Origin of the sequence: Clostridium merdae (assembly GCF_900176635.1) — a bacterium.
Classification (GTDB): domain Bacteria; phylum Bacillota; class Clostridia; order Oscillospirales; family Acutalibacteraceae; genus Faecalispora; species Faecalispora merdae.
This window is the reverse complement of sequence record NZ_FXLN01000002.1, coordinates 1-56767: the sequence shown is the minus strand read 5'-3', so window position 1 is coordinate 56767 and position 56767 is coordinate 1. Positions and strand designations below refer to the sequence as shown.

Below are 56767 nucleotides of genomic sequence, written 5' to 3'. Positions count from 1 at the left end.
GCAGAAACACCGCCCTTTGAAATCGTGGAGAATTCCAACGTAAAAGAAGAATTGCGCTTGAAATACCGCTATTTGGATCTTCGCCGCCCTGATATGCAGGACAAGATTATCCAGCGCCACAAGATTGTAAAAATAGCCCGCGATTATTTTGATGACAATGACTTTCTGGAGATTGAAACTCCCGTCCTGATTAAATCTACGCCTGAGGGTGCGCGCGATTATCTCGTTCCTTCCCGTGTATTCCCCGGGAATTTCTTCGCACTGCCCCAGTCTCCCCAGCAGTACAAGCAGCTGTTAATGCTCTCCGGCTTTGACCGTTACATGCAGGTTGCCCGCTGCTTCCGCGACGAAGACCTGCGTGCAGACCGCCAGCCTGAGTTTACCCAAATTGACCTTGAAATGTCCTTTGTTGAACCGGAGGATGTTATGGCAATTGGTGAGGGCTTTGTGCGCGACGTATACAAGCGTTTGCAGAACATAGATGTTCCCGCACCATTCCAGCGCATGACTTGGCACGAGGCCATGGAACGCTTTGGTTCCGACAAGCCCGACCTGCGCTTTGGCTTAGAGCTCATTAACCTGAGCGATGCTCTAAAAGATACCGAATTCCGCGTATTTGCAAGTGCTTTGTCGGCAGGTGGTTCGGTACGAGGTATCAACCTAAAGGGCAAGGCAGACGAGCTGAGCCGTAAGGAAATTGATAAGCTGACCGAAACTCTCAAGGCTTACGGTGCACAGGGCCTAGCTTGGACTCGCCTGACTTCAAACGGCGAAAGCTCCAGCTACGAAAAGTTCCTCTCCGAACAAGAGGCTTCAGCGGTAAGAACCGCACTTGGGGCTGAAACAGGAGACGTTCTGCTTCTCGTTGCCAGCCCGAAAAACAGCGTAGTATTTGCATCCCTAGGTGCTCTGCGCTGCGAGCTTGCAAAACGCTTTGGCATGATTGATGATTCCAAGCCCTGCCTGCTATGGGTAACAGACTTCCCGCTGTTTGAGTACGACGAGGAAGAAGACCGTTATGTGGCTATGCACCATCCCTTCACCGCACCGCGTGAGGAAGACCTGGATAAGCTGACGACCGACCCAGGCAGCGTATGCGCCAAGGCCTACGACTTGGTTCTTAATGGTAATGAGCTTGGCGGCGGTTCCATCCGCATTAATTCTCCTGAAGTACAGCGCCAAATGTTTGAGGCTCTTGGCTTTACGCCAGAGCAGGCACAGCAGCGCTTCGGCTTCTTAATTGACGCATTCCGCTACGGCGCACCGCCACACGGCGGCATGGCATTCGGGCTTGACCGCCTGGTAATGCTGATGCTGGGCTGCGATAGCATTCGCGACGTAATCGCGTTCCCGAAGGTTGCAAACTCCAGCGAGCTGATGAGCAATGCTCCCGACGTAGTCGACGCAAAGCAGTTAACCGAGCTTGGTCTTTCCATTGTTGCTTCGGCAGAAGAGAACAACGACTAATATTACCTATGCCGGTTTTATTCTAATTGGCTGAGTACGGCAAGCTGAACAAGGTACCCCATACCGTGTGCCAAAGTTGGTTTTTTACGTTTTACCAGCCGGCAAAGAGACCTTTTTCAACGCCGTTCTGTCACAAAGAGCGGCGTTTTTTATGAAATGTAAAAATTTTTTCCTATTTTTTCTTGAACTGTGCAATAAAATGGCACGGAATTTCATTATTCTAACAGAGGGAGTTTTTATATGGTGACTGGAAACGGAAACGGGAACCATCAATCATATCAAGCCCCCACAGATGATTTGATGCGGCACGTAGCCGCGGGAGAGGATTGGGCGTTTGCCCAGCTTTACCTGAATACGCAGCATGCCGTGTATGCGCTGCTGCTTTCTCTGGTGAAAAACCCCGCAACCGCAGAGGATTTAATGCAGGATACTTACTTAAGCGTCCGCCAGTCTGTGGGTACTTACATCCCTCAGGGCAAGCCAATGGCATGGATTTTTACCATCGCTAAGAACCTTGCCTATCAGGAGCTGCGCCGCGCTAAGAAGCAGGAGCTTGAAAATTACGATGACCATGAAGATGCCTCGAGCGAAGACAACATATCGCAAGCCATCGACAACATTGTTTTACGAAGTGCCTTGACTATCTTAGAAGAGAGGGAACGCAAAATCGTGCTTTTGCATGTAGCCGCAGGGATGAAGTTTGTTGAAATCGCATCTTTAACGGAAACACCACTGGGTACGGTATTGTCTTCTTATCACCGTGCAATGCGCAAGCTCCAGAAATCCGTCCGAGAGGGGGCAGTTCAATGAAACGATCTGAGCTGAAACAATCGCTCAAATTCGCTGTTCTGCAATCCACACCGGACTTATTACCTACCCTTCTGCCAGGTTATTCGGCAGAAGGAATCCCTTCGCCGTCTCGTACAGCGGAGGAGGCCCTTTGCGGAATCAACCAAGTGGTTGTGCCAAGAAAAAGGCACCAATTTCAGATTGCAGGCGTCATGGCAGCCGTTTGCATTGTGTTTTTGAGTGTATTTTACCTGGCACAGCCGAAGGTGGATTCCATCGTCAGTATTGACGTGAACCCCAGTATAGAGCTAACTATTGATCAGAATGACCGAGTCATTAAATCGAAAGCCTCGAACGATGACGCGGCCGCAATCTTGAAGAATATGAATTTGCGGGATAAGGATCTACAGGAAGCAACCGGCTCTATAGTAAATGAACTGTTAGAGCACGGTTACCTGAGCAAAAACAGCAAAGACAATGCAATCCTTATTTCCGTTGCCAGCCGTAGTGGTGGGCAAACCCCAACACAGCTGCAGGATAAAATGGCGGACGGTATTGAAAACGTCCTGAAAGAGAATAACGCCAGCGCTACGGTGCTGCGTCAAACGGATACTTTGTCGGACGATCTTCAGAAATTCGCCAGCGCAAACAAGGTTTCGCTTGGCAAGGCGGATTTAGTCCGCAAGCTGACGGAACAGGATTCTTCGCTCGACGCAGCAGAGCTCTGCAAAATGTCGCTGAAGGATCTCAATAAGCTGATGGAAAACAAGAAGCTTGAAGTCAGCGGACTAGTGGTAGGTGAGGAAGGCGATTCTTCTTCCAGCCAGCCCGGCAAAGACCCCACAACCCCCGGTAACGACAGTTCCTCTACGGTAAGCGGTATAACGAGTGAACCGCAAACGGAAGAGCCTTTTGGTTCAGGTACAGAATCCAGAAAGCCCTCTTCCTCCAAACCTCACTCCAATACTTCTTCGAATAGCGGTGCTACCTCCGGCGGGCAAGGTGAAAGCTCCGTCTCCAGCGACGACCCCATTTACACTCCGCCTGATATTGACGACGACATGGAAGACCCCGACGGCGTGCCCTCTTACCCGTTCGATGAAGTTTCTTCTACCGTAGAAAGTAACCTACCCAGTTCGAAGCCTAGCCCGAGCTCAAGCCCGAGCCCGAGCAGTGAGAATTCGCAGGCACCTTCTTCCGGCAGTAACCAATCTTCTTCGTCCGCCGCAGAGCATAGCGCACCCCCTAGCTCTTCTGAAAAGCCGTCATCCAGTTATTCTTCTACCGCGTCCGGTGATTCCTCAAAGAAAACCGGTTCCTCTGATAAATCGGAAGTCTCTTCGCAAATCGCTTCCTCACGGGTTAAAAAGGTATAAGATTCCGGTACAGCGAAAACAAAAGAAAGCCCCACCTTATAAAAGGTGGGGCTTTCTTTTTTACTTTATTTCAATTGTTCCGTGCTCTTTTTCAAACTGCTCTACACAGTTACGAATTAAAATAAGGATTTGGCTGTTCGCAGAACGACCCTCGTAGTCTGCAACAACGTGAAGCTTATTTAGCAGTTCCTCGTCAATTCGAATTGATAAACTTTTTATGGCCATAAAATCACCCCAAAACAGATACATAGTATATTCATTTTATGGTTGATTTATGCTATAATGTCGTATATAGATATAAAATGTATCTAAAACATATCTATTGGAGGATAACTGCAATGCCCAATTACAAAGAGATGTATTTTAAAATGCTGCGTGCCTCAGATAAAGCCATTGCCACATTACTTCAAGCGCAGTTGGAATGTGAAGAATGCTATCTTTCTGCTAATGAACCAAGGCTTGTACTTTTAGCAGAGAAGAATGAACCGGAAAACCAACGTAATAAATGAATTTTTTATTTGCTAAGTTATAACAAAGTATTAAAAGCGGTTGCCACCGCAGAAGATTTCTTCTTTCTTTCATTCGCCCCGGCATGAGGGGCAAGCCCTGCTCCAGCAGAAAGCTTTTCTTTACAAAAAAGAGTGAAGGAATTTCACCTTCACTCCATCCAAATAAATTAAACTTTAGCTAACTCACTTTTCTTATATTCGTCGTACTCTTTTTCGGTCAAAACACGACCATCGCACGTATCAATTGTGGGGTACTTTTGCAATAGCATTTCGACCAGTGCATTTCCCGCCTCCGGCGAAACCTCTGCAAATGAATGTGCACCATTCTTTGAAAGCAATTGAATGCCTAGGTAATGTACCGGTCTGCGATTTTGCTGCTCACCAATATAAATTACCATGTCCGTTAAACACGCACTCACAAGGTCTTTACAGCGCATTACTGTTAAATTTATGTCCGCCAAATAAATAAAATCTCTTGTTAAAATTCCATCTTTAGCACCAGACATAACCGAATCGATCGCATCCTGCATTTTTAGAATATAGCTGTCTGACGCCATTGCTTGCTGCTCAAACTCACGGATTTCTGATTCTGTAAGCTTGCTATTACTTGCACTTTTCTTAATCCAGTCTTCGGCTCCCCTTTTCGCGCGTATAACAGTAATCACGATAGCGAGTGCTGAGATAAGAGCAAACACGGCAAAAACAATGCATATAAACATACCTACATCTGCCATTTCTGTATCGCCAATTTGTTTGTATGTATTGATTTGGTTAATTGACCACACTAGCCCTGCAAGGCATCCCGCAAGAACAATCCCAAAAAAGATGTAAACTCCGATACCTAGCTTTTTCGTTGATTTTGCAAACGCCTCAAAAACGGAGCGATTGGGATAATGCTTTTCGATGTAATCCTCATTCATGTTTTGAAAAATTTGACCCATTCTTTATCACTTTCCTTTACAAAAATATAACAGCTTCAATTATTAATATTTTTAATAAAAATATATTATATTAAAAATTGAAAATACATTTTACCATATATTTCCGATTATATCCAGTCCACAATGTAAGAAAAAGCTCAAATATATTCATTCTATATATGTAAAAGTAATGGATTATTTTACAACTATCAGTTAAATATAACAAGTTTTCAACACGGTGTTAACAATCTGTTGAAAGCTTGTCCGAAATTAAAATGGACAAAAAAATTCCCGCACAAAATGTGCGGGAATCCATTTATTCTACAATGATTGGCTGCTGTCCCCGCAGGTCAATAATCCGCTGATTTCGACTACCCCGGAAACGCAAGGTTAAATCGCGCCGCTCCTGCAAAAACATTCCGTCTATCAGCCAATCAGCTTGCTCTAGCAGTTCCTGCACGCCGGGCTGCTGCATCGCTTGCAGTTGCTCTAGTGTGTAACCGCTGTACACGGTAATGTCCAGCCGGGGTAGTTCTCTGCGAATCTGTTTTGCGAGTTCTACCAGCTCTTCTGCCTGACAGAATGGTTCTCCTCCGCTAAATGTAACACCCTTTAGCATTGGGTTCTCTTTTAGCTCCGCTAGAATTGCCGGAATATCTGCCGGTGCGCCACCCTGAAACGGATGTGTTTTGGGGTTATGGCAGCCGGGACAATGGTGAGGGCAGCCCTGTACGAAAATGACATAGCGGATGCCCGCTCCGTCCACAATCGATTCCGGCTCAATACCAGACAGCATCAGCATGGTTTGTCGCTCCTTGTGTTCAGTGTCCGCTGGTGCACCCGCAGCCGTGTTTCACACGGTCGTGCTCTTCGGCGCGCTTGGCATTGTTCCAGCGGTCTGTTGTACCAACCAAGTACCCGGTAATACGGCGAATACGCTCAAATTGAACGCCTTCCTCCTCATGGCGGTGGCACTTAGGGCACTCATTATCTATAATTCCGTTAAATCCGCAAACGGGGTCACGGTCTACCGGGTGGTTTACGGAACCATAGCCGATACCGGCATCTTTCATGCAGCGGATCACCGACTCAAATGCCTCTAGATTCTTGCAGGTGTCGCCGTCCATCTCAACATAGCTGATATGACCTGCATTGGTAAGGGCATGGTAGGGAGCCTCTAACTGAATCTTCTTGTAAGCGGAGATGGGGTAATACACCGGTACATGGAAGCTATTGGTGTAATAGGAACGGTCAGTAACCCCCGGCAGCTTACCGAAGCGCTTCTGGTCAATCTTTACAAAGCGGCCGGAAAGCCCCTCTGCAGGGGTAGCTAGCAGGCTCCAGTTGAGGCCGGTGCGCTCGGATTCATCATCCATGCGCTTTCTCATATGCTCAATGATGGCAAGACCCAGCTTTTGGGATTCTTCACTTTGCCCATGGTGCTTACCGGTTAAGGCCACCAAGGTCTCAGCAAGACCAATAAAGCCAATGGAGAGTGTGCCATGCTTGAGTACCTCTGCAATACTGTCGGTCACATCCAGCTTATCAGAGTCAATCCAAACACCTTGACCCATTAGGAAGGGATAGTTATATACCTTTTTCCCGCACTGAATTTTAAAACGATGCAGCAATTGGCGCATGACCAACTCAATGCGTTCATCCAGCAGAGCATAGAACTTCTTAAGATCGCCTTCCGCCAAAATACCAAGGCGGGGCAGATTAATGGAGGTAAAGCTCAGGTTACCACGGCCGTTTACCACCTGGCGCTCCGGGTCATACACATTACCAATGACGCGGGTACGGCAGCCCATGTAAGCAATCTCGGTTTCCGGCTGACCGGGCTTATAGTATTGCAGGTTATACGGAGCGTCAATAAAGCTAAAGTTGGGGAACAGGCGCTTCGCAGAAACGCGGCAAGAGAGCTGGAACAAATCGTAGTTGGGGTCGCCCTCGTTGTAATTCACGCCCTCTTTTACCTTGAAAATCTGAATGGGGAAGATGGCGGTTTCGCCCTCACCAAGTCCGCGCTCCGTTGCAAGCAGCATATTACGCATTGCCATGCGACCCTCGGGAGTGATGTCGGTTCCATAGTTAATGGAAGAGAACGGCACCTGTGCGCCCGCGCGGGAGTTCATAGTATTCAGATTATGTATCAGCGCCTCCATAGCCTGATAGGTCGCTTCATTCGTCTCACGGGTTGCAACCTCACGAGCATAATCATGCGCCGCCGCTGCGGAGACCCAGCTAATCTCTTGGTAACCGTGGATTCTCTGGTGCTCAGGCAGCCAGCTGCTGATAACCTCGCGGTACTGCTCCATATTGCCGAGGGTAACCGGCTCGGTAACGGATTGCTTAATTTCGCCTACTAAGAGTATCGCATCTTCCAAAGAGAGGTCTTCTTTAATGTGCAGGTATTGGGTAAGAGCCTTAAAGTAAGACTTACGGAACGTTTTGGCAACACCCTTTGCCATCGCGTAATCGAAGTTCGGCACGCTCTGGCCACCATGCATTTCGTTCTGGTTCGCCTGAATGGCAATACAAGCGAGTGCAGCATAGCTGCGAATGTCGTTCGGCTCACGCAAAAAGCCGTGACCGGTGGAAAAGCCGTCGTGGAACAGCTTAATCAAATCGATTTGACAGCAGGTTTCGGTTAGGGCATAGAAATCCATATCGTGAATATGAATATCGCCGCTACGGTGTGCCTCTGCGATTTCAGGAGGCAGCACATATGTGTTATAAAAGCATTTGGCGCCTTCCGAACCGTATTTGAGCATGGTGCCCATGGCGGTATCAGCGTCGATATTTGCGTTTTCACGCTTTAAATCCGCTTCCGCGGAGGGTTTAAAGGTCAGGTCCTCATAAATCTTCATCAGATTCTGGTCCATCTCGCGGATTTTGGTATGCTCCGCTCGGTACAGAATGTAGGCCTTTGCTGTTTTGGCATAACCCGCAGCAATCAGCTTTTCTTCTACTGTATCCTGAATCTGCTCGACAGTGGGAATTTCCCCGGCAGGCATGGAAGAAACCACGGAAAACGTTAGGCGATTCAGTGCTTCGTCACTAATTCTTTCATCTGCAATCTGTATATTGGCTTTAAAAATTGCATTGCGGATTTTATCCGGATCAAAGGGCACAGTTACACCATTGCGCTTGATAATGGAAGAAATCGTATCGGAATCAATCACCTTTTTCGTTTTATTTGTCACAGCCATTTTTCGTTCCCTCTCATCTTTCGGTTTTTGGAAATATCACTATATATAGAATCACGGTCTTAATTCTACACCGTATGATGTGTAATGTCAAGGGAATCTACCCCGGAAATTGTGGGTTGCAAATACTTTTTCATTCTAATATGCGGGCAGTGCTCTTCCAAATAAACCTCTCCATCCGCCTCATAGCCCATCGACTCATAAAAGCCGCGCGCCTGCGTTTGGGCAGACAACATGACCGCCTTTGCACCAAGAACCCGGGCTTGGTTTTCTAAATTTTCTACTACGATTCGGCCGAAGCCTTCCCCACGGTAAGGGCGCCCGACCGCAATCCTCCCGATGATGTATTCCTCCCCTTTCCCGGGAAAAACACGCCCGGTTGCAACGGGAGTATTCTCAATATACACCACAATATGGTGTGCGATGGGGTCTATTTCGTCGAATTCATTGCGGAATCCTTGTTCTTCTACAAAAACAGTATGGCGAATTGCTCGAGCGTCCTCCAGCTTGTCCAGGCTTTGCTCCATCACAAACCAATAGCTGTACATTTAATAATCCTCACTTAAAATTATTTTTCATCCATTTTGCCAATAGCTCAAGCCCCGGCAGGGCACCTGCCCCCAACGGTGTAATTTGGTACTCCACCCTTGGCGGTATTTCTTGAAATTGGCGGCGCTCCACTAGGCCATCGGCACACATTTCGCGCAGGCTCTGGCTCAGCATCATATCCGTTATACCAGTGATTTCTGCCTTAATCTCACGGTAGCGTATGCTCTCGCCGCTTTGCAACACCCATAAAACGCGGGGCTTCCACTTGCCGCCCAGCTTCTGGTGTAACAGCTCGAGGGAATCCTTTGCGTCACCCAGCTGCGGTTTTTCGGGAGTTGTATCTCCCTGTTGCAGCTCCGGTTCTTCCAACATGCGGGTTCTTTTTTTCTTCTTTTCTTTTTCCTTCTTCACGGAATCCCTTCTCCTTTGCGGCTCTCATTCATTACCGAGTGTAGCACAGATAACAGGTGAGTTCAAGAAAAATTGCTGCCAAACAGGGGCCGATAAAAACACAACACGAGAGCCGCGAAAACGAACTCGCGGCTCCTGCTCATAGGGTGCTTTGGTTGTTTTTTGTAGCCTAAGCTACTTTATTCTTCCAGCTGATTCATGACCAGCCCGGTAATTAATTTGGGGTAGAAATAGGTGGATTTTTGCGGCATTTTTTCTCCTGCGGCAGCAACATCGCGAATCTCCTCCACTCGGGTGGGATTGAGCAAAAACGCGCACTGTGCTTCACCGTTCTCCACCGAAGCCATTGCTTCCGGCAAGGAACGGGTGTAGGTTAAATTAATTTGCTGCGCCATGTTTTCTTTATCAATGCCGAGCATTTTTTCCAGAATTAGGCTATGCAATACAGTAACATCCAGCCCTTGGGAGGCGGCGCTTTTGTCTGGCAGAAGCTCAGCCATAACCGAAAGGTCACGAAGAACCAACAGGTGCCACTCCTTATCACCGGTATAAAAGGCGAATGCCTTTTTACCCTCGGCGTACTGCTCTGCCAAAACGGCTTCTATGGTGTCTTTTTGTTCCATCGCCGTTACATCAAACAGCTCTTTGCACTGCTCTAAAAGCTTTGCGGAGTCAAAGCCCTCCAGCCCGCGAACTAAGCGGTGAGTGGGGAATACGACCAAGCCGGGGTGCTGCATATCTACCAGCATCATCATCACATAATCCTGCGCAGGGTTTGCCGTTCCATTTTCACGGCACGCGTTGCGGTAGTTAAGCGCCGTTTCGTAACGGTGGTGGCCGTCGGCAATATAAAGCTTGCGGCCTTCGAACTCATCGCTGATGGCGCGAATCGCCACGGGATCATTTACCAGCCACAGGCGGTGGGTAACCAAACCGTCGCTGAACTCATAACGCGGTGTATCTTTGCAAAGAGCATCAATGCGGGAGAGCGTATCGTGCTTTTCATCCATGTACAGGCAATAAATCTGGCTGAAGTTGCAGTTTGTGGCATTCATCAGCTCAAAGCGATCCGCCTTTGCCTTGCTAAGCGTTTCTTCATGCGGCAGAACCACACCGGCTGAAAACTCCTCCAGCTTTACCAAAGAGATAAAGCCTTTCAGGCGGTGAGTTTCCCCATAAGCCTCGAATTCTTCCTCATAAATATAGAGGCCGGGCTGTGTATCGCGGTGCAAAATTTCTTCATTCAGCCATTGGGAAAGTGTTTCACCGGCTTGCTGATAGGGCATTTCGCCCCGCGGCAGCTCTAACCGGATGATATTGTGCGGGTTCTTCTCCAGAAAAGCGAGCCGCTCCTCTTCGCTGATAATGTCGTAGGGCGGGCAAGTAAGCTCTGAGATACTGCCAGCCTGTTCGGTGCAAAAGCGCAGCGCGCGGAATGCCTTTATTTCTGCCACTGTGACCACTCCCAATTTATCATTTTGACTTTCTGCCAGTTTTAAATCTTCAAAAGACCTATTGATATTCATATATCATTTTATTTTAGGGCTTTTTCATAGCTTCGTCAAGCGAATTAAATAATTGCACGAAACTCCACGAATTCTCTTTTTCATAAGAATGCCTAAAATTCTTAAAAATTTGTTTACATTTAACCTGTCCTGCATTGATATGATAGGTTTAATGGTCTTCCCATAAACACCGGTCAGCAAAGTGCTGCACCGCTTTTGGGGAATGGCTCGAAGGAGGGACGTTTGTAATGATAGAGGTAAAAGACCTCACAAAACGGTATGGCTCTAAAACGGTGCTGAATCGCGTCAGTTTTACCGTAGAGGAAGGCACTATTTTAGGATTTCTTGGGCCAAACGGCGCCGGTAAATCCACTACCATGAACATTATTACCGGTTACCTTTCTGCCAGTGATGGCGAAGTTACCGTAGACGGACAGAATATTCTGGATTACCCCAATGAGGTAAAGAAAAAAATTGGGTATCTGCCGGAGCTTCCCCCGCTGTATATGGATATGACCGTTAAGGAATACCTGAATTTTATGTTCGAGCTCAAAAAGGTATCGCTTCCCCGCGAGCAACATATTAAAGAAATTTGCTCCCTAGTCAAAATTGAGGATGTATACGGGCGTTTAATTGGAAATCTATCAAAAGGCTATCGCCAAAGAGTGGGAATTGCACAGGCTTTGTTGGGTAACCCGCCTGTACTAATACTGGATGAGCCCACCGTTGGCCTTGACCCCAAGCAGATTATTGAAATCCGTAATCTGATTAAAAAGCTGGGCGACAACCACACGGTTATTTTAAGCTCGCATATTTTACCGGAGGTACAGGCAGTATGCGAACGCATTCTGGTAATTAACCAAGGTAATATTGTGGCAGATGGCTCACCAGATACACTTTCGCACCAAATGACCGGCAACCATAAGCTGCTTGTGCGTTTGGAGGGCAAAGAAAACGACTTGGCGCAGGGTCTTCGCACCCTTACCAATGTAAAAGAGGTACAGCCGCTTGGTGAAAAAGAACCCGGTGTGTTCGAATTTACGGTTGAGGGAGAACCCGGGGCAGACCTGCGGCGCGATTTATTTGCATTGGCCGCCCGCAAGGGATGGCCCATTCTTTCACTGCGAACAAACGACCTGACTCTGGAAGAGGTCTTTTTACGCCTTACCGATGGTCAAATGGAAGAACAGGGGGAAGAAAGCGAATGAAAGCAATTTACAAACGGGAGCTGAAATCTTATTTCTCTTCTCCCATAGGCTATGTGTGTGTGGCTGTTCTGCTGGCCTTGTTTGGTTTTTACTATGCAATGGTGATGAATGCCCGCTCCACCTCTTACATTACTAGTGTTTACGGCACCATGTTTATTTGGTGCATGATGATTGTGCCCATACTGACCATGCGCTCTATAAGTGAAGACCGCCGCAACAAAACCGACCAAGCCCTGCTCACCGCCCCCGTGGGGGTAATGGGTATTGTTATGGGCAAGTTTTTGGCGTGCGTGAGCGTTTTTGGCATTGCACTGCTTGGCAGTTTGCTGCCCGCTGTGGTTATCTCCTTTGTGTCGAACCTGAATTGGGTTACGGTGCTTGGTACTGTCCTTGGCGCCTTGCTGTACGGTGCCGCCATGATTTCCATCGGCGTGTTTATATCGAGCCTTACGCAAAGCCAGATTATTTCTGCCATTGGCACATTTGCCGCTTCCATGTTCCTGCTGATTATCGACCAGCTCTCCGGCTCTATCTCGAATGCAGCGATTGCCAAGCTGATTGGCTGGGTTTCATTTAACAGCCGATACACCCCCTTCACCACAGGGGTACTCAATGTCTCCAGTATTGTGTTCTTTCTAAGCGTTGCAGCGGTATTTTTATTCTTTACCGCACGGCGATTGGAAAGCCGCCGCTGGAATTGAAGGGAGGATGACCCAAATGAGTGAAGAGAAAAAAACACCGCAAAGCACAGAATCAACTGAGCCAACTGTGTTAAAAGAAGAAGAAACCCACGCGGATGAACAAAGAATAGATACCACCACAGATACGGCCATAGAGGAAGCCGCCCTTGAGGAAAAAACGCCAACTTCCAGCAGCCTTGCAAAAGAGGATGCAGTCTCTCCCAAAAAGCGCCTTGGAGGCGTGCTGGCCTCTCAAAAGGTGCGCCGCCGTGGTATTTCTACGGTATTTACCGCTATTTTTCTTGCCGTAATTATTCTATTGAATGTTATTGTATCAATGCTCAGCACCCGGTACCCCTCTATAAATCTTGACCTTTCAGCACAAAAGACTAATACACTGACAGAGGATGCCGTCAAAGTCATTGATTCGATTAAGCTCCCCACCACCATTACGATATTAGGACCTGAAAATGATGTGCGCGATAACGTAATGTATTCTGGTTATGGTTTTAATTACAGCCAAGTTGCTATTTTGTCTGATAAAATAAAGGAGCGCAACTCCAACATCACAGTAAAATATGTAGACCTTGATAAGAACCCAACCTACGCCTCCGAACTTCAGGAAGCAAATTTGAGCGCAGGTTGTGTGGTGGTCAGTACCGAAAAACGCCACCGTGTACTACAAATAACGGATTTATTTAACACACAAACGGATTACACCACCGGGCAGGCGACCTCGTATTCTATGGTTGGCACGGCACTGGCCTCGGCGATTAGCCAAGTAAACAGTACAAAGTTGCCAGTGATTGCATTTGCAACAGGCCATGAAGAAATTTACGACAGCTCTGCACTGCAAAATGTACTAAAGAACGCAAACTTTGAAACAGTTAGCTTTAATATCTTAACGGATGCCATCCCTGCTAATGCGCAAATGGTGATGCTGGCTTCTCCTGCGACCGACTATACACCGCAGGAGTTGAAAAAGCTGGATGCGTTCCTAGAAAACGCTAAGCTTACCACAGACCGCTCCTTGCTGATTACTTTCTACCCCAGCCAGGAGGCGTTACCAAACCTTTCCGCATTCCTGAAGGAATGGGGAATTGAGGTACCGCGTGCAGTGGTAGTTGAGCGCGACCAAACTCATATTGCACAATCGAACGCGTCATTCATTCTCACACAAACAAATGTAGCTTCCACGGTAACGCTTAACCCGCAGGTCTCACAATATGAAAACGTAGTGATGCCGGAATCCAGCCCCATCAATCTTTTATTCACCTCTCGTGATGGTGTGACCACGCATTCTTTGGCAACCTCGTATAATACTTCGTATCTGGTCGACTCAAAATCTACGGAAGAAACAGTGAAAAATGCAAAGCAGCAAGCATATACCACGGTAGCACTCGCACAGAAAAACATGTCGTTAGACGGTACCGTCTACAAGCAAAACGTGATTGTTGCGGGCAGCTCACCCATGTTTGCAGAGGGAGTCATTAACGCCTCTGCCTATGGCAACGGCAAATACGTTGCCGACCTCATCCGTTACGCCACCGGCGAAACGGATTCTAACACCGGCTTGCTTGTTACACCGGTTCAAACAAATCAGGTAGACATTAACCTTTCACAGGCTGCCAGTATGATTATTGGCTTTGGGCTGTTTACAGTATTCATCCCCCTCTGCGTTTTAGCGGCGGGCTTCGTCGTTTTCCTAAAGAGGAGGCACCTATAATATGAAACCACTCCAAAGAAATCTTCTGTCGGCCGCCGGCCTACTCATTGTATTAGCCGGTGTATTCGCCGCTTTGAAAATGACTGAAAAGCAACCGGAGACCACTTCCTCTGTTGCGGATGATACCGCCATCAGTTTGCTCTCCAAGCAAATTGAAGACGTGAAATCGATGCAGGTAAAAAACAAAAACGGCGGCTTTGTCATTATTCCCAGTACCGTAGGCACCTCATCCGGTCTTTCTGACCAAACCACTTATGTGGTGCAGGGGCTGGAGGGACTCCCCTTATATAAAACAGCAGCTGAAAATGTAGTGAAAGATGGCTTTAGCCTAGTTGCCTCTAAGAATGTTGGCTCCGTCAGCAATTTAAATGAATATGGCTTAGATCACCCCACTGCGGAAGTTCAGGTTAATTTTCGGGATGGCACAAGCTTTGATTACCTTTTAGGCAATGAGGCCGCCGGTTCTGACGGTTACTATATGGCTGGCAAAAACTCCAGCAATGTTTATGTTGTCTCCGTAGACAGCGGTATTTTCAGCAGCGCAAAGGACTTTGTTAAGAAAGAGCTGTATTCCCTTACCAATGCCAGTAGTGGGCAAGAGACCCCTGCCATTGAAGCGATAACGCTTACCAATACCCATTTGGGCGAACAGCTTAGTATCAGCAATAAAAACAACTCGGTTACGGTTTCAGACGGAAAGCAAACCTTACCAATAGATGAAACGCAGTATTCTACGCTCGCCACCACCATTTCAACCGTTACCGCAGATGAAGTAACGGCGATTCGCCCCTCCGCAGAACTGAAAAAGCAGTATGGGCTGGATGCGCCGTCTACCACGCTTTCTTTTACCGCCGATAAGCACTCCCATACCTTAAAAGCAGGCAAAGTAGAAAACGGCTTGTGGTATGTGATGGCAGACGATATTGATGCTATCTACGCCATTCGGGAGGAAAGCGCCTCTGTATGGGCGAATGCGACGCTGTTTAGCCTGAGAAGCAAATTTGTACAGCTTCTCAACATTGCGGACGTTAGTGGAATGGATGTTTTGTCGGAAGACCAAGCTTTTGCCTTTGAAAAGACACGCACAAAAAACACTGCAAAATCTACCAAAGACAGTGAAGTGTTCGATTATACTGTTACCTGCAATGGAAAAGCCGTTACGTATGAGCCAAACTTTCAAAAGTATTATCAAAATATCATTGCTGTACAGCTATTGGAAGAAGCAAATGCAGACTCTGACGGTGTGGCGACAGCGATGAGTAAGTCGCCTGTATTAACAGTACGCTTCCGTTTTTACGACGCAGCAAAAAAACCGGTTACCGTACAATATTACACAGTTAACGACCGGCGTTATTTAGCAGTGGTAGACAACGTTCCCCAAGGCCTTGTTACCGCAACAAATATTAATGGCCTAGTAACAGACACTCTTACCGCATCTGCAAACGGTACCGTGCAGGCCGGACAATAATATAGGACGAATACAAAAGAAAGACCCCAATTGGGGTCTTTCTTTTGTATTTATTCCCTTTTTTCATGAAAGGCTTTTACAAAGAAGAAGATAGATAAGACCATACATACAATTGAAATACAAAAAAGTGCTACTCCACCATACACTAGGCTCTCCTCATTTGGTCTTATGGGGCTTAAATAAGCCGCCACCCAGAACAGTCGGTCACATATTTGGTGGGTACAAAAGCTGATTACCGCAAAGGCCAGAAACAGAAATGCTCTTATTTCATTTTTCATGCTATTTATCCTCTCTCTTTTTATCTCATCTAAGTTATATTTAACTAACATAAAAGTATCGAATTTTGTTTTCTCTTCTGACTTAACTCACCTAATTCCTTGTTTTTTAACAGTGTAACAGATTCTTTTCTTTTTATCTACGCCAATGCCGTAACATTTCCTTTATGAATTGTTCCTATCTTAGAATAAAATATAGAATTATAACAAAAATCAGCCTGTTGAAAAAACAACAGGCTGATTGAAGAAAAGCGAATTATTTACCAGTATATGCATAGGTGAATTTCGCATCCACTGCATACAGATTTTTGTAGATAGCTGCTGCGCGCTCTCTGTAATGTTCCATGGTTTCACCTGAAATAGTGAGCTGCGCGGTGGAACCAGAATTTTGTGCTTTTTCTGCAATCTTTTTCAAATCATCAGGAGTATTTTTAACCCACTTCTCCTGGCGATTCTGGTAGCTCTTCTTTTTGGATTCCGGTCCTTTTGCCAAAAGCTTTTTATAGCCGGAGTCAATTTCTGTCTGCCAGAGCTTGGTGTATTTTTCGTTCACCTTAATCATATCGGCACTGGAAGAAGCCTTTTCCATCTCTGCCAAATAGGCTTTGTCGATGGGGTTCTTTACAAACAGCTTATTAAACTCTTTGTTGCTCGTTACGATGTTCTTAAGGGAGGTTGCTTTATCATCCGGGCCGGAAGATGTAGCAGAGGATGCTCCCGAAGAAGTACCGGAGGCACTAGAAGACACTGCCGAAGACGAGCCCGAAGAGGCCTTTGAGGGAGCCTGCGATTGCGGAGCGGAAATAAGCGGCTCTGACGACAGAGAAGATGTATTCTCCGCACTCTTATTACACCCAAAAAACACCGAAAAAACCATTATGGAAGCGATCAGCAATGATGCTGTTTTCATTCTTTTCATCACCATGACATCCTTTCTAAAGTAAAATTCCCAACGCTTCATGTTTTGCTGGCTCATTTACTTTACCACAACATCCTTTGTCTTTCAATCACACAAACCTGAAAAAAATCTTACTAGAATCTTAAGCTAAAGGTGCAGTGCCAAAACAAGCATTGGCTCCAGCTGCTCGTAAATAGGCTCAAACTGTTCAATTGGAAGTGGATTCTGACCCATGCCTACCTCTACCGTAAATGCGGGTCGCCTCATGCAGTCAATAAACCAATCTTTAAAGCCACCGCCCACCGCCAGGCCTTCCGGCTTTTCTACCTGGTACCCTGCTGCATCCGCCAGCCTTTGTGCCATCTCAAGGGAACAAGGTGGGGTATGTTCACCAAAATCGTAGTAAATTACTTCCCCTTGGCTGTGAAAGGCAAGTGCCTGGCAAAAGCAGTGCCGCCTGCATAGCCGGGTCATTGCAGCCGTTTCGGGCTCGCTCTCAGGGCAAGTTCCGCCAAATCTGGTCGGGCCCGGCCCGGTAATGCCAGATTCAATCTCCAGTTCACGCAGCTCGCACCAGCCCGCATTAAAATTGTGGTTAATATCTACGCCGCGTGCATTGGCCTGCCACCGCTTTTCTGGGTTACAAAGCGAAATGGCAACTCCATCTGGATTCACACAGGGGATGATACAAACCCCTCGGTTGCCTAAAAGCGCCGTCACATCTTCACCGGCCAGTAACGTGTGGTCACGAACAGACTCACAAAGCCTATGAGCAAAGCGGAGTAATATCATTGTGGTAATCCATTCCATGCCATGAAATGCCCCCGCTAATAACACCCTTTCATCACAGTTACCCACCGAAAAAGAGTATATTTGGCGGCTGCATATACTGCACCCAATCGAACCAACCCTCGCGAACGGATAGTTTGCCAGCTCTTGCATCTGCTGTTTTAACATGCAATAATCCGGCGGCAATAGCTGCTGTTCCATTGTATAACCCCCTTTTTCTGGTAATCCCAGTATAAGCGACCTTCCTCCAAGAACTTTGTCGCAGGTAGGCTATGCGAATTTTCATTGTGCGTAAATTACCGATATACGCTTGGCTATTAAAAGAATTTCATGCTATAATTAATAAGATGAAAATTCGCATGAAACACCAATTGGGTTATGGAGGGTATTCATTCATGAAGCTTACGGAAGAAACCTTACAACAAGAGTACCGTTACCGTGGGAAAATTGTGAACTTACGTATTGATAACGCTTTACTGGAGAATGGCAAAACTGCTTTGCGTGAAGTAGTGGAGCACCCCGGCGGTGTTTGTGTGGGTGCACTTACCGAACAAAATGAGCTGCTATTTGTGCGGCAATTCCGCTACCCGTATCAAGAAGTCGTAACCGAGCTTCCCGCTGGCAAACTGGAACGTGGGGAAGACCCTTTGGAGGCCGGAAAACGAGAGCTATTGGAGGAAACGGGAGTTATTGGAAAGGATTACCATTTTTTAGGAGATTTATTCCCGTCACCGGGTTACTGCGATGAAATTATTCGTCTTTATTTTTGCCGGGTCGATTCCGTAGGGGAAAACCGACCGGATGAAGGTGAATTTTTAGAGGCAGAGCGCATTCCACTGGAACAGGCGGTGCAAATGGTGCTGGAAAATAAGCTGCCGGATGCTAAAACCCAGACTATCATACTAAAAATAGACGCATTGCTGCGTGCCGGTAAATTATAAAACAAAAAGAGTTTTCCACGAGGGTCTCAAAAATCGTGGAAAACTCTTTTCTTATGTTCATTTTTCTTTCAATTTATATGGGAATATGCTTTTATTCCTGCTCAAATACTTTGGCAACCTCTTTCAGCCAGTTTACAATTTCAATATGCTGCGGACAGCTCTTTTCACATTTTCTACACGCGATGCAATCGGAGGCTTTTCCAAAGCTTTTTATCATATTCGAATAATAAAGGCCGTTAATCGTCCAACGGTTGGGGTCTCCAGTACGAATCTTCTCGCGATTATCCATGTTATACATAGAGAAGTACTTTGGAATGGCAATGTTTTTGGGACACCCTTTTACACAATATTCGCAGGCGGTACAGGGAATTGCAATCGTTTCATTTATATACTCCACTGCCTCAAGTAATAGTGCGCGCTGACTTTCGCTAAGCGGCTCGAAATGCTGCATGTAACCGGTATTATCTTGCACCTGCTCCATGTTAGACATTCCGCTGAGCACCATCATTACACCGTCTAACCCGGCGGCAAAGCGTATTGCCCATGAGGGCAGTGACCATTCGGGCTGGTTCTCTTTTAAAAGCTTCTCTGCTTTTTCCGGCAGGGTTGCCAGCATACCGCCCTTAACCGGCTCCATAATAAGAACCTGCTTGCCGTGCTTTCTCGCAACCTCCCAGCAGCGGCGAGATTGTATGCTATGGCTCTCCCAATCTAAATAATTAATTTGAAGCTGTACAAACTCCGTTTCCGGGTGTGCTGTTAATATTTCATCCAGCAGCTCTGGTGTATCGTGAAAAGAAAATCCAATATGGCGAATTTTGCCTTCTTCTTTTTTCTGTTTTACGAACGCAAAGCTGTCGAAGCGTTTTACCGCTTCATAATTGGTTACATTTAAATTGTGGAGCAAATAATAATCGAAAAACTCCACTCCGCACTTCTCCAACTGCTCTTCAAAAATACGCTCTTGGTCGCCCTCGTTTTTTAGGAACATGGTTGGCAGCTTTGTGGTAAGAGTATACGAGCTTCGGTCATGCCGTTTTACAAGTGCCTCGCGAACTGCAATCTCACTCTGACCTGCATGGTACATATAAGCGGTATCAAAATACGTAAAGCCTTTCTCTAAAAAGGCATCTACCATCTGGCAGGTAGCTTCCATATTAATACTAGCGGGATCATTTTGATCGTTAAGAGGTAAGCGCATCATTCCAAAACCGAGTTTTTTAGCAGCCATTGTAACAACCCCCATTTTTACATCATTTTATAAAAGAAATAAAAAACTACTCTTTTATTTTATAAGCATCTTATTGTAGTATACAACATGAAGTATACGCAAAGTCAAGCTTTGTACTTGCTATTTTACAGCAATTTAAATCGAGAGAAAAGCGCCGCAAGTATTTTTAATGCGGCGCTACTGTTTTCTATTTTATAACGTGTGCAGAAGCAATTCACCAGTTCGGGACTTTGTTCTCACCCCATTCTGGATGGCAGGCACTCCATTTACCACTACATGAGAGATTCCCTCTGGCTTTTGTAAGGGGTTTAGGAAAGTGCAGCAGTCTTTGACTACCTCTTGCTCAAACACCGTAAGATCTGCCACTTTGCCCGGTGCAATGGTGCCGCGGTCGGTAATTCCGAGTATCGATACAGGCAGACCTGTCATTTTATATACCGCATCTTCTATGGGCATGAGTTTATGTTCCCGCACCGTTTGCAGAAAGCGCGGGAAGGTGCCATAGCTGCGGGGGTGTATACTTTCTTTCATTATATGAGGATCGTAGGGGTAATTTACGCCGTCACTATCTACTGCTATTTCCATATTCTTCATTATATGGAGCATATCCTCTGGACTCAAACAGAAATAATTGCAGTTCACCGCGCCTTGGCATTTTACCAAACAGCGGGTAACGGCCTCCTCTGGAGAACAATGCAACAGTAAAGCAAGCTCTGCTACGTTTTTGCCGCTCGCCTCCGGCATTCGGTCCATCGTAGATACGATTACCACCGCTTCGGCTCCTCCTCGATTCTCCATTTCCGCTCGAATATCATTCAATAGGCGTGGTTCCGGTTTAATAACACGCTGCAACAATTTTTGCATGCCACCGTCAAACGCCCATTTAGGGCATAGTGCCGTAAGGCTGGTTGAGGTAGCTGTATAGGGGTATTGGTCGCAGGTAATGGCAAGCCCCTCTGTACGGGCATCCTCCAGCTTACTTAGCAACTCTTCTGCCCGCCCCCATTGTGGCTTTCCCATCAGCTTTAAGTGAGAAAGCTGTAAATATACACCCGATTGCCGGGCAATCTCCAGCATTTCATCAACGGCCTCAAATACGCGGGGGCCCTCGCTGCGCATATGTACTGCTAAAATCCCCTGATGTTGCTTTACAACCTTTGCCAAGGTCACTAATTCCTTATTCCCTGCAAAGCTGCTTGGTGGGTAAATCAGCCCCAAAGATAGGCCAAACGCTCCATTTTGTAGCTCATGATGGAGTACCTGCTCCATTTTTTCCAACTCATCAGCACTGGGTTCACGAAGGCCAAACCCCATTACACTGCCGCGCAGGGTTCCATGGCCAATGAGCATTCCATAGTGGGAAGAGGGCGGTGTTTTTTTAACCTGCTTTGCTACATTAAGAATGGAGTCTTCTCCCAGCTCTAGGTTTCCCATAGGTATCCCTAGGGTTTTCTGGTAATATTGATTTACTTCTTCCCGGTATGTTGAATTATTTGGAACAGTAGATATTCCGCAGTTACCGGTTATTTCGAGCGTTACCCCTTGGTACAGCTTCGCCAGCGGCTCATAATCCTCAATGAGAGGGCAGGCGTCAGAGTGCGTGTGAATATCAATAAAGCCGGGAGCCACGATTTGGCCTTTTGCATCAAGCACCTGTTCTGCTTCTCCCTCGAACCGTTCACACACACGAACAATCATCCCATTTTTAATACAAACATCTGCCTTTTGGGGTTTGGCACGCGTACCATCTGCCAAAACCCCATTTTTGATTACAAGGTGATACAATAAAATCCACACTCCTTTCATAGAAAAAGCTGTTCTGAAACCCATTTTATACGCTATTGTATCGTAAATAAAATAGAAAAAGACCCCAACCGTTACAAAAATACTTGCAACACATTTCGGGTCTTTCCTACTATTAACCGGGGATCGGTCTTATTATTTCATCATAAACGAATTCATGATTTGTTTGTGTGTGGTTGCCGTCCATTCAAAAAAAGATATTGAAAGAGTGTGAAAATCTTTTGTTCTGAATGGGCGGCAGAAGCGTGGAAAAATTTTTTTAACAGAAGTCTTGCATATATTAATACCACAGTTAAAACGCCACGTCAATACATTATAACTAAATTCGTATGACGCATAATGAAAACCGCTTAAAACTTCAAAAAAATACGCAATTTGTATAAAAATAATCATATTTATTTGTAAGCGCTTGTTTATGTACTTTTTATGAATGAATTTTAGAGCGATTCAAATTTCATTTTCCATGAGAAATATTATTTCACTTAAAAGACCTCTCCTATTTTACACTCCCCAAAAGCTTATCTACAAAAGATGTTGACTATTCTTTTCGTATCATATCCTTGTCACCTCAAATAAAAAGCACAGGGGTCAATGACCCCTGTGCTTTTCTTTTCGGTTTTTTTGATGAAGCTCATAGCGGCGAATTTTTTCTTCCTCGCGTTGCTGTGCCGAAACCACCTTGTGTTCTTTTTTCATTTCTTCTTGCGCCTTTTTTATAGCCTGTTGTGCTTTTGTACCGGCACCGGTCTGGCTAACCTGCCGGTGAATGGCTCTTTGCAAGCGTTTTGGGTTTTTGATCTTAGTGAATGTTACATTCTCCTGAAAAGACGGCCGAAACAAAAGACGATGATAATTCTTAAGCAAAAAATCATACACTTCATACTCTTTTGGCTCTGCCCCAAATGTAATTTTACAAACCTCATACACACGACCACATTCACGTTCGTAAACCCCAACCCAAAAAGGGGACTCAAAAAACACGGTTAGTTTGGAACAAATGGACTCCATTGTACACCCTCCTTAATAATTTGCCCTACAAAGAACGGACAACCAAGGAGGCAGGTTACTGACGGCTTTCACCGCGCCCGGACTACCAACCGGACTGTGTTTTTATCTTTGTTTGTTTATTATATTACCGGCAAGAAGAAAAGTCAAAGGGAGAAAAAATGCCCGCTCCGGCTTTTCTGCCAAGAGCGGGCATTTCAATTACTTTAAGAATTCATTACGTGGAAAAGGTGTTTATTCTTCGTTATCAGAAGCTACTTCCTCTTCCGGAATTACTTCGTCAACAACATCCTCTTCCACCAAGTCTTCCGCACTTTCGGCAGTACCGTCATCCTCAATCAAAGAATCGTCGGTTTCCTCCTCATCGTCATGCGGGGCTCTTGCCAAGGTGACAACACGGTTCTCAATGCCATCCACACGCATAACACGCACACCCTTGCTTGGGCGGGCACACACACGAATGGAAGCGGCATGAATACGAATGATAACACCGTCCGAAGAAATGATGATAATATCATCCTCGGGGTCAACCACCTTAATGGAAGCAACATCTCCGTATTTAGCAACATGATAGTTAAGCAAGCCCTTACCACCGCGGGTTTGTGTGCGGTAATCGGTAATGGGGGAAAGACGCCCATAGCCGGTTTCAGAAACAGTGAGTACCAAGCCACCCTCACGAATGGTGGAAAGGCCGGTAACACAATCGCCTTCCTTGAGTGTGATGGCTTTCACACCGCGAGCGGTACGCCCCATGGCTCTAACATCTGTTTCGCGGAAGCGAATTGCCATACCCTTTTTCGTAGCAACAAGCATTTCACTGCTGCCGTCGGTACGGCGTACCCAGCTCAGGGCATCGCCTTCGTCTAGGTCGATTGCAATAACGCCGCCCTTACGTGCCGTATTGTAAGCACTCAGTGCCGTACGCTTAATAATACCATTCTTTGTTGCCATCACGAGGTAGCTTTCCTCATCAAACTCCGGCACACGAAGCATAGAGGTTACGCTTTCACCGGCAGAAAGGGGAAGTAAGTTCGCAATATTAATGCCCTTGCTGGTACGGGAGCCCTCCGGTACCTCGTAGCATTTCAGGCGATAGACACGACCCAGATTCGAAAAGAACATCACATAGTCGTGGCTATTGATGACAAACATTTCAGTTGCCACATCTTCTTCACGGCGTGTCATACCAGACACACCACGGCCACCTCGGCGCTGAATGTGGTAGGTATCTACCTTCTGGCGCTTCACATAGCCAAAATTGGTCATGGTGAGAACGCACTCCTCCTGCGGAATGAGGTCTTCAATATCTACTTCACCGCTGATGGTTGCAATCTCGGTGCGTCGTTCGTCACCGAACTCTGCCTTTACCGCCAATGCCTCTTCCTTAATAATGGAGAGCTGGCGAGGCACATTGGTGAGAATGTCTTCCAAATCTGCAATTTTTAGCATCAATGCGGCAAGCTCATCTTCAAGCTTCTGTCTCTCTAGACCAGTCAAACGACCCAAGGGCATCTGCACAATGGCCTGTGTTTGAATATCATCGAGCTCAAAGCGTTCCGTTAGTCGTTCTTTCGCCATGGGAATGGATTTTGAGCTGCGAATAATAGAAATAACCTCATCAATATGGTCAATTGCAATTTGCAGACCACGTAAAATATGAGCGCGCTCCTGTGCTTTGCGCAGCTCAAACTGGGTGCGGCGCACAATAACACTTTCCTGAAAGCGAATGTACTCCTGCAAAATGTCTTTGAGGGTTAAGGTTTTCGGCTCGCCATCTACAATGGCAATCATAATGACACCAAAGGTTGTTTGCATTTGGGTATAGGTATACAGGTGATTCAGAACGATTTGGGGAGAGGCATCGCGCTTAACGTCAATCACAACGTGCATTCCGTTACGGTCGGAGTGATCTTCAATATTAGAGATGCCCTCAATGCGTTTGTCCTTCACCAGCTCGGCAATATTTTCAATCAAACGAGCCTTATTTACCTGGTAGGGCAATTCCGATACAATGATTTTGAAGCGGCCGTTCTTTTCCTCTTCAATTTCAGCACGGGCACGCACAATCACACGGCCACGGCCGGTGCCATAAGCGGCGCGAATTCCACTGCGGCCCATGATGATGCCGCCGGTGGGAAAATCTGGCCCCTTGATATGCTCCATGAGTTCTTCCATGGTTGCTTCTGGGTTATCGATGAGTGCACACAGGCCGTCGATAACCTCCCTCATATTATGAGGGGGAATATTGGTAGCCATACCAACGGCAATACCGGTAGAACCGTTCACCAATATATTGGGGAAGCGAACCGGAAGAACCTCAGGTTCTTTTAAGCGGTCATCGTAGTTAGGTCGAAAATCAACCGTGTCTTTTTCAATGTCGTTAAGCATGCGAACCGCAGGCTTGCCAAGGCGTGCCTCTGTATAACGGTAAGCAGCAGGCGGGTCACCGTCTACTGAACCGAAGTTACCGTGACCATCCACCAGCATGTAGCGCATAGAAAAATTCTGTGCCAAACGCACTAAGGCGTCATATACCGACGCATCACCATGCGGGTGGTACCGAGCCAGCACGGCGCCGACCGTATCTGCGCACTTACGGTAGCCCTTTTCGGGCGACAAGCCATTCTCAAACATGGTATACAGAATTCTTCTGTGTACCGGTTTGAGGCCGTCGCGTACATCGGGTAGAGCACGCGATATAATTACCGACATGGAATAATCCAGAAAGGATTGTTTCATCTCTTTTTCCAGGTCAACATTAATCACCCGGTTTGTTTGCATTTCCTCCATTTATCGGACACCTTCCCGCTTGTAATTTTCATTCCGTTTTAATAGCTCCCGCACCTTTATAAGGTCCCAGGGGGGCAGCGCCCGCTTGGGTAGAACCCAAAGCTCATTTTGTCCTGTATATAGTAAAAACACCTTCGCATCCTCATAGACCATGTAAAAATAATTGTAAGGTAGCTTTGCGCGATACCGGTCTGTTTGAATGGATATGGTTTCTTCGTCAAAAAGCATGGTTTGCGCCAGCATGCGTTCCCCGTGCGTATCGTAGTACCGCTGCGCCTGGTAGCGAACCAGTGCTGGCTGCCAGCTGTCTAGGGCAAAGCCAATTACGGTACCCAGCAGTACAATTGCAGTAGAAAGCGAACGACTGTAAACATTTGAAGCAAAAAAGATTCGCAGTACAATACCTGCAACCACTAACAGAAAACCGCTCCAACGCAATATTGTAACCTCTGCCGTACGACAAGCGGCACGTGCAGCCGCATGCCCTCTGTTTACATAATCCTCTCGTGTCATCAAAAAGCTAATCACCACCTGGTGGCCGCTTTGCTCCCGTGGGGTCATTGAAACCTCCCGCCGTTTTCCAAACGGCAACGCCCAGCAAACGTATTACGCAGGTGAGCGCTCAGGCTTTTCTCCTCTTCCGGGGAAAGAGAACCTTTTTTTAAGATGAGAAGTGGGCGCGACATGCCACCCCACAGCACATAAAAATGCTGCCCTTCTACACACCCGGAAAAATCCGTCCAGTATTCACTTAGGGTTTCTACTTCATTTTCAAGCTCTATACCGCTTTTGTAAACTGTTATTTTACTGGGAAGCCTCAAAATTCTGCTATTGCAAAATTGCAGTACCGCACTGTGCAGGCGGCGCCTAGGCTGTTCCCTCCAAAAGAAAAGAGCTAATGCCAAAAAGAACACGACGGCACACGCTGGTACAAAACCTGTAGCAAACCGAGACAAATACCAGGGAATTGTAGAGGCAGCCAGCACAGCGGCACAAATACAAAGACCCGCGCGCACCCAAAAACGACGGAAGGGATATAGCGTGTTTTCGTACATAAGAGTTGACTGTGCATAGTCTTCCGCACTCAGCTGCTGCTCAAAGCTTAAAATTGGCACTTCACGAGATAACTCTGCCATACCCACTGCCTCCTTTCTTGGCTGCCCAACCAATTATTCATGCTTCGCATTATTCATATTTTTGTGTTCCTGCCATAAGAATTGCCAATACATCTGCACGAATAGCGGGTTCAATGCTCCGCTGTGGAATCACCAAGCCACGGTCCTCGCTTTTATGCAGCAATATTAATTGAGGGGTCATATCCATTTTTGCGGTATTATTGAGTGGTATGTTCCAGTGGTTATCGCCAATTTCTACTTCAATTTCGTCTGGGTATACCGCCACGCCAATTTCATCTCCTGTGGTCAATTGCTTGGATAAACCTTTCATTCGCAATATAGGAGAAATCCACAAAAACAAACCAAAAAGTGCGCTAAGTACAGCAATACGGAATAATTGGCCTGAATTACCTGCCATAAGACCAAACAACACACAAACAATTGTAATGCCGCCCAACAGTACCAACCACAAAATGTGCTTTTTGTATGCAGGACTGCGTTTATTTTCACGCCGGAGTGCCTCATAAAATTCTTCTTGCCGAAGAACATAAGAAAAACGCACCCCTGTTTGCTGCTCTTCGTATACGGCAGCATCCTCATCCGCTACTAAATTGAGGGTCTGTGAGCGGCTCTGCTGCGGAGGTTCCGCAGGTTCGCCCTGCTCCGCTTGCTCCATACGATTTTCTTGTGTTTGCTGATTGTCATTCATTCCTGAATTTCCTCCCGATTTTTATTAGGCAGCCACCCAAATCACCGGGCTTTTGCCGATTAAATATCCAGATTCGTGACGTATCTGGCGTTTTGCTCAATAAACAGTCTGCGGGGTTCCACCTTATCTCCCATCAGAATAGTAAAGGTTTCGTCTGCCGCTGCCGCATCCTCCATCTCCACACGGAGCATGGTGCGAGTGTCCGGATTCATAGTTGTTTCCCAAAGCTGATCCGCATCCATTTCACCAAGACCTTTATAGCGCTGAATATCGTAATTGGTTCCGCCCAGCTCTGCCATAATCGCATCTCGCTGTTTATCGGAATACGCATAGCGGTGGTTTTTTCCCCGGGTAATACGATAGAGGGGCGGCTGTGCCAAATAGATATGCCCCTGCTCCACCAGTGGCTTCATAAAGCGGAAGAAAAAGGTAAGCAACAGCGTACGGATATGCGAACCGTCGACGTCCGCATCCGCCATAATGATGATTTTACCATAACGCAGCTTGCTTAAATCAAATTCTTCACCCAGACCACAGCCAAGCGCCGTTACCACCGGCATCAGCTTTTCATTGCCATACACCTTGTCGAGTCGGGCTTTTTCAACGTTAAGCATTTTGCCCCAAAGCGGTAAAATCGCCTGGAATTTACGGTCACGACCACCCTTGGCGGAGCCTCCTGCGGAGTCTCCCTCAACAATGTAAATTTCTGTCTCTTCCGGGTTGCGAGATTGACAGTCCGCAAGCTTACCGGGAAGCGCGGCAGATTCCAGCGCCGATTTACGGCGAACCAATTCTCTCGCTTTTTTTGCCGCCTCACGTGCTCTTGCCGCAGAAAGTGCTTTATCAAAAATTGCACGGGCAATGGTGGGGTTTTCTTCCAAGTAGGTCATCAGCTTGTCGCCGACCATCTGCGAAACAAGGCCGGAAACTTCAGTATTGCCAAGGCGTGCCTTGGTCTGGCCCTCAAACTGCGCTTCCTTAAGCTTTACGCTAATAATAACTGTAAGGCCTTCGCGAACATCCTCACCGGAGAGATTCTTATCGTTTTCTTTCAGGATATTATACTTTCGAGCGTAATCGTTCATGATTCTGGTTAAAGCTCGCTTAAATCCGTCCTCATGTGTACCGCCGTCCGTTGTGTGTATGTTATTGGCAAAAGACAACATAAGCTCATTATAGCTGCTATTATATTGCATTGCTACTTCAGCTGTGGCATTGTCATCCGCCGCAACCGCATCAAAATAAATGACCTCGTCGTGAATCACTTCGAGAGAGCGTTTTTTATTTAGATATTCGACAAAGCTGCGAATACCGCCTTCATACTGGTACACATTGTGAATGATATGGTCGGGATTCCGCTCATCATCCAGCTCAATGTGAACACCCGCATTCAAAAATGCCTGTTCTCTCAAGCGGTTTTGCAGAATATCGTATTCATAATTTGTGCTTTCCTGAAAAATCTCAGGGTCTGCCTGAAAGCGAACGACAGTACCGGTATGGTCACTATCACCCGTTCTTACAAGCTCTGTTACAGCGATACCGCGCTCAAAGCGCTGGCAATATACGCCGTCTTCTGTAAAAACCTCGACCTCCAGCCATTCAGAAAGAGCATTGACAACAGAGGCGCCAACACCATGCAGACCTCCGGATACCTTATAGCCGCCACCACCGAATTTACCGCCGGCGTGCAGAATGGTAAATACTACGGTAACCGCAGGAATTCCTGTTTTGTGTTGAATGCCAACTGGAATACCACGACCGTTATCTTCTACACTGATGATATTGCCCGGCAGAATTTTAACCACAATACGGTCGCAAAAGCCTGCCAGCGTTTCATCGATGGCATTATCGACTATTTCGTATACCAAGTGGTGCAGCCCACGCGGCCCGGTTGAGCCAATGTACATACCGGGGCGCTTACGCACAGCCTCAAGGCCTTCCAAAACCTGTATTTGATTTTCATCGTAATTTTGATCGGTTTGAGTCATTTCGCTAAACTCCAAGTAGAACCCTCCTATATATCAACAATTTGTTATCGTTAAAGACGTCTGAAGGAATGCTTTTGATCTGACCCAGGTCCGGGTCGGTTTCCCGGCGCATTCGGCGGGGGTGTACCTGCCCGCGGTGGAGCAGACGGTCGCTTGCGTGCTCCTGGTTTTCTCAACCGGACAAGGAACGGTGCGGAGTGAAAAAATAATAGATAAGGCAACGCCATCAGTAAAACTCCATAAAAAGGCATGCCACCTGTTACAAACCGAAGCACCAAAAATACTATAACCGAAATAATAACGGCAACAGAACCAAATAGAGGTGCTGCAGTACTTAAAAATACTCCGGAAAAACCGCCGCAATTTGGGCAGCGATATTCCCCCTCCTGCTTTAAAAACCAAGCTCTCACATAACCGACCTTTTGCCCGCAATGTGGGCATACCGGTAATTGTAGCTTCATCGCCTTTCGCCATTCCTTTCCTGTTTTCTTCCTTTGTTTGGCCTTTCGTTACACATTTGAAAGGTTCGCCATAAACCTGCTACGTTTGAGCAGTGTAGTGGAAGAAATCTGCGAAATATACACCGTTACTTGCTTTGCCTTATTTCCGCAAAGCACAAAGGATTTCGGCATTTCCATACTTACATTGACTACTCTGCCTTCTTTTTCTGCTTTTGCAAGGTATTCCCGGGTATATTTTGAAATCGTAGAATTTTCTAAATCAAAAATCCCGATGATATCTTTGGTTTGAATCACAGTGTCCTGCCCAAGGTGTAGATACATAAAACACATCCTTACTGCCGGACGGACAACCGCCCCTGCTCCATCTCAAATCTTCCGCCCCCAGAATAACGGGCCGCTATTTCGGGGTCACAGCATGTTAAAAACACCTGCTTTTCCCCCAATTGATTTAGTAAAAAATCTTGCCGCCCAGAGTCCAATTCACTGAGCACATCATCGAGTAAAATCACCGGTGACTCACCAGAAATAGATTGCAAAACCTCTGCTTCTGCTAGCTTTAATGCCAATACACAGGAGCGCTGCTGACCTTGTGAACCAAAGCTCCTCGCGAGTCTTCCATTGACTTGTATTTCAAGGTCATCACGGTGAGGGCCAACCGTTGTAAACCCTGCGGAAATATCTTCTTTTCGATTACTGGCAAGTAACTGAAAAAGATGCTCCTGCCATTGCGCTTCGCTGTTTGACCCTTTGCCATTTACCGTGTGATAACGAATTGAGAACTGTTCTTTTTCGCCTGAAATTCCTCCGTAAAATACTTGAGCCGGCTGAGAAAGCAAGCGAATGTACTCGCTGCGCTCTAGAATTATCCTTGCTCCGCGTTGGGCAAGCTTTTCGTCCCAGATTTCAAGGGTATCAAGCAGCTCGCCATGGCGGGGAATCTCTTTCAGCAGTGCATTTCTCTGCTGGAGCACACGATTGTATTGAAATAATAGCTTTGTATAAACTGGCCGAAGCTGGCAGAGCGCACCATCCAAAAAAGAGCGTCGCAAGGCAGGGCCATCCTTTACCAGAGATAGGTGCTCCGGTGAAAAAACCACTGCTCTGCATTTTCCAACCAACTCCATCACTCCGCCGTAATCTACGCCATTAATGGATGCAGACCGTTTTTTGTTTTGAATCGTAAGAATTGCGTTTTGTTCTCGTTCCTCACTAAAAAAAGTAAGAGAAAGCTTTGCGGCTTCTTGCCCAAAGGCAATCAACTCATGGTCACGAGAACCGCGGAACGAACGACCACCCGTAAATAGCCACAAGGCTTCGAGTAAATTAGTTTTTCCTTGCGCGTTCTGGCCAAAAATAACATTCATGTGCGAATCGGGAAGAAATTCCCCTTCACATAAATTGCGGTAGTTTAAAAAGGATAGCCTGCTTACAATCACAGGTTTTTCACCTCGTATAGCTTGCCCTGAAATTCAGCACGGTCGCCTCCACGCATTTTTTTGCCTCGCATGGTGCAAACTTCACCGTTTACTAAAACCTCGCCATTTTGCACCGCAAATTTTGCATGACCACCAGTTTCTACTGCACCAGCCAGTTTGAGCAGCGCATCGAGCCGAATAAACTCAGTATCAATTGAAATGATTTCCATAGAGCCTCCTAATTATCAAACGCCGCTTTTTAGGCGAACGGGCAGAACCAAAAACAAGAAACTGCTGCCATCTTTCGGAACGACCTTCATGGGGCTCAAAGCGCCGCTGAGCTGAATTTTTACTTCATCACACTCTGTGTTACGAAGCGCATCTAATAAATACCGGTTATTAAAGCCCATTTCAAGCGTACCACCGGTTCCCTGTGATTCCAGCTCATCGTTTGCACGGCCAATTGCCGTAGAGCAGGATAGCTGAATTCGATTTTCATCAAACACACAGCGAAGCGGGCTTTTTAGACGATCTGTAATCAAGAGTGAGACACGCTCCACACTGTCGATAAACGCTCTGGTTTTTACCAGAATCTCTGTTGTGTGAGAAGCAGGAATCGCGGCCTTATAATCAAGAAAATCACCCTCCAGCAGGCGTGAAATCAGGGTATAACGGCCAATTTGAAATAAAATGTGCCGACGGCCGATGAAAAGGTTCAGGTTTTCTTCATTTTCCGGAAGAAGCTTTAATACCTCCGAAAGTGTTTTACCGGGAACCACAAAGCTGGTGTCTTGGCTGCATGCAATGGGTTCATCACGTACGGCAAGGCGGTAACCATCTACGGATATAAGACGGATTTTATTTTCACTCAGCTCAAACAACGTTCCGGTATGTACCGGTTTCATGTCACTTTCCGACACAGCGAACAAGGTTTGCCGAATCATGCTTTTTAAAATCCCGTTTGGAACTTCAATGGAGGTTTCACTCGAGACGGAGGGTAACTCCGGGTATTCCTCGGAAGGAATTCCTGCAATTGAGAATTCACTGGCACCACTTACAATGGATGCCACATTCTTTTCATCTACTGAAAGGGAAACATCGTCACCCGGCAATCGGCGAACAATATCACCAAATAAACGCGCGGAAAGTACCACACTTCCCGTTTGCTCAATTTGAGCGGAAATGGTCGTAGTCATACCAAGCTCTAAATCGTAGCCACATAGGAACAAATCGGCACCCTTTGTTTGTATTAAAATTCCTTCCAATGCCGGTATGGAGGATTTTGAGGAAACGGCTCGCTGAATATTCAACACTGCTTCCACCAATTCCTTGCGGTCGCATATTATCTTCATCGTTCTTACCACCTTACGTTATTTAGAGTAGAAAGGATAGTTATGATTTAGCGGTAGTAGTAGGGGATACTGAAAAGTTGAAAACTGGTGAAAAGTGAGGAACACCGAGGAGAAAATACAATTTTGTTTTCCAGAACCCACTGTGGAGTATTTGTTGAGAGTATGGAGTGTATTTTTGAGTTTTAACACACTGTTGAAAACTCTGTGGGGAATGTTGAAAAGAAGTTTATAATATTTCACACAGAAAAAAGGGTTTTCCCCTTAATTTGTGGAAAAGTGGAGAAAGCCTCCACTTTTCCATTTATACTATTTGTAATAATACAGGGAGTAATCACGCGATTAACGATCACGGATGTTTTTTATAATATCCTGAACGGTATCACGTGTCTTCGGGTCGCGGCCAATGTTCTTTTCTACCTGCTGAATTGCGTATACAACGGTAGAGTGGTCACGGCCGCCGAACGCCTCACCAATGGAGGTCATAGGCAGCTGCGTGATTTCACGTACTACATACATGGCAATTTGGCGAGCGGAAGAGATATTTGCCGAGCGCTTGGGAGAGCGAATGTCCTCCGGGGAGGTACCAAACGTGCGCGCTACCTCTTCAATAATCTTCTCGATCGTCATTGGTGCGGGCTGGTGGTTATTAATAATGTCGCTAATTGCGGCTTGTGCAGTCGAAATACTAAGTGACTCACCGGCAAGCAGGTAATAAGCCTTCATTTTCTTTACGGCGCCTTCGAGCTGCCGAATGTTATTTTTCAGGCGGTTTGCAATATATTCTGCCACATTATCGGGCAAATCAATTTCGAGAAGCTCTGCTTTTCGCTTAATAATTGCAATGCGCGTTTCAAAATCTGGCGGCTGTACGTCGGCAGTTAGACCCCACTCAAAGCGGGTTAACAGTCGCTCTTCCAGTGTGGCAATATCCTTCGGCGGGCGGTCAGACGTTAAAACAATCTGCTTTTTCGCTTCATATAAGGTATTAAAGGTGTGGAAGAACTCTTCCTGCGTCGAATCCTTACCTGCAATAAACTGAATATCATCCACGAGGAGGATGTCCGCCTTGCGGTAACGCTGGTGAAACTCTACCGTTGTACCACGGCGAATGGCTTCAATCAGCTCGTTAGTAAACTCGTCCCCTTTAATATAGATAATGTTCATTTGAGGGTACGTCTTTGAAATTTCGTTGCAAATAGCGTACAAAAGGTGCGTCTTGCCAAGCCCCGAATTCCCATAAATGAAAAGAGGGTTGTACAACACGGCGGGTTTTGTAGCCACCGCCATAGAGGCGGCGTGTGCAAATTTGTTTGATGACCCTACAATGAAAGTGTCGAAGGTGTATTCGTAGTCATCTTTGGAAAGTGGTACGGCGTCAGGCTTTTTATTCTGCACCAGTTGTTCGGGGGTGCAAAGTTGAATTTGAATGCCTTCGCCGAAGATTTCGTTGAATGCTTCCTGAAGAAGAGAAGTGTAGCACCGGGTTAACGTTTGAAGGTGGAATTCATTCGGAACCTCCAGTACGGCAATTCCCTTGTTAAAATCCAGGCTGACAGGACGGATCCGGTGGATCCAGGTGGTATATGCCACCTCTGTGATGCGGGCTTTGCAAAAATCGCAAACAAGGCCCCACGCTTCGGTAAAGGATTCCATAAAAACAATCATACCTTTCGGTGATATAAAAAATAAAGAAAAAACCGAGCTGTTGCCGGAGCGTTCCAGAAACACAACGTGCATAAAGCAAACTCGGTTCTACACGGATAATTAACATAATAATAGCATAAAGAAGAAAATTTTTCAAATCCTTTTCCACATCTTATAAACAGGATTGTGAAAAACTTTTAAAAGCACGTCACGGTTTTTCACGGTAGCCTTAAAAAGCTGTTGAAAATAATCATATGTTTTTAACATTTAAATTTTAATAAAATATTTGTGAAAATAGTAAAATAAGATTATAGCATGAAATAATTTACTTGCTATTCTGAAATTTCTGTTTCTTCCCTGTAAAAAAGAAGAAATAATATATAATATAGAAAGAACCTCCACAAATTATGGAAATACTTGAAGTTGTCTCAATGAAATAAGGGACAAGTTTTGGAAAACAGTTTTTATTTTTGTGAGAAATAAAGAAAGATAGAAAAAACATGTTTTACCAGCTTTCTTTTTATGTAGTTGTATGGTATGATGAGACAAAAGCAAAATCGGGCGGATTTGTATTTTTTTATTGACAGTTTGCCTGTGATTAGGCTATAATGCTAAATTGCAAGGTTTGTACCCGAAAGGAGGGTTTTTCATGCTGAGAACTTATCAGCCTAAGAAGCTCCATAGAAAAAAAGAGCATGGGTTCAGAAAGAGAATGTCCGATAGAAACGGCCGCAAAGTTTTGGCGCGCCGCAGGGCCAAGGGAAGAGCGCGTTTGTCTTACTGAAGCTTTGAAAGGGCCACCGCAGTGTGGCCTTTCTTTGTTTTGTTTTTCAAATGGCCAGAGTATGGGGAGGTTAAAGTTTCACAATGAGCGAAATAGTCCCGGTTTGTGAAAATGGCAGCTTCCGCCGTGCGTATGCAAAAGGAAAATCCTTTGTCTCACCAATTCTGGTAACGTATGTAATGAAAAACCGCGCGCGCCGCATACGGGTGGGAATTACCACCAGCAAAAAAACGGGAAATGCGGTAAAACGCAATCGGTCTCGTCGTATTATTCGCGAAGCGGCTCGGCAAATGATGCCAGAGCTTACCGGCGGGTATGATTTGATTTTTGTAGCGCGGGCAAAAACACCGTATGTAAAAAGTACGGACATCCTGTGTGATATGCGAAAGCAATTAACGCAGGCTGGTGTTTTAAAATGAAACGCATCATGATTTTAATAATACGGGGGTACCAAAAATGGGTTTCCCCGTTAAAGCGGCACCCAAGCTGTCGTTTTGTTCCTACCTGCAGTAGCTATGCCATTGTTGCGATTGAACGATTTGGTGTGGTACGAGGATTATTCATGGCGATTTGGCGAATTCTTCGCTGTAACCCATTTCACCCGGGAGGGTATGACCCCGTACCGGAGCGGGGAGAAAGCCTGCTAGGCAGGCTCAAAGATAGAAAGTAACGGCGTTTTCAAAAATTGCGCTGTTTTCTATAGAATCTGGTATGGAAGAGCGATTCCGTAATATTTGAAACAGAGAGGTTTTTATATGGCAGGAATAGGCAATTTTTTCGGCAGCTTTCTAGGATATCTGCTATGGGTTTTTTATCAGATCTTTAAGAATTACGGCGTAGCGATTATTATATTTACCATAGTTTTAAAAATTGTTATGTTCCCGTTCTCCATTAAGCAGCAAAAATCGATGGCGGCGAACTCAAAGCTCTCTGTGAAACAGAAAGAGCTGCAAAAAAAATACGGCAATGACCGTATTAAAATGAATGAAGAAATGCAGAAGCTGTATGAAAAAGAGGGGTACAACCCCGCTAGCGGCTGCCTGCCTATGTTAATTCCGTTCCCGATTATGATTGGTCTGTATTATACCGTGGTAAACCCGCTCTCAAATGCGCTGCATCTTGGTAAAGAAGCAGTAGCGCAGGCAGTGGGGGTATTGCAGTCGGTTCCCGGTATTAGCGGTAACTTTACTTATCAAAATGGGTTCTATAATGAAATGGAAATTGTTCGTCATTTTACAGAACTTCGCCCTTATTTGACGATGTTCAACGGTGATGAGCTTGCCAAAATACAATCACTCAGCTCTGGCTTTAATTTTTTAGGGCTCAATCTCTTAGGAACACCTTCTGACGTTACTGTTTCCAGCTTCTTTGGGAAATTTGTTTCTATGTTCCAAACCAATTTGTGGTTGATTCCAATACTGTGCCTTGCATCATCCATTATTACGCAAATTATTACTATGCGTTTGCAGCCCGGTATGCAGCAGCAGCAGGGTGCAATGAAGATGATGCTGTATATTTTACCTGCCATTACCGCTGTATTCGCTATGTCTGTACCTGCGGCAGTCGGTTTTTACTGGATTATTTCTACCATTACTGCACTGATTCAAGTGGTTTTAGTACATGCGTTTTTCAGCCCGGCTTCTCTTACCGCAAAGGCGGAAGCACAGCGAATTGCGCTGCTTGAGATAGAAGAAGCGGCTATCGAGCCTCAACCGGCTCATCTTCGCCAGCGTACAGCAGAACGATTTGCTGTAACAGATGTTAAAAAAGAAGATTCGTCAGCGAAGAAAGAACAGAAAAAGAAAAGCGGAAAATCCGCAGGTGGGCAAGACAACTACCTGGGGAAGAAAAAATAAGCGGTTTCTGATTCAATTATTGGAGGTGCGAAGGTGGTTAAAGAAGCGATTGCAACGGGAGATTCCGTGGAGCAGGCGTTTGAAGAAGCCTGCAAACTGCTTGGGGTAGAATCACATGAAGCGGAATTTGAGATTTTGGAGCTTCCCGAAAAAAAGAAATTCGGCCTTTTTGGCGGCGCACCCGCGAAAGTACGCGCTTTTATGAAGTCTGGCCCCGCAGAGGCAGCTGCCGATTATCTAAAGCAGGTTTTGGGGCAGATGGGTATTCCATCGGTCGAAATTGAGATTGTCGAGCAAGAAAATGGAGCCCTGCTCACCTTAACTGGTGACGACATTGGTTTTATTATTGGCCACAGAGGAGAAACACTCGATTCTTTGCAGTATCTCTCCGGTTTGGTAGCAAATCACGTGGAGGATTCTTACTTTAGAATTACACTTGATATTGGGAATTACAGAGAAAAACGCAAGGAAACGCTGGAGTCACTCGGTAAAAAAATGGCGGCAAAGGCTTTGAAAACCCAGCGTAATTGTTCACTGGAGCCTATGAATCCTTATGAGCGCCGCATTATACATACGGCGGTTCAAGAGGTAGAAGGGGTTAAATCCTGGAGCGAAGGGGAAGACCTTGCGCGCCATGTGGTAATTGGCCCCGAAGGCGGCGAGCGCCCAGCGTTCCGCCGGCCGAATGACCGTTCTCGTGGTGGAAGGGACTTCCACAAAGACCGCGGCGGCCGCCCCCCACAGGGCGGAAGTAAAAACTATGGCGGTCGTTCTTCCTCCACTTCCTCGTCGCGCGACAGTAGAGACAGACGCCCGGTGCAGGAACAAAGAGCACCTTATACCCCGCCTGCGGAGAGCCGCCCCGTCAAAAAGGGGAACAGCCCTTTGTACAGCAAGATTGACACAAAAAAGGACTAACTTTTTCATAGTATAAGAACGATAGAAAAGCGGTTCGTAAAACGAGCCGCTTTTTGTGGCACAAAAGGAGAGAATCATGGAACAAAGAACTTCCGCTATTGCGGCAATTTCAACGGCACAAGCACCCGGCGGAATTGGTGTTATTCGAATATCTGGTACAGGTGCAAGGCAAATTGCAGGCCGGGTATTTGTCTCAGCCAGAGGGCAGAAAATAGAAGAACTGCCGGGTTACACGGCACTGTATGGCTGGGTATATGGCGGGGAAGAGAAAGAGCGAATTGATGAAGCGGTGGCTACCGTATTCGTTGCCCCCCATAGCTATACCGGTGAGGATGTTGTGGAGCTTTCTTGCCATGGTGGTTTGTACCTTTTGCGCCGCGTGCTGGACGCCGTTTTGGCGGCCGGGGCAACTCCCGCCGGTCCCGGTGAGTTTACCCGCCGCGCGTTTTTAAATGGAAAGATGGATTTAACGCAGGCTGAATCGGTCATGCAGCTGATTGGTGCACAGGGCGGGCAAGCGCTTCGTACGGCTCGTGCAGGCCGGGAGGGGGCTCTCTATCGCCGGATTCATGCGAGCCGTGAAAAGCTGCTTACCATTGCAGCCCACCTCTCTGCTTGGGCAGACTACCCGGAGGACGATATTCCGCAGCTAGATGAAGAATCCTTGCTTCAGTCTCTTCGAGAGGTGGAGACCGATTTGGCAAGGCTACTGAGTCAATTCGACGCCGGCAGGGTTCTGCGTGAGGGTGTGGATACCGTAATCGTTGGCAGGCCAAACGTGGGAAAATCTACTTTGATGAATTTGCTGGCGGGCTGTGAGCGTTCCATTGTAACGGAATATGCCGGTACAACTCGCGATATTGTGGAGGAAACAGTTCTGCTTGGCGGTGTACCTCTGCGCCTTGCTGATACCGCGGGCTTGCGCGAGACTGAAGACCCGGTGGAGAGCATTGGGGTGGATCGCGCGAAGAATCGACTGAACACGGCACAGCTTGTGCTAGCGGTATTTGATTCTTCTTCGCCCCTCACAGAGCAGGATCATGAGCTGATTACCCGCTTAGCTGGTATGCCCGCAGTCGCAATCATTAATAAGAGTGATTTGGAATCGAAAATTGACAATGAGTATATAAATCAATTATTTCAACAATATGTATATATTTCTGCGAAAAGCGGAGATGGGCTTACTGAGTTACAGCAAGCAGTAGAAACGATTCTTCACACGGCAGATTTAAACCCCTCTGAGGGAATTTTGTATACGGAACGACAACGCGATACCGCGCGCCGTGCTAAAGAAGAATTGGACGAGGCCATACGAGCCTTAGCTGGGGGAATGACACTCGATGCGGTTACGGTATCCGTAGAAGGTGCGGTTTCCGCATTGCTAGAGCTTACCGGAGAACGCGCGACCAACGAGATAGTAGAAACGGTTTTTGCCCATTTTTGTGTTGGAAAATAATTGGCTTTCTAATAAGTATTGAGAAAGAGCCAGTGGGGAAATAATTCGGAAACCGCCATACGGCGGAAAGGAATCAGGTGCAAAAGACGATGTATCAGGCAGATCAATATGATGTACTAGTAATTGGTGCCGGCCATGCCGGAATTGAGGCAGCCTTGGCGGCAGCACGGCTTGGTTGCCGTACCGTAATCTTTACCATTAATCTGGACGCAGTAGGCAACTGCCCTTGTAATCCGTCTATTGGTGGTACGGCAAAGGGTCACCTCGTTCGCGAAATTGATGCTCTTGGCGGCGAGATGGGGAAGACGGCAGATGCGTGTACCCTACAAAGCCGGATGCTGAATTTGGGAAAAGGCCCAGCGGTTCACTCTTTGCGTGCGCAGATTGACCGCCGGGAGTACTCCAAGATTATGAAGCATAAGCTCGAGCTGGAACCGAACCTTCAGCTCAAGCAGGGTGAGATTATCGATTTGTTCCGCAATGAAGATGGTACTTGGCAGGCGGTTACGCGAATGGGTGCAGGGTTTACTGCAAAATGCGTGGTGCTTGCTACCGGAACCTATTTGAGTGGTAAAATCTATGTAGGCGATGTTTCGTATGAAAGTGGACCGGACGGATTGTTCCCGGCGGCCTTTTTATCGGAGCCGCTTCGTAAGCTTGGTGTGAGTCTGCGCCGCTTTAAAACAGGTACTCCTGCTCGTGTGCTGCGCTCCAGCGTGGATTTTACAGACTTAGAGGTACAACAGGGAGACGAGCCGGTGGTTCCGTTTTCTTACGATACGGTTGAACTGCCCAAAAATAGGGCAGTGTGCCATATGGCTTGGTCAAACGATGAAACAAAGGAAATTATTCTCAAGAATATACATCGCTCACCGCTCTATGCAGGCAAAATTGAAGGGGTTGGCCCGCGCTATTGCCCCAGCTTCGAAGATAAAATTATGCGATTCACCGATAAAAAGCGCCACCAGCTCTTTATTGAGCCTTGCGGTCTTGATACGGAGGAACTGTACTTGCAGGGAATGTCCTCATCCTTACCGGAGGAGGTTCAGCTTGCGTTTTACCGTACCATCAAGGGGTTAGAGAATGTAGAAATCATGCGATGTGCGTATGCCATTGAATACGATTGTGTAGACCCTCTCCAGCTCGACCCAACGCTTGAATTTCAGGATTTAGCTGGTCTATATGGTGCGGGTCAGTTTAATGGCAGCTCCGGTTATGAGGAAGCCGCCGCACAAGGCCTTTTAGCGGGTATTAATGCGGCACGTAGAGCGCAGGGAAAAGAACAGATTATACTGGATCGCGCCGGTTCGTATATTGGAACACTCGTAGACGACCTTGTGACTAAGGGCGTAAGCGACCCCTACCGCATGATGACTTCACGCTCAGAATATCGCCTTGTTTTGCGGCAAGACAATGCAGATGAGCGTATGACTCCGCTTGGGCATGAGCTTGGCCTGGTTAGGGAAGAACGCTATGCTCGCTACCAAGAAAAGCAGGCGCTCAAAGAGCAGGAGAAAAAACGTACCATGCAAACCGTATTTTCTCCAACGGAAGTGCTGAACCAAATACTTGTTTCACGTGGAACAACCCCAGTTACTACAGGAGTACATTTGATTGATTTACTGCGCAGGCCAGAACTCAATTATGAGGTGCTGTCACCTATAGATACAGAGAGACCAGAGCTACCAGCTTCAGTATTCGAAAATGTAGAGATTGAAATTAAGTATGAGGGCTACATTCGCCGCCAAAAGGCAGACATTGCTGAGATGCGGCGTTTGGAACAGCGTCTATTACCGAAAAAGCTTGATTATACAGCAGTTACCGGTCTTCGCTTAGAGGCAAAGGAAAAGCTGCAAAAAATTCGCCCTGCGAGCATAGGCCAAGCATCTCGTATCTCCGGCGTTAGCCCGGCAGATATTTCGGTGCTGCTTATTTGGCTTGCTCGGCAGGAAGAAAAGGAGGACGCTGCTCTGTGAGTAATATAGAACAGCATATCATAGAGCTGGCTGGGGCGAATGGACTTCCCCTTAGCCCTCAACAAGCTGCGGCCTTTCAGCGCTATATGGAGCTGCTGCTGGAATGGAACCAAAAGATGAATCTTACCGCCATTATAGAGCCGCAGCAGGTGGTAGAGAAACATTTTTTAGATAGCCTTCTATTGCTAAAAGCAGTCGAGATTCCCCAGAATGCAAAGGTAATTGATGTTGGAACCGGTGCGGGCTTCCCGGGAATACCTCTGCTGATTTACCGGCCAGACATTTGCTTAACGTTATTAGACAGCTTACAGAAGAGATTAAACTTCCTGCAAGCCGTGTGCGATGCTTTGGGCCTTTCTGCCGAATTGATTCATGCAAGAGCAGAGGAGGGCAGTCGCCAGCCAAAGCTGCGGGAGAATTACGACCTAGCATGCGCGCGCGCTGTGGCTGCTCTCCCGGTGTTGTGTGAGTACTGCCTGCCGTTTGTGCGGCAGGGTGGTGCTTTTGCGGCAATGAAGGGGCCCGGCGCAGCGGAAGAACTGAACGCCGGAGCGAAGGCTATTCAACTATTGGGCGCTCGAGCGGAGAAAAGCAAGGCCTTTACCTTGCCGGATGGCAGCGAGCGAAATATTATTATCTGCCGTAAAACGTCGGCTACGTCCGACAAATATCCGCGTCACGGCTCAAAAATTGCGAAAACTCCCCTTTAAAAGCCATAAAATAAGCCAAAATATTATTTAGACAAGTCATAATTCAACAGAACATGTGCCGCCCTCTATGCTATTCTGGAAAAAACAGACAAGCAGGGGGGCGGCGCTTTGTTATTCTTTCAAGAAAAGAAGCGGGTCAATGAGATTCCGCTGAATCAGATTCGGCCTAATCCATCTCAGCCGCGCCGCATATTTGCGCCGCGAGAGCTGCAGGAGCTGTCAGATAGTATTCGGTCCAATGGCTTGCTGCAACCTTTAACCGTAAGAAGAGTACCGGGTGGGTACGAGCTAATTGCGGGGGAACGGCGAATGCGTGCCTGTTTTATGGCGGGTATGAGCAGTGCACCTTGTATTTTGGTAAACTGCGATGAACAACAGTCTGCCGTGTATGCAATCCTCGAGAATCTGCAAAGACAGGATCTGCAGATCTTTGAAGAGGCAGAGGGGATACGGCGGTTAATCGATGAGTGGGGCGTAACCCAAGAGGAAGCGGCAGCCCGGTTAGGCAAAAGCCAATCTGCAATAGCGAACAAGCTTCGCCTGCTTCGTCTTTCAGAGAGTGAGCGAACCATGATTTCTCACGCAGAGTTAACGGAACGCCATGCGCGTGCATTGCTGCGTATTGAGAATTCGGAGCTTCGCTTGCGTATATTACATAAAATAATTAATGATAGCTTAAACGTGCGGCAAACAGAGGATTTGATTGCAGAAGAACTGGAAAAATCGATGCAGCCGCAGGTAGTAAAAAATAAACGTACTTTTGTAATAAAAGACGTTCGATTATTTTTAAATACGATACGTCATGCAGTAGACACCATGCGGCAATCCGGAATTGACGCAGTGGCGCAGAACCACGAAACGGAGGAATATATTGAATATGTGGTTCGAATTCCCAAGGAACAGGCGGTAGCGAATAAAAAAAGACCAGCCTAACTCAAATTACTTACAAGGAATTTCCCCATTCCCTTATTTATTTTCCACAGTAAAAGAGCGGAGCATAAGCTCCGCTCTTTTACTGTTCATTATCCATAGCGCAAAATAAAAAATAGTAAAAGCATGAAGAAGGCACAAAACGCCATGTGGAAAACACAATGCCACGCCAAAAAGTTTTCCACAGTTGAAGACACCGGGAAAAACAGATAAGCGCATTCACCAGTTATCCACAGGTGTTCCGAAAGGCTGTTTAAAATTACTTTCTACCAAAACAGGGCTACCATTGTCCGTTGTTCCACGTGAAACAAGCACTTTTTGCCCAAATGCCCTTTATCTTATAATCGAAGAGTGTTATAATGAGTAACAGTACAGCCAATAGGGCTGAGAATCAGGTCTCAGCGATTTATTTACCGGTGAATCTGCTGTGATACATACTGATTTTATAAAAAGTAAGAGAAGCGGGGAACATAGGACATGGGCAAAATCATTGCGATTGCAAACCAAAAAGGCGGTGTAGGCAAAACGACTACCGCCGTTAATTTGGCGGCTTCTCTTGGGAGTTTGGGTAAAAAAACACTCCTTATCGACATTGACCCCCAGGGTAATTCCTCAAGTGGGGTAGGGGTAGACCGTCGCAAGCTGAAAAGCACCGTATATGAGATTCTGTTGGATGAGGCAAAGGCGAGTGATGTGCGAATTCATACTGGGTTCCAAAATTTGGATTTAATTCCCTCTAGTATGGATTTAGCCGCCGCAGAGCTTGAGCTCGTTAGCCTGAAAAATCGGGAAGCGATTCTTCGCTGCGCTATTCTACCGTTGCGCTCAGAATACGATTACATTATTCTGGACTGCCCCCCCTCCTTGGGAATCATCACAACCAATGCACTGTGCCTCGCAGATACACTTTTGGTTCCGGTGCAATGCGAATATTACGCATTAGAGGGGCTTTCACAGCTTATGAACTCGGTAAGGCGCGTGAAACGGCAGTATAACGACCAGCTCGATATTGAAGGGGTATTGCTTACCATGTACGATGGCCGCCTGAACCTAACCCAGCAGGTGGTGGATGAGGTAAAGCGGTATTTCCCACGTAAGGTGTTTGCTACGGTTGTACCGCGTACGGTAAGGCTTTCGGAAGCACCTAGCTTCGGGAAGCCGGTGTTGTATTTTGACCGTGCTTCCAAGGGTTCTACTGCCTACGAAGCGTTGGCAATGGAAATTATTCAGAATAATCAGGGAGAGGGGCGTACGGAATGAAAAAGAGAGGCGGTCTTGGAAAGGGCCTAGACGCCATCTTTGCAGAAAATGATACGGAGAATCAAAATGCCTCCATCACGCTACCTCTGCGAGAGATAGAGCCGAACCGTGGTCAGCCCAGAAAGCAATTTGATGAAGGTGCTTTGGCAGAGCTGGCTGACTCCATTACACAGCATGGTATTTTACAACCACTATTAGTAAGACCGCTTGTCAGCGGTGGTTACCAAATTGTAGCGGGTGAGCGCCGTTGGCGAGCCGCCAGAATGGCCGGGCTTACGGAAGTACCAGCTGTAATACGTGAAATGACGGATCGTCAGGTAATGCAGCTTGCGCTGATTGAAAATCTGCAACGAGAAGACTTAACTGCTATGGAAGAAGCACAGGGCTATCAAGCCCTCATGGAGACATATGAGCTAACGCAAGAGGAGATCGCAAAAATAGTAGGCAAATCAAGGCCTGCGGTTGCAAATGTGCTGCGTTTACTGAATCTGCCAGAATCCATACGGGAACTGGTGGGCACCGGAAAGCTGTCTGCCGGGCATGCCAGAACGCTGCTGCCCATTGAATCAGAGCAGGACATGCTCGAAATGGCACAGCTTACGGTAAAGCATGGTATTTCTGTGCGAGAACTGGAAAAAATGGTAAAGAAGTTCCTATTGCATGAGCCTAGTGCAGAGTCGGCATCACCCAAGGGAAAGAAGCCGCATTACTTTGAAGAGGTAGAGCTAGCGCTTAATACACACTTAGGCCGCAAGGTAAAGGTGGATGGCGGTAAGAACAAAGGAATGCTGCAAATAGAATTTTATGGTGAAGAGGATTTAGCGAATCTGGTCAACAGCCTGCGCTTTCATACAGACTGAACTAGAAAAGGGTCCCAGCACTAAAATAAAGGAGTAGAACGTACATGTTAGATATTAAAGTCATTCGAGAGAACCCCGAACGAGTGAAAGCGGCGATGAAAAGCAGAAACATGGATGCCGACCAGATTATCGAATCCATCCTGCAAATTGATGTGGACCGCCGCCGTGTAACCGGTGAAACAGAAAGCCTGAAGGCTCAGCAAAATGCGGATACAAAGCAAATTCCCATTCTGAAAAAAGAGGGGAAAGATACAACCGAGCTGATGGCTCAGCTCAAACAGCTTTCCGACCAAATTAAAGGGTTGGATGGCGAGCTTGGACTGCTGGAAGAAAAACAGCGTGACTTGCTTCTCACTCTGCCAAATATCCCTTGTGCAGATGTTCCTTTGGGTAAGGATGATTCTGAGAACAAAGAGCTGCGCTGCTGGAGCGAACCGACTAAGTTCTCTTTTGAACCCAAGCCCCATTGGGATCTGGGAAAAGAGCTTGGAATATTAGACCCCGAAACAGCGGCAAAGGTAACCGGAGCTCGTTTCCATTTTTATAAAGGCCTGGGTGCCCGTTTGGAGCGTGCGATTATCAACTTCTTCCTAAATACACATTCGGAGGGCGGTTATACCGAGGTATTCCCTCCGTTCATGGTAAACCGGGAATCGATGACCGGTACCGGGCAATTGCCCAAGTTCGAAGTGGATGCGTACAAGGTAATCAATAAAGACACCGCTGAGAACTACTTCCTTATCCCCACTGCAGAGGTGCCGGTAACCAATATGCACCGAAGCGAGATTTTGGAGGGCGCGAGCCTGCCAATTAAATACTGCGCATATTCTGCTTGCTTCCGTGCGGAGGCTGGTTCTGCAGGGCGCGATACCCGCGGCCTTATCCGCCAGCACCAGTTTAATAAGGTTGAGCTTGTTAAATTTGCAGACCCTGCAACCTCTTATCAGGAGCTGGAATCTCTGACAAATGATGCAGAGCGTGTATTGCAGCTTTTGGGCTTGCCGTACCGTGTTGTTTGCCTTGCTACGGGTGACCTTGGTTTCTCTTCGGCAAAAACCTACGACATTGAGGTCTGGATGCCTTCTTACAATCGCTATGTTGAAATTTCCTCTTGCTCAAATTTTGAGGATTTTCAGGCACGCCGTGCGCAAATCCGCTTTAAAGCAACTCCTCGTGATAAGGCTCAGCTTGTGCATACTCTCAATGGCTCCGGTGTTGCGGTTGGCCGTACCGTTGCTGCTATTTTGGAGAATTACCAGAATGAAGACGGCAGCGTTACCATTCCGGAGGTTTTGCGCCCGTTTATGGGTGTAGATGTAATTAAATGCCCGGAATAAACAAATTTGGTTCAGAATGAATTCGAACCCCGCTAAGAACCTGATAAGCGGGCGGAAGTTTCACGTGTCATCCGCCTCGGAATTGTCCGGGGCGGTTCTTTTAAAAGGAGCGTAGAGAATGGGACTCAATGCGAAACTCAGTGAATACACACAACAGGTACAGCTTAAAACATACGATATGGATGCAAACGTGACCCTGCGACCATCTGCACTGCTGCGCTATTGCCAAGAGGCTTGTGAGCTTCATTTGGCGTGCTATGATCTTACTCATGAAAAAATGTCAAAAGATGGCATCGTGTTTGTGTTTACCCGTTCTGGTGGAATCATTCACCGCTGGCCTAGCCAGCATGACCCGGTAACAATTGTTACGCGTGCATGCGGAGTGGTAGGGGTACAGTTTTATCGCAGCTTTGATTTTTATTGTGGCGAAGAACATTTGGCAGAAATCTTGCAGGCTTCCGTTGTGGTAAGCACACAAGAGCATAAGCTTCTGCGCCCTAGGGCTTTTCTGGATTACGGTGTAGGTGCCGGCGAAAACGGTGGGAAGCGGCTTGACCGCCTTAGCCTGCCTAAAGATATGCCAGTTGTTGGTGAACGTGAAATACGCTACTCCGATTTAGACTATAACGGCCATGTCAATAACTCGGTGTATAGCGATATTTTTTGCGACTTTGTTCCCGGCGGAATGCACGGGCGTACCTTGCGTGAATTTCAGATCCATTATGCAATGGAAAGCCTTGAGGGAGAAGTACTGCAAATACAGCGGCAAGAAAAAGATGGCTATATCTTCATGCGAGGGGTAAATCCACGCGGAATAAGCTTTGAATACCAAGGAAAAGTCGAATAATAAAAAAAGAAAAAATATTTTTTGATTTTTTGTATTGACAAGAGGGACAAGTATATAATATAATGAATATCGCTCCGCTTTGTGCGTTGTTCATATGGCGGCATAGCTCAGTTGGCTAGAGCATTCGGTTCATACCCGAAGTGTCGATGGTTCAAGTCCATTTGCCGCTACCAGCGGCCCGGTCGTCAAGTGGTTAAGACACCGCCCTTTCACGGCGGGTTCACGGGTTCGAATCCCGTCCGGGTCACCACACAAAAACATTCCCCCGAATCATTCGGGGGAATCGTTTATTTGGACGCATAGCTCAGCTGGTTAGAGCGTTCGCCTCACACGCGAGAGGTCGAGGGTTCGAGTCCCCCTGCGTCCACCAAGAAAAAGAATTCAGCCTAGTTGCTGGGTTCTTTTCTTTTTTGTATTACACAAAGCAGGACTCGAACCCGAAAGGGTCTGAGCGTATGGAAAACATGCCGGTGGCATGTTTTTAGCGAAGAGCGGTGCAGCGGCTGTGCCGCAAGCCGGGAGGCGTCAATAGACGCCGTTAAGTCCCCCTGCGTCCACCAAGAAAAAGAATTCAGCCTAGTTGCTGGGTTCTTTTTCTTTTTGTATTACACAAAGAAGGACTCGAATCCGAAAGGGTCTGAGCGTATGGAAAACATGTCGGTGGCATGTTTTTAGCGAAGAGCGGTGCAGCGGCTGTGCCGCAAGCCGGGAGGCGTCAATAGACGCCGTTAAGTCCCCCTGTGTCTACCATCAATAAAAAGTCATGCAAGAGAATTATTCTCTTGCATGACTTTTTATTTTATCTATGTTAGAATGAGTCAAATTACAGATTGTTTATTCTTTAGCTATGCTATAATCCAAATGAAGTATTAAAAGAGGATGCCAATATTTTGATGCGGCTTGCAACCTGCAAATTCAGTTCACTCATGACAGATTTAGATTGATAAATGTGGAAACAGATGGTGCCTGTTTCTATAATACTACATCATAAAGCAAATAATAGAGACGGAGAAAGGGTTGATTATATGGCAAACATTTCGGAACTTGTAAATGGTCTAAAAAACAGCAACCATAAAGAAGCTTATCGATGCTTAAAGCAGTTAGAGAATGAAAGCAGCCTATCTTCCGAAGTGTATCCTTTCTTTAATGTCTTTGCGGAGCTGCTGAGTAGTCCAAACTCCTATTTACGTACAAGAGGAATTGTTTTAATTGCCGTCAATGCAAAATGGGATACAGACAATAAGATTGATGAAATAATTGATTCCTATTTAAAGCATATTGCAGATGAAAAACCAATTACAGCCCGGCAGTGTATTCAGGCATTACCAACCATCGCAATATATAAACCGGAATTAAAAGAAGATATTAAAAATGCGTTGCTGCGTGCCAATCCAGGAAGATATGCGGAGAGCATGCAACCGCCTGTGCAAAAGGATATTCAAAAGGCGTTAATTCAAATAGACAATTTAAACCATTAAAATAAAGCCGTAAATAAAAAGGAGCGGAACAACGATGAATCGGATTAATTTAATCTGCCTTGGCATAAGGGATATGGAAAAATCGTTAGCATTTTACAAAAAAATAGGCTTTCATACCTTTGAGAAGGAGAACAATCCTCCCATTGTGTTTTTTGATACCGAGGGGAGCAAGCTCGAACTATACCCAATTGATAAGCTTGCGGAAGATATCAATGAGCAAAACCCTCCCAAGCTCTCCGCCGGTGGCTTTTGCGGAATCACTCTTGCTTGCAATTTTAAAACAGAAGAAGAGGTCGACGCTTTTCTGGAATTGGTGGAGAGCAGCGGCGGCATCATCGCGAAAAAAGCGGAGCGAGTGTTTTGGGGCGGATACAGCGGTTATTTTCAAGACCCTGACGGTTACTATTGGGAGGCAGCATATGGCCCTCAATGGGAGTTTGACGAAAACAATATGCTCGTCATCAAAGAAGAGGAGCAATAAGGCCTTATTTATAGAAAGGAAAAGATAGCCTCGATGAAACGATGTGATTGGGCGGAGCATAACCGTCTGGAGCAGGAGTATCACGATACAGAGTGGGGCATACCGGTTCATGATGACCAAAAGCTGTTTGAGATGCTCATCTTAGAAGGCAAACAGGCCGGGTTGAGCTGGGCAACTATTTTATTAAAGAGAGAAACATTGCGTGAGGCTTTCGATGGCTTTGACCCCGCTGTTTTAGTAACCTATGATGATCAAAAAATGGAAGAGTTATTACAGAACAAAGGAATCATTCGAAGCAAGCTGAAAATTAAAGCGGTAGTAAATAACGCAAAGGCTTACTACACACTGTGCGAGAAGCATGGCTCTTTGGATCATTTTTTATGGTCCTTTGTGGGTTTTCAGCCTATTGTAAACCATTGGAACCAATTAAGCGAGGTGCCGGCAAGCTCCGCAATTTCAGATTCTATTAGTAAGGAGCTGAAAAAGCTCGGCTTTCAATTTGTAGGTACCACAACCGTTTATGCGTTTATGCAGGCCGTTGGGATGGTTAATGACCACGTAACCTATTGCAACTTTTATAACCGAAAATAAAGGAAGGAAGCACGAAGCGTGCTTCCTTCCTTTATTAATGTAGCATTCATTCATTAAAGAGCGAAACTTTAATTTAATTTATTCTGAAAATCCTCCCGTAGCATAGGGGGAAGTCCTTTGTGGTTATTCCGTTTCTTCTTTGGGGATTTTCTCCTCTTTGCTGGTAGCCATTTGGTCAATAAAAATTCCGGCGATTACAATAATAAGCCCAAGGAGCTTGAGCGGGACAACCTTCCCGGCAAGAATCGCATCTATAATAAATCCGGTTCCAAGCTGTCCGGCCAGCAAAATTATGGTGGAGTAAGAAATACGCACCTTTTCCATCGCAATTACCGTTAACACCATCGCCACCAGACCGAAAACGCCGCCCAGCAAGTAAATGGGAGGGACGGAAGCCCAGTGCGAAAAATTGGAAAGGTGGGTGTCCCCCATACAAAGAACAATAATCAGTGAAACGACGGAGGCTTCGATATAATTAATCAGAGTACCGTTTACCGTACCCAAAGATTTTTTTGCCTCTAAATTCATCATCTTACTTACAACGGCGATAAACCCGTTTACTGCGGCAAGTATTACAAAGAATAACATTCATCTACCCCCTTTAAGAGAAAATCATAAGCAGCAGGCCGGTCAAAATAACCGCAAAGGCCGGAATGCGCCGCAGACTAAATTTGTTTATGGGTACGTTAAACCACCCAAAGTGATCAACGACCGCCGAACTGATAAGCTGTGCGGTAATGGAGAGCACCATGGTTAGAGCCGCTCCAATGTAAGTGGTACTCAGGCTGGTGGTAACAATCATTGCTACTCCTAAAAAGCCAACCAGGTAAACATAGCGCGGTGCACCCGTTAAAGTGATTTTTTGCTTTTGAATAAAGATAGCTGACAATACTAGCAATACCGCTCCAATCATGTGAACCAAAAAGCTGACCTCAAATAAATTAAAATGGGTAGCCAGCATTCCATTCAGGCTTACCATCAGCCCCAAACAGATTCCGCTTACCAATAAAAGGAAAAAGTTCATGCAAACGCCCCTCTGCGCTTTTATTTATGGTATTATTATTGCATAGAGTTCGCAAGAGCAGTTATGACAAATGTCATAAAAGGAGGAATTCTCTATTAAGTATCTGGAGCTTTCTCAAAAGCCGGATTTGTTGCAGCAAATAAACCGAGTGCAGTCTAGTTTATCAACGGAAGCATTTGATTGCTTTAAACTATGTAGATACGACACAGGTGAGTTGTTGTACCAAGAGGGCAGGCAGGCGGGCAGCCTACAAATAATGCTTGCAGGCAGCTGCAAGGTATTTAAAACGCTCGAAAATGGACGCAACGTGCTTCTGTGCATTTATGAGGATATTGAAGTAATGGGGGAGTTTGAGCTGTTTGGCGACCCACTCGCAAAAACAAATGTACAAGCCTTAAAAGAAACCTATTGCCTTTCTGCACTGGTACAAGAACACAGGGAGCGGCTTTTGTCAGACAATTCTTTTTTACAATTTGTTTGTCGTGAAACCTGTGCCAAAACAGACCGAAATAACTCAACCATTGCCATTAATCTATTGTACCCACTGGAGCAGCGGCTGGCAGGGTATATACTGGTTATGCAGAAGAATGGAGTATTCTCTGCCAATTATACACTGTTAGCAGAAAGTCTTGGTTGCAGCTTGCGGCATTTGCTTCGTGTTTTCCGTTCTTTGTGTGATAAGAAATTACTGCAAAAAACAAAGGCGGGGTATCTCATTACCGATGCTCACTCTTTAAGTAAGATTGCTGGGAATGTATACCGACAATAATAGAGAGATAAAATATAGATAAAGAGAACAAATCGTTTGCTTTGAAAAAATAGAGCAGTTTGATTTGTGGTTCGCCTGTAAACTTTACAAAAAAAGAGTTTAATGTTATGATAAAAAAATCATATAAAGAAAGGAATTGACATGAAATGGAAGTGATTGGTAGCGCAGATGGCCCAACTTCTATTATTGTGTCGCAACAGGTTTCTGGTATGAGTATGGTTGGTATTTTCGCCATTGCCGCAATAGTGGTGGTTATTATTGGCGTAGTAGCCTGGGCGTTTACAAGAAACGGCAAAGAATAATTAAAAAGCATTTCACAAATGGTAAAGAATATTTTCTTAACTTTACTCTTTTGCGTGTAAATGGAAATACATTTGCCGGTTTAACAGTTGTAGCACACTGTCGCAAACAAGGGAAACCCTTGTTTGCGATTTTTTTGGAGGTATTATGTGGAATTATATTTGGCCCATTCTTATGGTGGTAGGGGCAAACAGCTTGTACCACTTGTGTGCAAAGTCTACTCCGAGTGATGTTGCGCCGCTTGCATCTCTTATGGTTACTTATGTTACAGCCGCAATTTCATCTTTGGTTTTGTATTTAGTCATGGGGGAGAACAAAAACCTTTTGCAAGAGGTACATAAGGTGAACTGGACAAGCTTTACCCTAGGTTTTGCCATCGTATTTTTAGAGCTTGGTTATTTATTTGTGTACCGTGCAGGCTGGAAGGTTGGCGTAGGCTCTTTGGTAGCAAATGTCGCGCTTGCCTGTGTACTGCTGATAATCGGCTATGTTCTATTTAAAGAGAGCTTTACGGCACGCCAGCTTTTGGGAATGTGCGTTTGCGTAATGGGTATTTTTCTAATTACAAAATAATGAGTACCCAAAGGGAAAGGGCTGGCAAAATGCCAGCCCTTTTTTGGCTGTTTAGTCTGTAACCAGGTACAGATCGTAGCCTGAGCCCTGTAGACCATAGCTTGTATAGTTTGTGTCGGTAAGAGTAATGTCCAATGCGCCCTGAACGGATGGGGTATTGGGAACGGCTTGTGTTGCGGTTTGATTAACAGTAACAGGCACATCATATTTTGTGGTGTTCTGTTCATACCCAGAGGGAGCAGCGACCTCTGTAACCTCGTACGTTTGAGGTGTTCCGGCAATCGACATTACATTTTGGAAGGTTAGAGTACCATCCGCAGCTGTTGGCGAAGAAACCGAAACTAGTGCCTTGCCATTACTGTCTGCCAATTTAAAGGTTGCACCAGGAAGCACATAGGCAGGGAACCCAGCAACACTTTTTGTAATGGTGATGGTTCCCGTAGCCGTTGGTGTATTGGTGCGGTCTGCTTCAACAGGGGTAGCATTGGTAATTGTAATGGTATACTCGGTAGGGTCTGAAGTATAGCCCGTTGTTGCACTGGTTTGTACATACTTATAGGTTCCGGGAGGCAATCCTGTAAAAGCGGCTAGCCCATTTTCATTTGTTTGGGCAGTGCCAATTAGTATATCCGCCATAACGTAAAGACTCCTTTTGATAAGGTGTATTCGGGGTAGTTCTTGTCCCGTAAAGTAACCAGTAAAGAACCTTCCTGCATTGTGCGGAACGGGAACGAAAGGCGGTTGCTGCAATCGGTATTCAAACATACGCCGCAGCCCTGTGCCATTGGTTGAAATGGGCTGCATTCTCCCGCCCAAATACGGTAGAGCCCGTCGTTTCTAAAGTGGAGCTGAACCAGCCCCCTGCTATTTGTTTTCCCGCTGCTTACATAGTTGCCGCAGGCATCCGCTAGATAGATGCAAGCCTCACTAAGAGGAAGCCGTTCTGTGAAGCAGTATAAATTAAGCAGACCTGCAGGTTGGCAATACATATCGTCACAGTCCTTTGTCTTATTTTGCGGAAAGATACCCCGTTTTCAGTATATGTTTTTTGTAGGACAGGTGTGAGCTATTCCGGCCAAAATACGAGCAAAAATCTTATTTTTCTTAACGGATTACCAGCGGGTATTTCTTATTGTAATAATGAGTGGAATGCGAATGTCTATTTTTGAATAGAGGAATAAAACGGAGCGGCAACCAGTGGGAAGCTGCCCGTTGCATTTTTTTATGGGATACGTTATAATAACCAAAGTTAAGCTTCTTGCCTGTTGGATTGATTTTTAGGCGAAGTGATTCCCGTTTAAAACTGGTTATTAAGCGGGGAGCGGGTACAAGCATATGAACTTGAAACACTTTAAACTGTAGTTTTTTATAAAAGCATAATCAGTGCCAATACCAATTATTTGTTGGCGTCTGAATGATTGAATTAAAATTCGTGAATTAATAATGGAAATCGGAAAAAGAGAGGTTAGTCCCCTATGAAAAAATGGATGGCAATTATGGCTGCCAGCGTAATGGCAGTTTCTTTTGCAGGGTGCGGCGCTGGCGATGTGGGCAGTGCGGAATATTTGGCCAGCAAAGCAGCGGCGTCGCAGGCAGCGGCTGAGACATCTTCTCAGGCAGGGCAGAGCCAGGCACCGGCAACGTTTGAAAACTCCATGAAGGGCCTTCAGGAGTATATGGTAGCGAAGGGCGTTGCCGCAGGCGATGCAATCCCCATGGAAGCCAGCATGATTGGTGCGAAAGAGGGAGTTCGGTATCGTGCAAGCTATGAGGGAAAAGACAATGTAACTCTTGAGCTGTATCGATTCGATTCTGCAAACCAAAATGAAGCAGCAAGCAAGGTGTTAACGGAAATAAAAGAAAAAGGCACCTTTACCATCATGGAGAAGCAGGTTCCTGCAACACTCAATGGTGATTATCTGATGGTGTATACCGATACGCAAAACGCTGAGATCCATCAAAAGCGTGCGGAAGCAGTGAAGACCATTTTTCAAAACTTTCAAAAGTAATTGAAAACAAAAACGAAAAAGCCTTTGCTCATATGAGCAAAGGCTTTTCTTAATGATATAGTGGAAAAGGAGAATAAATTACATATCCCATGTGCCGTAATAGATTCGGTTTGTTTTAGTATCGATAATTCAAAAAGGTATATTAAGAATAATATGGTTGTAGATCAATAGACCTTAATGTAGTCCCAATTGCTATTCAATGGCTCTTTATCATTATAGGAGGAATCTTTTGAAAGCGAATCATCATACTGGTGGGGATGCTCCCAAAAATCCCGTGCAGTTTCACTGCTGTAAAACACATAGCCGCCGCTTCTAAAAAAATTAGTCCATGTTGGGTAGTAAATTAAAATGTCGCTGCCGTGCTTTACATATATAAGAGTTTGGCTTTCTGCAAGTCCAAGCCAGCGGTTGTCTTGGAGTTCTGCCCAAGAGGTGTCATTCTCTTGAGACAATTTGGGCAGCAGTTGCTCCGTTACAGAGGTATACCGGCTTTCCAATACATAAAAGCGTATTTGTTCCGTAAGCCCTTGGACGGGTGATACAAATATAATAACAAGCGCATAAACAATGATTAGCAAGTCAAAGAGCGCTGATTTTCTTTTTTTCTTTACAATGTCAAAAATCAGCCATCCCAAAACGAGCAATAGGAAAAGATACTTCCAATTCTCGAATACAAAGAATAAAAGAAAGACGAGGAAGATTTTTAATATAGTTCGAATCAGAGTTTTTTGTTTTGTTGTCATATGTAATTACCTCAGCACACAATTCTATTGAATCATCCATGGTAAACAATGCTTTCTAAATAATAAATCCATATACACGATTTCAAAATGGTTTTTAATTAGAGTATTGTCAGCGTAATTATAATTCATACTTATTAGTATAGCACTTATGAATCTACGATTGTTATAAATATTTATAAAATATAAAAGAAGAGGGACTGTTTATTGCAGCCACTCTTCTTATATATAGAAAAACAGTGTGGTTTTACTTAAATCGCAAAGCGATGCTTTCCAATCACCGTAATTACTTTGCGGGAGAAAATCCACTTGCTGGTCGATTTTTCAGGGTTATAATAATAGATAGCCCCACCCGAAGGATCGGTGCCGTTAATTGCGTCGCGAGCCGCCTTATAGGCAGAGTCTGCCACCGCTGCGTTAATGCCACCGTCATTGAGGCATGAGAATGCACCCGGCTGGTAGATTACGCCTGCAAGCGTATTTGGAAATGAGGGATGCGTAATACGATTAAGAATCACAGCGCCAACCGCTACTTGACCAGAATACGGTTCTCCTCGAGATTCTGCGGAGATAACGCGTGCGAGCAAATCAATATCACTGCTGCTGTATTGGCCCTGGCCGCCACCGGAATCTTTCGAAGGCGATGATGAGGAAGCAGAGGTGATACCCATAGCCTTTAATGTTTCTGTTCCAGCAACGCCGTCTGCCGGTAGGTTGTTCTTCTTTTGGAACTTAACAACCGCCTGGCGAGTCTCTTCTCCAAAGATGCCATCGACACTTCCAGAGAAGTACCCCCAGTTTTTCAGTTTCGTTTGAATCTTCTTTACTTCGTCGCCACGTGAGCCCACTCGGGAAAGAGTTTCTACAGATGTACTTCCGCGTAGCCTAGAAACAGCTTGTTCCCCTACACCGCTTACAATTGAAATCATTAAAAGGTTCACAAGTAGTATCATCATAACGCGCCAAATGTACTTCCCAAACTCTTTATATTCTGTTTTTTGCGCATGTTTCATTGTTATCACAACCTATTCTTTCAGTCCTTTTAGAAAAGAATTCCCCTGTAGAATGGTTTTATACAGAGTAAAAGATGGCGTTACTACTCAAATGGCGAAAAAACTTCGAAATTCCCAAAGGTCGAAAAATGGCTTGAAACCTGGAAAATTTGGTCGAAAAACCAACTATTTGAAAAAAACTTGAAAAAACTTTAAAAAAAGCATTGACATTAGTTGTGTGGTTTGGTATTATAGTCAAGCGCCACAGAGAACGGCGCACGACACGGAAAGCGAAAAGCGCTGAAGAGTCGGACAGGACCTTGAAAATTAAACAACGAGAAAGACAAAAGAACCCGTAATTTTTTGAGAGAAAGCTTCTCGGAAACGAGGAGTGAGTACTTCCGGATAAGAGTTCTTAGGACTCTATAAAAACCTAAGAAACGCGAAAGCGTACTAATTGAGCAGATACAAAATGCTCTAAAATTAGATTAGATTGACTTCGGTCATTTTAATACAATATTTTAGAGAGTTTGATCCTGGCTCAGGACGAACGCTGGCGGCATGCCTAACACATGCAAGTCGAACGGAGTAAGAGAGAAGCTTGCTTAGCTCTTACTTAGTGGCGGACGGGTGAGTAACGCGT

The 56767-nt window shown here is 46.0% G+C and carries 58 protein-coding genes, 3 tRNA genes and 1 rRNA gene (1 of these 62 cut by a window edge); 33 read left to right on the top strand and 29 right to left on the bottom strand.

Translation table 11 applies throughout. From position 1 onward, the window contains the following. The 3 genes from aspS to CAN90_RS00300 form a co-directional block, all read left to right on the top strand. Positions 1 to 1467 carry the 3' portion of an aspartate--tRNA ligase gene (gene aspS, locus CAN90_RS00310; protein ID WP_085831845.1) on the top strand. It extends 333 nt beyond the left edge of the window, so the window shows 1467 of its 1800 coding nt (coding positions 334-1800); its start codon lies beyond the left edge, outside the window; it ends in the stop codon at positions 1465 to 1467. A gap of 240 nt (positions 1468 to 1707) precedes the next feature. After that, entirely contained in the window at positions 1708 to 2277 is a 570-nt protein-coding gene (locus CAN90_RS00305) for an RNA polymerase sigma factor (RefSeq protein ID WP_085831844.1), read from the top strand. Then, positions 2274 to 3632 (top strand): anti-sigma-I factor RsgI family protein, encoded by a 1359-nt coding sequence (locus CAN90_RS00300; protein WP_085831843.1) that lies wholly within the window; start codon positions 2274 to 2276, stop codon positions 3630 to 3632. Before CAN90_RS00305 ends, CAN90_RS00300 begins: the two co-directional genes overlap by 4 nt. A 60-nt stretch (positions 3633 to 3692) precedes the next feature. Here CAN90_RS00300 and CAN90_RS13420 read toward each other — a convergent pair whose 3' ends face one another. Further along, positions 3693 to 3857 carry a type II toxin-antitoxin system antitoxin gene (locus CAN90_RS13420; protein WP_143750770.1) on the bottom strand — a complete coding sequence of 55 codons (165 nt, stop codon included), beginning with the start codon at positions 3855 to 3857 and terminating at the stop codon, positions 3693 to 3695. A gap of 113 nt (positions 3858 to 3970) precedes the next feature. Here CAN90_RS13420 and CAN90_RS13645 point away from each other — a divergent pair, with 113 nt between their 5' ends. Next, the gene (locus tag CAN90_RS13645; protein ID WP_187138271.1) at positions 3971 to 4141 is read left to right on the top strand and encodes a hypothetical protein; all 171 of its coding nucleotides are present in this window, start codon (positions 3971 to 3973) and stop codon (positions 4139 to 4141) included. A 167-nt stretch (positions 4142 to 4308) separates the two neighbouring features. Here CAN90_RS13645 and CAN90_RS00295 read toward each other — a convergent pair whose 3' ends face one another. The 6 genes from CAN90_RS00295 to CAN90_RS00270 form a co-directional block, all read right to left on the bottom strand. Continuing rightward, positions 4309 to 5082, bottom strand: a complete 774-nt coding sequence (locus CAN90_RS00295; RefSeq protein ID WP_085831842.1) for a hypothetical protein — start codon at positions 5080 to 5082, stop codon at positions 4309 to 4311. A gap of 295 nt (positions 5083 to 5377) precedes the next feature. Next, positions 5378 to 5863: an anaerobic ribonucleoside-triphosphate reductase activating protein gene (gene nrdG, locus CAN90_RS00290; protein ID WP_085831841.1), complete on the bottom strand. Its 486-nt coding sequence runs from the start codon at positions 5861 to 5863 to the stop codon at positions 5378 to 5380. Positions 5864 to 5882: 19 nt separating this feature from the next. Continuing rightward, positions 5883 to 8273, bottom strand: coding sequence for an anaerobic ribonucleoside triphosphate reductase (locus CAN90_RS00285; RefSeq protein WP_085831840.1), 2391 nt, complete (start codon positions 8271 to 8273; stop codon positions 5883 to 5885). A 65-nt stretch (positions 8274 to 8338) separates the two neighbouring features. Then, positions 8339 to 8818 carry a GNAT family N-acetyltransferase gene (locus CAN90_RS00280; RefSeq protein ID WP_085831839.1) on the bottom strand — a complete coding sequence of 160 codons (480 nt, stop codon included), beginning with the start codon at positions 8816 to 8818 and terminating at the stop codon, positions 8339 to 8341. Positions 8819 to 8828: 10 nt separating this feature from the next. Next, positions 8829 to 9230 carry a winged helix-turn-helix transcriptional regulator gene (locus CAN90_RS00275; protein WP_085831838.1) on the bottom strand — a complete coding sequence of 134 codons (402 nt, stop codon included), beginning with the start codon at positions 9228 to 9230 and terminating at the stop codon, positions 8829 to 8831. A gap of 179 nt (positions 9231 to 9409) precedes the next feature. Beyond that, a complete protein-coding gene (locus CAN90_RS00270; protein WP_085831837.1) occupies positions 9410 to 10684 on the bottom strand; it encodes a DUF1015 domain-containing protein in 1275 nt (424 codons plus the stop codon). 299 nt (positions 10685 to 10983) lie between these two features. Between CAN90_RS00270 and CAN90_RS00265 the strand changes: the two genes are divergently transcribed. Genes CAN90_RS00265 through CAN90_RS00250 form a run of 4 tightly spaced genes read left to right on the top strand, consistent with a single transcriptional unit; the run spans position 10984 to position 15817 of the window. Beyond that, positions 10984 to 11943 carry an ABC transporter ATP-binding protein gene (locus CAN90_RS00265; RefSeq protein ID WP_085831836.1) on the top strand — a complete coding sequence of 320 codons (960 nt, stop codon included), beginning with the start codon at positions 10984 to 10986 and terminating at the stop codon, positions 11941 to 11943. Next, entirely contained in the window at positions 11940 to 12644 is a 705-nt protein-coding gene (locus tag CAN90_RS00260) for an ABC transporter permease (RefSeq protein ID WP_085831835.1), read from the top strand. Before CAN90_RS00265 ends, CAN90_RS00260 begins: the two co-directional genes overlap by 4 nt. A 16-nt stretch (positions 12645 to 12660) precedes the next feature. Beyond that, a complete protein-coding gene (locus CAN90_RS00255; RefSeq protein ID WP_085831834.1) occupies positions 12661 to 14349 on the top strand; it encodes a GldG family protein in 1689 nt (562 codons plus the stop codon). A gap of 1 nt (position 14350) precedes the next feature. After that, complete coding sequence (locus CAN90_RS00250; RefSeq protein WP_085831833.1) at positions 14351 to 15817, top strand: DUF4340 domain-containing protein; 1467 nt, start codon at positions 14351 to 14353, stop codon at positions 15815 to 15817. 50 nt (positions 15818 to 15867) lie between these two features. On the opposite strand, the gene CAN90_RS00245 is transcribed toward CAN90_RS00250, so the two are convergent. The 3 genes from CAN90_RS00245 to CAN90_RS00235 form a co-directional block, all read right to left on the bottom strand. Further along, the gene (locus CAN90_RS00245) at positions 15868 to 16095 is read right to left on the bottom strand and encodes a hypothetical protein (RefSeq protein ID WP_085831832.1); all 228 of its coding nucleotides are present in this window, start codon (positions 16093 to 16095) and stop codon (positions 15868 to 15870) included. 253 nt (positions 16096 to 16348) lie between these two features. Beyond that, entirely contained in the window at positions 16349 to 17011 is a 663-nt protein-coding gene (locus CAN90_RS00240) for a lysozyme inhibitor LprI family protein (protein WP_085832148.1), read from the bottom strand. A gap of 126 nt (positions 17012 to 17137) precedes the next feature. Further along, the gene (locus CAN90_RS00235) at positions 17138 to 17980 is read right to left on the bottom strand and encodes a M14 family metallopeptidase (RefSeq protein ID WP_085831831.1); all 843 of its coding nucleotides are present in this window, start codon (positions 17978 to 17980) and stop codon (positions 17138 to 17140) included. Positions 17981 to 18174: 194 nt separating this feature from the next. Between CAN90_RS00235 and CAN90_RS00230 the strand changes: the two genes are divergently transcribed. Then, positions 18175 to 18720 (top strand): NUDIX hydrolase, encoded by a 546-nt coding sequence (locus tag CAN90_RS00230; RefSeq protein ID WP_085831830.1) that lies wholly within the window; start codon positions 18175 to 18177, stop codon positions 18718 to 18720. Positions 18721 to 18811: 91 nt separating this feature from the next. Here CAN90_RS00230 and CAN90_RS00225 read toward each other — a convergent pair whose 3' ends face one another. The 13 genes from CAN90_RS00225 to dnaA all read right to left on the bottom strand — a co-directional run bounded on the left by CAN90_RS00225 (position 18812) and on the right by dnaA (position 34242). Next, a complete protein-coding gene (locus tag CAN90_RS00225) occupies positions 18812 to 19951 on the bottom strand; it encodes an aldo/keto reductase (protein ID WP_085831829.1) in 1140 nt (379 codons plus the stop codon). Positions 19952 to 20143: 192 nt separating this feature from the next. Then, positions 20144 to 21736 carry an N-acyl-D-amino-acid deacylase family protein gene (locus CAN90_RS00220; protein WP_085831828.1) on the bottom strand — a complete coding sequence of 531 codons (1593 nt, stop codon included), beginning with the start codon at positions 21734 to 21736 and terminating at the stop codon, positions 20144 to 20146. Between the two features lie 606 nt (positions 21737 to 22342). After that, positions 22343 to 22762: a YjdF family protein gene (locus tag CAN90_RS00215; RefSeq protein ID WP_085831827.1), complete on the bottom strand. Its 420-nt coding sequence runs from the start codon at positions 22760 to 22762 to the stop codon at positions 22343 to 22345. A gap of 231 nt (positions 22763 to 22993) precedes the next feature. Continuing rightward, a complete protein-coding gene (gene gyrA / locus CAN90_RS00210; protein WP_085831826.1) occupies positions 22994 to 25549 on the bottom strand; it encodes a DNA gyrase subunit A in 2556 nt (851 codons plus the stop codon). Then, on the bottom strand, positions 25550 to 26110 hold the full coding sequence (locus tag CAN90_RS00205; protein ID WP_085831825.1) for a YcxB family protein: 561 nt from the start codon (positions 26108 to 26110) through the stop codon (positions 25550 to 25552). Continuing rightward, on the bottom strand, positions 26107 to 26685 hold the full coding sequence (locus CAN90_RS00200) for a hypothetical protein (protein WP_085831824.1): 579 nt from the start codon (positions 26683 to 26685) through the stop codon (positions 26107 to 26109). The genes CAN90_RS00205 and CAN90_RS00200 overlap by 4 nt, the downstream gene beginning before the upstream one ends. Positions 26686 to 26734: 49 nt before the next feature. Beyond that, positions 26735 to 27373, bottom strand: coding sequence for a YcxB family protein (locus tag CAN90_RS00195; RefSeq protein WP_085831823.1), 639 nt, complete (start codon positions 27371 to 27373; stop codon positions 26735 to 26737). A 59-nt stretch (positions 27374 to 27432) separates the two neighbouring features. Continuing rightward, positions 27433 to 29376 (bottom strand): DNA topoisomerase (ATP-hydrolyzing) subunit B, encoded by a 1944-nt coding sequence (gene gyrB, locus CAN90_RS00190; RefSeq protein ID WP_085831822.1) that lies wholly within the window; start codon positions 29374 to 29376, stop codon positions 27433 to 27435. Between the two features lie 494 nt (positions 29377 to 29870). Next, a complete protein-coding gene (gene remB, locus CAN90_RS00180; protein ID WP_085831820.1) occupies positions 29871 to 30143 on the bottom strand; it encodes an extracellular matrix regulator RemB in 273 nt (90 codons plus the stop codon). Positions 30144 to 30154: 11 nt separating this feature from the next. Further along, positions 30155 to 31258 (bottom strand): DNA replication/repair protein RecF, encoded by a 1104-nt coding sequence (gene recF / locus CAN90_RS00175; RefSeq protein WP_085831819.1) that lies wholly within the window; start codon positions 31256 to 31258, stop codon positions 30155 to 30157. Then, a complete protein-coding gene (locus CAN90_RS00170) occupies positions 31255 to 31467 on the bottom strand; it encodes an RNA-binding S4 domain-containing protein (protein WP_085831818.1) in 213 nt (70 codons plus the stop codon). The genes recF and CAN90_RS00170 overlap by 4 nt, the downstream gene beginning before the upstream one ends. A gap of 15 nt (positions 31468 to 31482) precedes the next feature. Continuing rightward, the gene (gene dnaN / locus CAN90_RS00165; protein ID WP_085831817.1) at positions 31483 to 32589 is read right to left on the bottom strand and encodes a DNA polymerase III subunit beta; all 1107 of its coding nucleotides are present in this window, start codon (positions 32587 to 32589) and stop codon (positions 31483 to 31485) included. A 339-nt stretch (positions 32590 to 32928) separates the two neighbouring features. Then, positions 32929 to 34242, bottom strand: coding sequence for a chromosomal replication initiator protein DnaA (gene dnaA, locus CAN90_RS00160; RefSeq protein WP_423236541.1), 1314 nt, complete (start codon positions 34240 to 34242; stop codon positions 32929 to 32931). A 640-nt stretch (positions 34243 to 34882) separates the two neighbouring features. Here dnaA and rpmH point away from each other — a divergent pair. The 19 genes from rpmH (at position 34883) to CAN90_RS00060 (ending at position 49717) form a co-directional block, all read left to right on the top strand. Then, entirely contained in the window at positions 34883 to 35017 is a 135-nt protein-coding gene (rpmH, locus tag CAN90_RS00155) for a 50S ribosomal protein L34 (RefSeq protein WP_009064849.1), read from the top strand. A gap of 83 nt (positions 35018 to 35100) precedes the next feature. Beyond that, the gene (gene rnpA, locus CAN90_RS00150; protein WP_085831816.1) at positions 35101 to 35436 is read left to right on the top strand and encodes a ribonuclease P protein component; all 336 of its coding nucleotides are present in this window, start codon (positions 35101 to 35103) and stop codon (positions 35434 to 35436) included. Continuing rightward, positions 35433 to 35687, top strand: coding sequence for a membrane protein insertion efficiency factor YidD (yidD, locus tag CAN90_RS00145; protein WP_085831815.1), 255 nt, complete (start codon positions 35433 to 35435; stop codon positions 35685 to 35687). The genes rnpA and yidD overlap by 4 nt, the downstream gene beginning before the upstream one ends. An 85-nt stretch (positions 35688 to 35772) precedes the next feature. Beyond that, positions 35773 to 36873 (top strand): YidC/Oxa1 family membrane protein insertase, encoded by a 1101-nt coding sequence (locus tag CAN90_RS00140; protein WP_085831814.1) that lies wholly within the window; start codon positions 35773 to 35775, stop codon positions 36871 to 36873. A gap of 33 nt (positions 36874 to 36906) precedes the next feature. Continuing rightward, positions 36907 to 37791: an RNA-binding cell elongation regulator Jag/EloR gene (gene jag, locus CAN90_RS00135; RefSeq protein WP_085831813.1), complete on the top strand. Its 885-nt coding sequence runs from the start codon at positions 36907 to 36909 to the stop codon at positions 37789 to 37791. A 76-nt stretch (positions 37792 to 37867) separates the two neighbouring features. Next, on the top strand, positions 37868 to 39247 hold the full coding sequence (gene mnmE / locus CAN90_RS00130; protein WP_085831812.1) for a tRNA uridine-5-carboxymethylaminomethyl(34) synthesis GTPase MnmE: 1380 nt from the start codon (positions 37868 to 37870) through the stop codon (positions 39245 to 39247). A gap of 89 nt (positions 39248 to 39336) precedes the next feature. Continuing rightward, entirely contained in the window at positions 39337 to 41223 is a 1887-nt protein-coding gene (mnmG, locus tag CAN90_RS00125; protein ID WP_085831811.1) for a tRNA uridine-5-carboxymethylaminomethyl(34) synthesis enzyme MnmG, read from the top strand. Beyond that, complete coding sequence (rsmG, locus tag CAN90_RS00120) at positions 41220 to 41933, top strand: 16S rRNA (guanine(527)-N(7))-methyltransferase RsmG (RefSeq protein ID WP_085831810.1); 714 nt, start codon at positions 41220 to 41222, stop codon at positions 41931 to 41933. The genes mnmG and rsmG overlap by 4 nt, the downstream gene beginning before the upstream one ends. Before the next feature lie 108 nt (positions 41934 to 42041). After that, on the top strand, positions 42042 to 42866 hold the full coding sequence (locus tag CAN90_RS00115; RefSeq protein ID WP_085831809.1) for a ParB/RepB/Spo0J family partition protein: 825 nt from the start codon (positions 42042 to 42044) through the stop codon (positions 42864 to 42866). Between the two features lie 474 nt (positions 42867 to 43340). Continuing rightward, positions 43341 to 44123 carry a ParA family protein gene (locus CAN90_RS00105; RefSeq protein ID WP_085831807.1) on the top strand — a complete coding sequence of 261 codons (783 nt, stop codon included), beginning with the start codon at positions 43341 to 43343 and terminating at the stop codon, positions 44121 to 44123. After that, entirely contained in the window at positions 44120 to 44983 is an 864-nt protein-coding gene (locus CAN90_RS00100) for a ParB/RepB/Spo0J family partition protein (protein WP_085831806.1), read from the top strand. The genes CAN90_RS00105 and CAN90_RS00100 overlap by 4 nt, the downstream gene beginning before the upstream one ends. 44 nt (positions 44984 to 45027) lie before the next feature. Further along, on the top strand, positions 45028 to 46320 hold the full coding sequence (gene serS, locus CAN90_RS00095; protein ID WP_085831805.1) for a serine--tRNA ligase: 1293 nt from the start codon (positions 45028 to 45030) through the stop codon (positions 46318 to 46320). Positions 46321 to 46438: 118 nt separating this feature from the next. Then, entirely contained in the window at positions 46439 to 47167 is a 729-nt protein-coding gene (locus CAN90_RS00090) for an acyl-[acyl-carrier-protein] thioesterase (RefSeq protein WP_085831804.1), read from the top strand. 96 nt (positions 47168 to 47263) lie between these two features. Continuing rightward, positions 47264 to 47340 (top strand) — tRNA-Met (locus tag CAN90_RS00085). A 2-nt stretch (positions 47341 to 47342) separates the two neighbouring features. Continuing rightward, positions 47343 to 47417, top strand: a tRNA-Glu gene (locus CAN90_RS00080). Positions 47418 to 47460: 43 nt separating this feature from the next. Further along, positions 47461 to 47537 (top strand) — tRNA-Val (locus tag CAN90_RS00075). Positions 47538 to 48192: 655 nt separating this feature from the next. Further along, positions 48193 to 48645, top strand: a complete 453-nt coding sequence (locus CAN90_RS00070; protein WP_085831803.1) for a SufBD protein — start codon at positions 48193 to 48195, stop codon at positions 48643 to 48645. 34 nt (positions 48646 to 48679) lie between these two features. Next, positions 48680 to 49126 (top strand): VOC family protein, encoded by a 447-nt coding sequence (locus tag CAN90_RS00065; protein ID WP_085831802.1) that lies wholly within the window; start codon positions 48680 to 48682, stop codon positions 49124 to 49126. 33 nt (positions 49127 to 49159) lie between these two features. Beyond that, positions 49160 to 49717, top strand: coding sequence for a DNA-3-methyladenine glycosylase I (locus tag CAN90_RS00060; RefSeq protein WP_085831801.1), 558 nt, complete (start codon positions 49160 to 49162; stop codon positions 49715 to 49717). Between the two features lie 123 nt (positions 49718 to 49840). Here the strand turns inward: CAN90_RS00060 and CAN90_RS00055 are convergent, their stop codons facing one another. Together CAN90_RS00055 and CAN90_RS00050 are read right to left on the bottom strand one after the other, a co-directional pair. Beyond that, positions 49841 to 50305: a DMT family transporter gene (locus CAN90_RS00055; RefSeq protein ID WP_085831800.1), complete on the bottom strand. Its 465-nt coding sequence runs from the start codon at positions 50303 to 50305 to the stop codon at positions 49841 to 49843. A 13-nt stretch (positions 50306 to 50318) separates the two neighbouring features. Beyond that, positions 50319 to 50741 (bottom strand): DMT family transporter, encoded by a 423-nt coding sequence (locus CAN90_RS00050; protein ID WP_085831799.1) that lies wholly within the window; start codon positions 50739 to 50741, stop codon positions 50319 to 50321. 148 nt (positions 50742 to 50889) lie between these two features. Here CAN90_RS00050 and CAN90_RS00045 point away from each other — a divergent pair, with 148 nt between their 5' ends. The 3 genes from CAN90_RS00045 (at position 50890) to CAN90_RS00040 (ending at position 52383) form a co-directional block, all read left to right on the top strand. Next, positions 50890 to 51510: a cyclic nucleotide-binding domain-containing protein gene (locus CAN90_RS00045; protein ID WP_242953530.1), complete on the top strand. Its 621-nt coding sequence runs from the start codon at positions 50890 to 50892 to the stop codon at positions 51508 to 51510. A 146-nt stretch (positions 51511 to 51656) separates the two neighbouring features. After that, positions 51657 to 51812, top strand: coding sequence for a hypothetical protein (locus tag CAN90_RS13550; RefSeq protein WP_159450344.1), 156 nt, complete (start codon positions 51657 to 51659; stop codon positions 51810 to 51812). A gap of 145 nt (positions 51813 to 51957) precedes the next feature. Beyond that, positions 51958 to 52383, top strand: a complete 426-nt coding sequence (locus tag CAN90_RS00040) for an EamA family transporter (protein WP_085831797.1) — start codon at positions 51958 to 51960, stop codon at positions 52381 to 52383. 51 nt (positions 52384 to 52434) lie between these two features. On the opposite strand, the gene CAN90_RS00035 is transcribed toward CAN90_RS00040, so the two are convergent. Next, the gene (locus CAN90_RS00035) at positions 52435 to 53019 is read right to left on the bottom strand and encodes an MSCRAMM family protein (protein WP_085831796.1); all 585 of its coding nucleotides are present in this window, start codon (positions 53017 to 53019) and stop codon (positions 52435 to 52437) included. Further along, entirely contained in the window at positions 53004 to 53372 is a 369-nt protein-coding gene (locus tag CAN90_RS00030; RefSeq protein ID WP_085831795.1) for a hypothetical protein, read from the bottom strand. Before CAN90_RS00030 ends, CAN90_RS00035 begins: the two co-directional genes overlap by 16 nt. A gap of 486 nt (positions 53373 to 53858) precedes the next feature. On the opposite strand from CAN90_RS00030, the gene CAN90_RS00025 reads away from it, so the two are divergent. Continuing rightward, entirely contained in the window at positions 53859 to 54392 is a 534-nt protein-coding gene (locus tag CAN90_RS00025) for a hypothetical protein (protein WP_085831794.1), read from the top strand. Between the two features lie 164 nt (positions 54393 to 54556). Here CAN90_RS00025 and CAN90_RS00020 read toward each other — a convergent pair whose 3' ends face one another. Together CAN90_RS00020 and sleB are read right to left on the bottom strand one after the other, a co-directional pair. Then, positions 54557 to 55135: a hypothetical protein gene (locus tag CAN90_RS00020; RefSeq protein ID WP_085831793.1), complete on the bottom strand. Its 579-nt coding sequence runs from the start codon at positions 55133 to 55135 to the stop codon at positions 54557 to 54559. A gap of 248 nt (positions 55136 to 55383) precedes the next feature. Then, entirely contained in the window at positions 55384 to 56145 is a 762-nt protein-coding gene (sleB, locus tag CAN90_RS00015; RefSeq protein WP_085831792.1) for a spore cortex-lytic enzyme, read from the bottom strand. 497 nt (positions 56146 to 56642) lie between these two features. On the opposite strand from sleB, the gene CAN90_RS00010 reads away from it, so the two are divergent. Continuing rightward, positions 56643 to 56767 (top strand): 16S ribosomal RNA (locus tag CAN90_RS00010); the annotation flags it as partial.

What these genes read in the sequence shown, in the direction of transcription:
- rnpA (WP_085831816.1), top strand. Translation starts at nt 35,101, where the DNA reads ATGAGCGAAATAGTCCCGGTTTGTGAAAATGGCAGCTTCCGCCGTGCG.
- CAN90_RS00070 (WP_085831803.1), top strand. Translation starts at nt 48,193, where the DNA reads ATGGCAAACATTTCGGAACTTGTAAATGGTCTAAAAAACAGCAACCAT.
- CAN90_RS00020 (WP_085831793.1), bottom strand. Translation starts at nt 55,135, where the DNA reads ATGACAACAAAACAAAAAACTCTGATTCGAACTATATTAAAAATCTTC.
- CAN90_RS00245 (WP_085831832.1), bottom strand. Translation starts at nt 16,095, where the DNA reads ATGAAAAATGAAATAAGAGCATTTCTGTTTCTGGCCTTTGCGGTAATC.
- CAN90_RS00060 (WP_085831801.1), top strand. Translation starts at nt 49,160, where the DNA reads ATGAAACGATGTGATTGGGCGGAGCATAACCGTCTGGAGCAGGAGTAT.
- CAN90_RS00230 (WP_085831830.1), top strand. Translation starts at nt 18,175, where the DNA reads ATGAAGCTTACGGAAGAAACCTTACAACAAGAGTACCGTTACCGTGGG.
- CAN90_RS00265 (WP_085831836.1), top strand. Translation starts at nt 10,984, where the DNA reads ATGATAGAGGTAAAAGACCTCACAAAACGGTATGGCTCTAAAACGGTG.
- CAN90_RS00305 (WP_085831844.1), top strand. Translation starts at nt 1,708, where the DNA reads ATGGTGACTGGAAACGGAAACGGGAACCATCAATCATATCAAGCCCCC.
- CAN90_RS00225 (WP_085831829.1), bottom strand. Translation starts at nt 19,951, where the DNA reads ATGGCTGCTAAAAAACTCGGTTTTGGAATGATGCGCTTACCTCTTAAC.
- dnaN (WP_085831817.1), bottom strand. Translation starts at nt 32,589, where the DNA reads ATGAAGATAATATGCGACCGCAAGGAATTGGTGGAAGCAGTGTTGAAT.
- nrdG (WP_085831841.1), bottom strand. Translation starts at nt 5,863, where the DNA reads ATGCTGATGCTGTCTGGTATTGAGCCGGAATCGATTGTGGACGGAGCG.
- CAN90_RS00255 (WP_085831834.1), top strand. Translation starts at nt 12,661, where the DNA reads ATGAGTGAAGAGAAAAAAACACCGCAAAGCACAGAATCAACTGAGCCA.
- CAN90_RS00100 (WP_085831806.1), top strand. Translation starts at nt 44,120, where the DNA reads ATGAAAAAGAGAGGCGGTCTTGGAAAGGGCCTAGACGCCATCTTTGCA.
- CAN90_RS00260 (WP_085831835.1), top strand. Translation starts at nt 11,940, where the DNA reads ATGAAAGCAATTTACAAACGGGAGCTGAAATCTTATTTCTCTTCTCCC.
- CAN90_RS00140 (WP_085831814.1), top strand. Translation starts at nt 35,773, where the DNA reads ATGGCAGGAATAGGCAATTTTTTCGGCAGCTTTCTAGGATATCTGCTA.
- rpmH (WP_009064849.1), top strand. Translation starts at nt 34,883, where the DNA reads ATGCTGAGAACTTATCAGCCTAAGAAGCTCCATAGAAAAAAAGAGCAT.
- CAN90_RS00030 (WP_085831795.1), bottom strand. Translation starts at nt 53,372, where the DNA reads ATGTATTGCCAACCTGCAGGTCTGCTTAATTTATACTGCTTCACAGAA.
- CAN90_RS00295 (WP_085831842.1), bottom strand. Translation starts at nt 5,082, where the DNA reads ATGGGTCAAATTTTTCAAAACATGAATGAGGATTACATCGAAAAGCAT.
- dnaA (WP_423236541.1), bottom strand. Translation starts at nt 34,242, where the DNA reads ATGGAATCCTTTACCGAAGCGTGGGGCCTTGTTTGCGATTTTTGCAAA.
- CAN90_RS00195 (WP_085831823.1), bottom strand. Translation starts at nt 27,373, where the DNA reads ATGAATGACAATCAGCAAACACAAGAAAATCGTATGGAGCAAGCGGAG.
- CAN90_RS00035 (WP_085831796.1), bottom strand. Translation starts at nt 53,019, where the DNA reads ATGGCGGATATACTAATTGGCACTGCCCAAACAAATGAAAATGGGCTA.
- CAN90_RS00235 (WP_085831831.1), bottom strand. Translation starts at nt 17,980, where the DNA reads ATGGAACAGCAGCTATTGCCGCCGGATTATTGCATGTTAAAACAGCAG.
- mnmG (WP_085831811.1), top strand. Translation starts at nt 39,337, where the DNA reads ATGTATCAGGCAGATCAATATGATGTACTAGTAATTGGTGCCGGCCAT.
- CAN90_RS00025 (WP_085831794.1), top strand. Translation starts at nt 53,859, where the DNA reads ATGAAAAAATGGATGGCAATTATGGCTGCCAGCGTAATGGCAGTTTCT.
- CAN90_RS13645 (WP_187138271.1), top strand. Translation starts at nt 3,971, where the DNA reads ATGCCCAATTACAAAGAGATGTATTTTAAAATGCTGCGTGCCTCAGAT.
- gyrA (WP_085831826.1), bottom strand. Translation starts at nt 25,549, where the DNA reads ATGGAGGAAATGCAAACAAACCGGGTGATTAATGTTGACCTGGAAAAA.
- CAN90_RS00285 (WP_085831840.1), bottom strand. Translation starts at nt 8,273, where the DNA reads ATGGCTGTGACAAATAAAACGAAAAAGGTGATTGATTCCGATACGATT.
- CAN90_RS13420 (WP_143750770.1), bottom strand. Translation starts at nt 3,857, where the DNA reads ATGGCCATAAAAAGTTTATCAATTCGAATTGACGAGGAACTGCTAAAT.
- CAN90_RS00065 (WP_085831802.1), top strand. Translation starts at nt 48,680, where the DNA reads ATGAATCGGATTAATTTAATCTGCCTTGGCATAAGGGATATGGAAAAA.
- CAN90_RS00280 (WP_085831839.1), bottom strand. Translation starts at nt 8,818, where the DNA reads ATGTACAGCTATTGGTTTGTGATGGAGCAAAGCCTGGACAAGCTGGAG.
- sleB (WP_085831792.1), bottom strand. Translation starts at nt 56,145, where the DNA reads ATGAAACATGCGCAAAAAACAGAATATAAAGAGTTTGGGAAGTACATT.
- CAN90_RS13550 (WP_159450344.1), top strand. Translation starts at nt 51,657, where the DNA reads ATGGAAGTGATTGGTAGCGCAGATGGCCCAACTTCTATTATTGTGTCG.
- CAN90_RS00040 (WP_085831797.1), top strand. Translation starts at nt 51,958, where the DNA reads ATGTGGAATTATATTTGGCCCATTCTTATGGTGGTAGGGGCAAACAGC.
- CAN90_RS00055 (WP_085831800.1), bottom strand. Translation starts at nt 50,305, where the DNA reads ATGTTATTCTTTGTAATACTTGCCGCAGTAAACGGGTTTATCGCCGTT.
- CAN90_RS00090 (WP_085831804.1), top strand. Translation starts at nt 46,439, where the DNA reads ATGGGACTCAATGCGAAACTCAGTGAATACACACAACAGGTACAGCTT.
- CAN90_RS00240 (WP_085832148.1), bottom strand. Translation starts at nt 17,011, where the DNA reads ATGAAAAGAATGAAAACAGCATCATTGCTGATCGCTTCCATAATGGTT.
- serS (WP_085831805.1), top strand. Translation starts at nt 45,028, where the DNA reads ATGTTAGATATTAAAGTCATTCGAGAGAACCCCGAACGAGTGAAAGCG.
- CAN90_RS00200 (WP_085831824.1), bottom strand. Translation starts at nt 26,685, where the DNA reads ATGGCAGAGTTATCTCGTGAAGTGCCAATTTTAAGCTTTGAGCAGCAG.
- CAN90_RS00205 (WP_085831825.1), bottom strand. Translation starts at nt 26,110, where the DNA reads ATGACCCCACGGGAGCAAAGCGGCCACCAGGTGGTGATTAGCTTTTTG.
- CAN90_RS00300 (WP_085831843.1), top strand. Translation starts at nt 2,274, where the DNA reads ATGAAACGATCTGAGCTGAAACAATCGCTCAAATTCGCTGTTCTGCAA.
- CAN90_RS00170 (WP_085831818.1), bottom strand. Translation starts at nt 31,467, where the DNA reads ATGGAAATCATTTCAATTGATACTGAGTTTATTCGGCTCGATGCGCTG.
- CAN90_RS00050 (WP_085831799.1), bottom strand. Translation starts at nt 50,741, where the DNA reads ATGAACTTTTTCCTTTTATTGGTAAGCGGAATCTGTTTGGGGCTGATG.
- yidD (WP_085831815.1), top strand. Translation starts at nt 35,433, where the DNA reads ATGAAACGCATCATGATTTTAATAATACGGGGGTACCAAAAATGGGTT.
- remB (WP_085831820.1), bottom strand. Translation starts at nt 30,143, where the DNA reads ATGTATCTACACCTTGGGCAGGACACTGTGATTCAAACCAAAGATATC.
- mnmE (WP_085831812.1), top strand. Translation starts at nt 37,868, where the DNA reads ATGGAACAAAGAACTTCCGCTATTGCGGCAATTTCAACGGCACAAGCA.
- CAN90_RS00215 (WP_085831827.1), bottom strand. Translation starts at nt 22,762, where the DNA reads ATGGAGTCCATTTGTTCCAAACTAACCGTGTTTTTTGAGTCCCCTTTT.
- CAN90_RS00250 (WP_085831833.1), top strand. Translation starts at nt 14,351, where the DNA reads ATGAAACCACTCCAAAGAAATCTTCTGTCGGCCGCCGGCCTACTCATT.
- CAN90_RS00105 (WP_085831807.1), top strand. Translation starts at nt 43,341, where the DNA reads ATGGGCAAAATCATTGCGATTGCAAACCAAAAAGGCGGTGTAGGCAAA.